This is a genomic window from Butyrivibrio sp. FCS014 (assembly GCF_000526935.1).
GTDB lineage: Bacteria > Bacillota > Clostridia > Lachnospirales > Lachnospiraceae > Butyrivibrio.
Map to the genome: position 1 here is coordinate 230,687 of NZ_JAHA01000019.1, position 57,671 is coordinate 288,357.

Genomic DNA, 57,671 nt, shown 5'->3' on the forward strand with positions numbered 1-57,671 from the left:
CCTCTTTGTACACATTCTCAAGGTATGCCTTGTCCGCGATAAGGCGCTTAGCCTCTTCTCTTATAGGATTTAAGGTCTCAAGAACGGCCTCTCCTACAGCGGGCTTGAATGCGCCGTAGCCCTGGCCTGCAAACTCCTTCTCAATCTCCTCATAGGTCTTGCCTGTGATGGTTGAGTAGATATTCATAAGGTTAGCAACTCCGGGCTTGTTCTCCTTGTCAAAGCGAACGCAGTTCTCTGTATCAGAGTCTGTTACCGCCCTCTTAAACTTCTTCATTACAACATCGGGCTCATCCATAAGGAATACGCATCCGTTGGGCTCAGACTTACTCATCTTGGAGCCGGGTGTTGTAAGGCCGTAGATACGGGCACCTGTCTTGGCAATGTAAGGTTCAGGAATACGGAATACGTCGCCGTAGATGTTATTGAAACGCTCAGCGATATTTCTTGTAAGCTCAACGTGCTGCTTCTGATCCTCTCCTACAGGCACGTAATGAGGCTGATACAGAAGAATATCTGCAGCCATAAGTGAAGGATAAGTAAACAGTCCTGCGTTGATGTTGTCCTTGTGCTTCTCTGACTTGTCCTTGAACTGAGTCATACGTGAAAGCTCACCGAACATTGTATAGCAGTCAAGAACCCATCCAAGCTGTGCATGAGCCGGAACATGTGACTGAAGGAAAAGAGTATTCTTCTCGGGATCCAGTCCACAGGCAATATAAAGAGCCAGCATCTCAAGGGAACGTCTTCTAAGTTCCTTGGGATCCTGTCTTACTGTAATGGTGTGAAGATCCGCCATGAAATAGTAGCATTCAAATTCATTTACCCTGTCTGCCCAGTTCTTGATGGCTCCAAGGTAATTCCCCAAATGTAAATCTCCGCTCGGCTGAATACCGGAGAGCATAATCTTTTTTTCGTTTGATGAATCCATTGTAAATTCCTCCGTTCATATATCTCATAACTATAGCAGTAAAGCGGGATTTTCACAAGTAAAATGTGGCATAAATAAAGACATTCCTGTGGATTCTGTGATAGAATTATTCATGCTTATAACAAAGAAAAGGATTTTAAAACATGGCATTTGACGGAATTACAATTGCAAATCTCACAAAGGATTTCAGCGACCGCCTTACAGGTGGCCGCATCTACAAAATAGCCCAGACAGAGAGCGACGAGCTCTTCATAACCGTGAAGCTCTCCTATGAAGCAGCCGAGGAGTTTGGCATGAAACAGGCCAAGCTGGTGCTGTCCTCCGATGCTTCGCTCCCTCTTGTCTACATCACCGATGACAGCAAGGCATCTCCCATGACTGCCCCTAATTTCTGTATGCTGCTTCGTAAGCACCTGCAGAACGGCCGCATCATATCCATAACACAGCCCGGAGGCCTTGAGCGTATAATCCGCTTTGAGATCGAGCATCTCAATGAAATGGGTGATCTTTGCCACAAGATACTCCTCATAGAGATCATGGGCAAATACAGCAATATCATCTTCACCGATGAGGAAGATGTGATAATCGACAGCATCAAGCACATACCTGCTTCAGTAAGTTCAGTAAGAGAAGTGCTTCCCGGAAGGACCTACTTTGTTCCAAGTCAGGACAAGGCTAATCCTCTTTCCACTACGGCCGATGAGTTTTCATCACTGGTTCTTTCCAAGGGCATGCCTCTATTTAAGGCCATCTACTCAAGCTACACCGGGCTTTCCCCGATAATTGCCCAGGAGATGTGCCACAGAGCAGGAATAGATGCGGATAAGTCCGCCATTGCCCTGGATACTTCGGAATCCATCGCGGCCTACAGGGCCTTTGACGAGGTTATCGACTGCGTCAGAAGAGGCGATTTCTCTCCTGCCATCTACTACGACGGGGACACTCCCAAGGAGTACTCCTCCATCCCCCTTACCGTTTACGGCTACAGTGAGGATGCGGACCCGGATGATCCTGCCACTCCCTTCCTTCCCTGCACGGATATATCCACTCTTATCCAGCAGTACTACGCCGAAAAGAACGTGGTAACCAGGATCAGACAAAAGTCCGTTGACCTTCGAAAGATCGTCCAGACCGCCCTTGAGCGAAATGCACGCAAATACGACCTTCAGCTCAAGCAAATGAAGGACTGTGAGAAGAAGGACAAATACAGAGTTTACGGTGAGCTTCTCAACACCTACGGCTACAGCGCCGGGGAGGGAGACAAATCCATCACCGTCAACGATTACAACACGGGAAAAGATATAACGATTCCCTTGGACCCTACTCTCACCCCCAACCAGAATGCCAAGAAGTACTTTGATAAATATACCAAGCTTAAGAGAACCCAGGAAGCCCTTGAGGAACAGTTAAAAGAGTCCTCAGAGGCCATAGAACAGCTTGAATCCATCGCTACAGCTCTGGATATCGCCCAGAAGGAAGCAGACCTTGCTCAGATCAGAAAAGAGCTGGCTGACAGCGGCTACATCAAGTCAAAACCGCAAGGCAAGAAGGGTCAGAAGGAAAAGATAACCAGCAAACCCTTCCACTATCTTAGCAGCGACGGCTTTGACATCTACGTGGGCAAAAATAACATTCAGAACGACGAGTTGACCTTCAAGGTGGCAAACGGCGGAGACTGGTGGTTCCATGCCAAAAAAATCCCCGGCTCCCATGTTGTTCTCATTACCGGTGGCAGGGAAGTTCCCGACAGAGCCTTTGAAGAGGCTGCAGCTCTGGCTGCCTACTATTCTAAGGGAAAACTTCAGGAAAAAGTTGAGATCGATTATCTAAAGCGCAAGGATGTCAAGAAGCCCAATGGTTCAAAGCCCGGATTTGTGGTCTATTACACCAACTACTCCATGGCAATTGCCCCGGATATTTCATCTTTAAAGCTCATCAGCGACTGACAGGAATTCTAAAACATATATTTACTCATGCGAAAAGGGACGGATCAAGCTCGATCCGTCCCTTTAGCTATGTCTAAGTGTTTGATTACCGGTTAATTACTTATTCCCTGAATTATTGATATCTGCCTTAGCCTTGTTGTTCCTTCTTATGTACTCCTCAACGGAAACACCTGCGATAGCTGCAGGGATGATAAGAATCCACCAGGGGAAGCCCTTCTCCTTCTCGATGGGGGCAGCTGCCTCAGCTGTGTCCTCATCTTCGATTACTTTTGTATTAACAGGTTTCTCATTGTCCCTTATAACCTTGTCTGTATCCTGAGTAATTGCTTTGGCATCAACATCTATATCAAAAATAACTTCATCTGAATATACAACCGATTCTGTGAAAGCATCTGCTCTCTTTTCAACCGGAGCATCATAAGCAAATGCAACTACAGGCTGTATTATCAGGCCGGCACTGATTCCGATTGCAACAGCCTTGATAACATTCTTGTTCTTCATAATAAATTTTCCTTTACAAACTAATCAAACACACTTTTTAGCTTTTCAGCAATATGAATTTTATCACAGAAGTCGTCATATAGATAATCATATTGGAAATTATTTTTGTATTATGCGATTAAAACTTATGACAATCTCATTTTCCAATATTCAGAGCACAGTTTACGTGACCAAGGTTGAAAAAACGCCGATACCCTTGCGGGTACCGGCGCTTTGTTTTTAATATCTTAGGCAATCTTAGAGCAAATCAATTACTCTTCGCCGTCCTCTTTCTTTCTTCCGAAAAACATGATACTGATTGCGATTCCTGCAGCAACAACAATTACGATAATTCTTGAAACATTGTTTGTAGGATCTTCAGTACGTCCTCTTCTTGCTCCGAGAACTGCAGCCTGTCTCTGTGCTCCAAGAACTTCACCCTCGGGTGCTCTTGTTGCTCCAAGAACCTGAGGAGGTGTCGGAGGTTCGGGCTCTGAAGGAGGAGGAGTAACATTTCTTGAGGATGTAGGATTAACTGTGAGCTTACCGTAAACTACCTTTACATCATAGTTAGAAGCCAGTTCCTCATTCTCAAACTTATAAGTAAATACGTTATCTACTGTAGTTGATGTATTAGGGTTACCAACAACAGAAGTTGTGTTAGTGTAGATAACCTTCTCTCCATCAACAAATCCAAATGTCTGGTCATCAGGATATGACTGAACAGGATCAGCCTGAGCTGAAAGTGCTGTTCCATCATATGTCTTGGATGCTGATGCAGATGTAAGAGTTACCTCTCTCTTGTTGATAGTAAGCTTACCTATCTCGTAAACGCCTGACTCCTCAGTTGCAGGAGCTTCATCGTCTTCCTTAACTTCTTCAGCTGCAAGAAGTGATACAGCATCGCGCTTAGGAGCTACATTTGTCTTGATCTGGATAGAATTCTCATCGAACAGTGCGTCAGCAAGGTTCTCGCCTACAGCCTCTCCGTCAACAACAGCCTTAATAACAAGGTCGCTGGTGTGGAGGTTTACAGGATATTCACCTACTGTTGTTCCTGAGCCACCTTCTATGAAGATGTTGTTTACTCTGTAAGTCTTCTCTTCTCCATTTACAAGAACTGTAATATCCTCTGAAAGCTCTGTCCAGTCATCAGGAACATCTGCTGCAAATACCTTAAGTGTGAACAGTGATCCGAAGTTAACAAATACATTCTGGATTGCTTCGGTAACTACTGCAGAGTTAAGAAGTGAACGACGCTTAATCTCAAGTGTATCAACGTCAAGTGTTACATCAACATTAACTTCCTGCTTTGTTCCATCATACTTAACTGTTCTGTAGTTGTCTCCCTCAGAATCAAGGTTAAGGGCAATGATTAGTTTCCATTTTTCCTTAAGAGCAAGTTTTACATAAATAGTTGTGTCACTTGTAACTGTGTAAGTGTCTTTTGCAAACTCTGTTGTGCAAGCTGCATCTGTGAAGTATCCAACTACATCATACTTGTTTGCATCGAACTTGCCATCAATAACTGTTGTATCAGGAAGAGTTGTCTCTGATCCTGTAAGAACAACTGATGTTGCAAGATCATCTGTAATTCCTTCAGGATATACAGCAACATAATCCACTTCGTTGGTCTTGAACTGAAGGTCAAGGTGATACTTGTAGTTCTGTCCGTCTGCATTCTGGATTGTCTTTGAAGCGCCCCAACGCCAGTCAAACAGAGCTGTGAAGTGCTGGTTCTCAGACTTTCTGTAATCAACCTGTACATACTGAAGGTTGCTTGCAACAGTATTGTTCAGGTTCTTGCCTGCGTTGTATTCAGTTGTGAAGGTATTTGTGAATGCCTCCTTAACTGCTTCCCAATCAGCAGCATTTGTGATGTAAGTATAATTCTTGCCAAGGAAGAAGGTCTCATCCATCTCGATTACACCGATAGGATAATATCCATCATCTGACTGGATATAATCAACCTTAAGTGTCTCAGCAAAGTTAGGATTTACAGTTTCTTCTTTAACAGGACCTGTAGCATAAACAGCGATCTTAGCCTTCTTTACTTTCCATACAGCGTAGAGGTCGATCTGCTTGTCTCTCTTAGCCTGGATAACTGTGCCAGCCTTGTAGTCAGGCTTCTCAGCCTTGGGATCCAAAGCCCATCCAAGGAATTCATATCCCTTATGCTCTGCAAGCTTATGAGTTGCCCAGTTCTCTATAACCTGAACATTCTTATAATCTTTTACTGTGTAGTCCTTCTCATCCTGGAACCAGAAGAACTCGATCTCTTCTGCGATCCTATCACGCTCACCGGGCTTAACATCGAAGTTAGCATGGTAAACAACATCGCCTGTAAGTTCAAATACATCTGTGAATGTAAGCTTGTAGTCAAAACCGAAGATGTTCTGGATCTTCTTATGAGCCTCATAGCAATCAAGCGAAGCCTTTGTGTTGTCTTCGGTTGTGCAGTTGTAAATATATACCTGCTTATTAACTTCAACCTTGAAGGTGATCTTGTCATTTACAGAAACAGTATCAAGTCCGCTGTAATTCATGCTGTACTTGCCTGTCTTGTAGTTTCCGAGCCAGAGACGATACTCGTATGTACCCATCTCCTTATCTTCACCCTCAGCTGTTACCTTCTTGTACTCTGTACCGTTAACGATAACAGAAACCTTAGCACCGGCTTTCTTGTATGACTCAAAATCTTCCTTGGTAAGACCAAGATCAATATGATCATCAGTCTTTGTGAAGTCATACTTATCCCATACAGCGTAAAGCTCAAGGGTATCGCCCTTCTTTACTTTGATCTTCTGATTTGCCTTGTACTCAGCTACTTTAGCATCAGCAGTTGTAGCCCAACCAAGGAACTTGTCAACCTTGTTCTCGTAAAGGTACTGAGTCTTAGGGCCTTCTCCTGTCTTAACATCAGGATAGTTCTTTACAAAGTAATCTTTCTCTGTTTCTTTTCTTCCGAACTTAACAGTCTCTGCAATCGTATCAAGACCTGCTTCTGTTGCGTCGCAGTTTGAATGATAGATTACATCGCCCTTAAGATCGAACTGCTCTGTGAATTTAAGCTTGTAGTCAAAACCAAAGATATTCTGAATTGCCTTATGTGCGTTATAGCAATCATTTGATGCCTTCTGGTTCTCTGCTGTTGTGCAGTTGTAAATATATTCCTGACCGTTATACTCAACGATATAGCTGATGGTATCATTTACGGATACAGTATCAAGTCCGCTGTAATCCATCCAGTGATTAGTGCTGTGCTTGTAGTTTCCGAGCCACATACGATACTCGTATGTTCCCATCTCCTTATCTTCACCTTCAGCGGTCATGGGATACTCTTTGCCGTTAACTACAGCATAAACTACGGCACCGCCCTTGCGGTACATTTCATAGTCAGCCTTCTCAAGTCCAAGATCAAGGTGATCATCAGTCTTATCAAAATCGTAAGAACTCCATACTGCATAAAGGTTAAGGGTTGAGCCCTTCTGAACCTTTATCTTAGCATTTGCTGCATAAACTACAGTCTTAGCTGATGAATCAGTATCCCATCCAAGGAACTTGTCAATCTTGTTCTCATAAAGCTTCTGAACTGAATAGCCTGTAGCAACCTGAACGTTTGTATAATCCTTAACTGTGTAATCCTTCTCAGTCTGATTCCATCCGAAGTTAACTTCTTCTGAAATCTGAGGAAGTGCATTAGGTGTTGCAGCAGTAGTTGCATGATATATAACATCGCCTGTAAGCTTGAATGCTTCGGTGAATTTGAGCTTGTAATCAAATCCGAAGATTTCCTGGATTGACTTATGCGCTTCATAGCAAGCATTTGATGCTGCCTGATTCTCAGCAGTTGTGCAGTTATAAAGGTATACCTGTCCAAGATACTCAACCTTGTAGGTGATGGTATCATTTACGGAAACAGTAGCAAGTCCACTGTAATCCATCCAATGATCATAGTCGTACTGATAATTGCCAAGCCACATACGATACTCGTATGTTCCCATCTGAGAATCCTCACCATTGGCTGTCATTTTGTATTCTGTACCGTTAACGATGGCAGAAACCTTAGCACCACCGTTCTTGTACATTTCATAATCCTTCTTCTCAAGTCCGAGATCAAGGTGATCATCAGTCTTTGTGAAGTCATATGCAGGCTTATTCTTCTTGTATACGAAGTAGATAGTTCTGTTGCTGTCGATCCTTCCGATCTGACCGGCTTCAAGGCCCTTATTGAACAGATCAAAATCATAAGCCCAAAGTCCGTTGGGATTTCCGAGGATACTTCCGATCAATGTACGCTGTCCTGCAACAACTTTTACATAATCAAACTGAGGATATGCAAAGAGTTCTTTTACAACAGGAAGAACATTAACCAGACCATGTGTTCCGTAAAGTGCATACTGGAATTCATAGCCGTCAACATCCTTGGCAATCTTGCCCTTTACGGGAACCATCTCTTCCTTGGGGTTGCCAGTATCGTCAATGGTTACTTTTACATCCTTAAAGCTGTCGGGAACATCAATTTCTTTTCCGTCTGTATCAACATACTTTGCCTTAAAGCTGTAGTCTACTTTATCAGTCTTTTTCTTACCATATTTGAAGGTAATTGTTACAGTATAAACTGAGAAGTGTGTAGTATCGAAAGATACTTCTGTAGCTGTATTGCTGTCTGCAGAACCAACCTTCTCGATCTCATCGAGATTCTCAGGTACATGATAAACTGCAAGTTCTGCATTCTCAGACTGAGCCTGCTCAATCTCTGAGAAAACAACTTCTACCTTGCCCTCAGTTTCATCAGGCTGTACAAACTGACCAAGGCTGGGTGACCAGATATTGATATCGAATGAGAATGTATCAACCTCATCAGCGTCAACCATCTCCTCGATAGCGCCCTCGATCTCAGCAGCTTTCTCTGTCTCAACCTTAGAGATCTGAACCTCTGCGTCCTCAGGAAGAACACCATCAACAGCGAAGAGCTCGATCTTGATTCCGTCGATCTCTGTCTCGCCTACCAGTTTCTTCTCAACAGCCTCAGCAGCCTCTTCTGCTTCTTCTGCTTCCTCTGCATTCTCATCGGATGCTTCTTCTGAAGAATCATCTGTTGCTGATGCATCTTCATCGTCATCAGCTTCTTCTTCATCTTCTTCTGTGGTCTGCTCGGTGCTTCCCTCTACTGCGGACTCATCCGCAGAAGCAGCTGCAGTCTCTTCCTTGATCTCATCGACGGGTACTTCAACGTCTTCTTTGATCTCGGAAAATGTCTTACCTTCTGCATTGTCTGCAGGAACATCAACCTGCTGCTCTACAGCGGCGTCTTCGCCTTCAGCAGCATAAACCTTAGCATTAGCGAAATCACTGCCAAAGGTAGTAACTACCAATGCAACAGCCAGAAGAAATGCCAACACTTTGTTCCATTTCTTAGACATAAGATTGCCTCCCTCATAAATTGATTAAAATTGTGTAAATAAAATGAAAAATATGTGAACACTCATTGGTATGATACAACATTATCAATCATACATGCAATCATATTTCAGAATTTTTTTGTAAAATTGAAAAAAACTTTTGGAAACTTTAAAGAATTTTAATCTTCTCCAAGGCGCTGACGATACTGCGTCCTTTAGGAAACCTAAGAATGTCCTCTCTGGTCGCGCCGCCGGATTTGATCAGAACAGTGAAGTAAATAAGCACTGCCGCAAGAACTGCGAGAATTGTAGCAAAAAGATTGACAAAATACTCTCCCGGAACAAAAAGAGCAAACAGCATAGACAGCAGCATATGAATAAGAAATGCTCCTGCCCCCATTACCAGCGAAGAAATTGCCGGGAAAAGATATGTCTTTTTAAAATCATTTATAATATGAAGATTCTTCTTCATTATTACATTATTGAGAATGCACATCATAAGAGAATATATGATGGTCACTATGCAAAGGGCGATATCCCCAAGATCTGTATATACCAGGAGTAGCACAAGGGTTATCGTCTGTACTACAAGTGCCGCTACTGCGTTGAGCACAGGCACATTGACCTTTCCGATGGCCTGAAGAACCGCATTGGTAACGGTGGAAAGTGAATAGAACACCACTGTGATTGCAAGGAATCTAAGAAGCAGTGCTGCCTCGTCAAGAGATGCCCTCTGAGGGAAAAGAATCATCATCACAGGGCGGGCCAGTGCAAAAAGCCCCACTGCGCAGGGAATCGAGATCATGAGAATGACTCTTGTAACTCTGGATACGGTAACTCCCGCTTCTTCCCTGTCTCCTCTGGAAAAGGTAGTGGAGATCTCCGGGATCATGGCTGCCGCCGCAGCGCTGGCAAGAGCTATGGGAAGATTTGTAATGACCACAGCCTTTCTGGCAAAAATGCCGTACTGATAAAGAACAGCACTCTCCTCCATATTCTTCACATGGATGAGGATCCTGGTAAACAGCGTTGAATTAAGGGATGTGGACAGATTATATATGAAGGTACTTAAGATAAAAGGAGTCACGATCATAAAGATGCGCTTGAAGATCTGCATAGCAGCCATATCCTCATGCTCATCATCTTTGATGCGCCTTTCTACTATTGATCTGTTATAGTGGTAAACCAGATACATGAAAATAAGAGCCACAAGTACGCCGGAACCTGTTCCGATGGCACTGCCTATCGCGCCGTAGACGGCTCTTTTGACCGGATCTTCATCCCCGGCCATTCTGGTAAGTATATACGCGCCGCCCACACTTACGGCAGCATTGAACACCTGCTCAATAAGCTGGGATATGGAGGTGGGCACCATGGTCCTGTGTGCCTGGAAATATCCTCTAAGGACCCCGAGGAATCCAAAGAGAAAGATACTGGGGGCAAAGAAACGAAGAACCGTGGCGGAACGGCCTGCTGCAAGAATGTCAGCTCCGAAGAAAAGAACAAGGCTTCCGATGCCGCCGACAATTGATACGTATATAAGAGCACCCCTGAAGATCCTGTGGGCGTTTCTGTACTCTTTTACCGCCAGCTTCTCGGAAATGATCTTGGACATGGCAGAGGGAATACTGTAGGAGGATATCAAAAGAACTATCGTATAAATAGCATAAGCAGCTCCATAGTAGCCATTACCTTCATCTCCGATAATAGCTGCCAGGGGGCTGCCGTATAATAGGCCGATAATTCTTGATATTACGCCTGTAATAGCAAGAATCCCGGCCTGAAATAATAGTCCTTTTTTGGTATTGTTATCCTTAGTACTGCTCTCCATTATGATTGTTTATGGCCTCAGCCAGTCGTACATCTCCTGATATTTTTCGGCAGAAACCCTCCAGGAGAAGTCAACTGCCATGGCCCTGTCGATCATCTTGTTCCATTCGCGCTTCTGATCGTAGAATACTCTCTCAGCTTCCCTTATGGTTCCAAGCATCTCGTGGGCATTATAATTGAGGAATCCGAAACCGGTTCCTGTGCTCTCAAACTTGTTGTAAGGCTCAACGGTATCAATGAGGCCGCCGGTCTGTCTTACGATCGGGATTGTTCCGTATCTTAATGCCATAAGCTGTGAAAGTCCGCAGGGCTCAAACAGTGAAGGCATAAGGAAAACATCCGAAGCCGCATAGATCTTGTGGGACATGGGCTCTGAATAATAGATGTTTGCGGAAACCTTGTCATTGTACTTCCAGTCAAAGTGACGGAAGGCGTTCTCATACTGCTCTGCTCCGGTTCCAAGAACTACCAGCTGCACCGCATCCTGACACAGTTCATCAAGAACGTAGTTGATAAGGTCAAATCCCTTCTGGTCGGTAAGTCTTGAAACGATACCGATCATCATGATCTTGTCGTCTTCCTTAAGGCCAAGCTCCTTCTGAAGAGCTCTCTTGTTCTTAACCTTCTCCTTGCGGAAGTTGATGGCATTGTATTTGTGAGGAATGTACTGGTCTGTCTCCGGATTGAACTCGTCGTAGTCAATACCGTTGACAATTCCTCTAAGGTCATGGGCTCTTGCACGAAGAAGGCCGTCAAGCTCCTCGCCGTAGAACTCGGTCTTGATCTCTTCAGCATAGGCCTTGCTCACCGTTGTGATGGCATCGGCATAAACGATACCGCCCTTAAGCAGGTTGGCATCCTTGTACAGGCCAAGCTTGTCCGGAGTAAAGAAGTAATCCGGAAGTCCTGTGATCTCCTGAACCTTCCTGATGTCCCATTTCCCCTGGAACTTCAGGTTGTGTATTGTCATGATGGCCTTGATTCCTCTGTAGAACTCGCTGCCCTGGAATCTCTCTTTGAGATATACGGGAACGAGACCTGTCTGCCAGTCATGGCAATGGATGATGTCAGGCCTGAAGTCGATTACAGGCAATACAGAAAGAGCTGCCTTTGAGAAATAAGCAAATTTCTCAATCTCAAAGATCACATCATCGCCGTAGGGCTTCATGCCGTTAAAATAGTATTCATTATCTATAAAGTAGTATTTGATCCCATCTACTTCAGCCTTGAAGATACCTACATACTCGTTCTTCCAGTGGAAGTCCATGTAGAAGTTGGTCACATACTCCATCTTCTCCTTCCACTGCTGGCCTATGCACTTATAAAGCGGCAGGATAACTCTCACGTCAAAATATCTCTTGTCGATATTCTTGGGAAGAGAGCCCACTACGTCTGCCAGTCCGCCGGTCTTGATAAAAGGTACACCTTCTGAAGCCACAAACAGGATGTTTTTCATTTGTCTGCCATCTCCTTCATTTTTATGATTGAAGTCGTAATTATAGAATAACCTATTTCATCTTAAGTGACAATGCATATTGTTCCTGAGAAACCTTAACAATAACGTTCTTGGTATTTACTGTCTGCCCCAAAAGGCCAAAGGTCTCGGAGAATAATGCCACACCAAAATTGAGCCTTCCTCCGCAGCGTCTTCTGACTGATTCGTGGATCTGGGCCATTATGCTGCTCATGACTCTGTCCCGAAGTCCCCAGCTGTCAATAAGAGCTATTATCTCATCAACGCTGCTGCATCCCATGATGATCCTGGCTTGGGAGGAGGTTCCGCCAACCATGGCTGTGTGGGCCGCAAAGATCTCACGCCTTGCATCGGATGCGGTGGAATTGGTGTTCATGATTCCGGCAGAGAGCTTCACAAGCTTGCCCACATTTCCCACAAGAAGCAGATTCTCCACATGCTCCTGTACTGCCTTGTCTATGGCCTGTCCCGGAAAATTGTAGCACATTATGCTAGTCTTAAGATCAACGTGAAGCTGGCTGTTTATGACCTCGGCGCAATACTTGCCGGGACTTACCAAAATAGACTTTATTCCCTGTCTTGTCTGGAACAATATCTGATTGTCGATGGAATTGGAAATATCCCTCATATGAACAGGAGGAATGGAACCGTAACTGCCCATTATGGTGATGCCGCCAAGAAACGTGTTCTGACCTATGGTCTGCTTGGCTGCGATCATTATTCCCTCAGGGCATGAAACAGTTATAAGAAGGAGCTGGGCTCCGTCGGAAGCTTCGCATACACCGGCAACGGCATCGAAGATAAGCGCTCTGGCCTCCTTTTCAATGAGAGGTTCACCCTTTCTGATACCTGGCTTATTCTCACTTGCTATGCCAACGCCCTCGCCGCTTTTAAGAAAAAGATTGCCATGGCGTATATCAATGCAGGAATTCTCTGCCGCACCTGCAATATCCGTGATCCTTGATACACTTACAGTAATGGTTGCCTTGTCTCTGATATCGGGAGCTGCTCCTCCCTCCATCAGAACAGAATATTCGCTGTGATCCGCGTCACAGCGGGCAGGATTGCGCTTTACCGTATAGGCCCTTGATGCGCCGCCCTTATGGCTTATTGTGACGTTCTCATAGTCTATCTTAAATATAAGATTAGCAGCAGCTGCCCTGGCGGCAGCCGCTGCACAATCACCTGTAGTTGCGTGGCTTAAAGTTAACCCCATATCTCTTCCGACATATCTATCCATAATAATCCCCTTGTGATCAAAAAATGGAATTTATTGTGCACGCTTACTAATATTATACAATATGTCGTGTTTTTGTGGAAGAAAATACGGTTATGATTCACATAATTTTTGGTTAATCTTCTTCCCAGAAAAGTTCATCCAGAGTCTTTCCAAGGGTCTTGCAAATAGCAATACAAAGGTTGATGGTAGGATTGTAATCTCCCTTTTCTATGGAGCTTATGGTCTGTCTTGAAACTCCGCAGGCAGCTGCCAGCTGGTCCTGAGACAGGTCTTTGCCCGCACGGGCGGCTTTAAGTTTAAGATTCTTCATACGCCTTACGCCTCCTCGCTCTCATTCTTAACCAGTTTCTTAACGATAGCTGCTACGCCGATGATAGCCATCCATACAATGACCATGATATTCATAACAGGAAGTGAATCAAATCCTTCACCGGAGATTTCTCCTGTGGTGATGGCTGTTATAATGGGAATGATGTTGAGAACAATGGCTATAACGATAATCGCCGTATAGCGCTTGCGGTTGTTGTTAAGTCCCCAGTATGCATCATTCCAGATGCAGTAGATGCAAAGTACCAGGCATCCAATAAGGATTATCCCAAGATGAACCAGGTATGTGGCAATGGGAAGTGTTACCTCCGATACGGAAAGAACTATCATCACTGCCTCCAAAGCCATAACCGTATAGAATGAATACTTGTAACCCCTGTTCCTGATCGCTTCCTGTCTCTCGTCGTAATCTGACATAACCTTTCTGTTTGAGTTTGCAAACTTGAAAAGTATGACGCAGAGAACTGCTGCAAACATAAGTCCAAATACAAATCCGAATCCTGCTAAATTTCCAACTGTCATTTCATTTCCCTCCTGGCCCTCGGCCATATTATTTAATGTGACGTCTGATAGGCGTCCGGTCTGAATGTGATATTGGTGTTACTCTCAGCTGATATGAAAATTGTAATCTATACTTTTGGTTATGTCAAGTATATTTTACATTTTTCATATTAAAAATTTTTGGGCCGATTTCATCCCCATTCTCCGCCTCAAATCATTATCAATATTACGTATTTTGCTTATTTATTATTTCGAATTACTTTATTGTTTCTTTAGAAATCGTCTACATTTTGTCCATATTTAGGACTTAAGATAAATACATATCAGAAGTGAAACACTTCTGACTCCCCCAACAAAACTTTTTTCATACCGGGTCGATTGGCTCCCCACTGATCGACCCCTCCTCCCAACTAAAATGGCACCGGCGAGTGATCGCAGGTGCCTTTCTTTTGTCTTTATTATGATCGTCTTACATCCGGCAAGGCAGTAATCCTTATGCGGGAATTGCCTCTCCCTCTGCTGCAGGTTCCTCACCGGCAGTTCCCTTGGGCATTTCATCGGGAACCGTCTGTTCGTTCTTCCTGGGGCCTCTTACTCCGAAGCTTCCGATATAGCGAAGCTCCTTTAAGATCCTGCGGATGTTCTTAAGCTCTTTGGACATATCTGAAGCTGCAGCGCATACCACTGTGGGAACACCGCTTCCGTTAAGCTCCACTCTGTATCCGGCATCCTTAAGTGCCTTAAAAGCCTTGAGCTTGTCTGTTGTACTTATCTGTTCAAGTTCTTTATCATTCTTAGCCATAGATATAGTGCCTTTCTTTTTTCTACACACAATATAGCATATTTATTTTCATTTTTCAAACACTTGTTCCGCACGCGAAAAATTTTTTTAAAAAAATATTCAAAATAGTGTTAAGTTTTTACCTTATGTACCGATATAGTTATTGAGAACAAAATTCTCACTCCCCCAACAAAACTTTTTTCATACCTGGGCAGTTTAACTCCCCATTAAGCTGCCCTCCTCCCAAAAAATCTTGTGAAACAAAAATAGAAGGCGATTCCCCGTCGCCTTCTTTTTTGTTGCACAAGACCGGCAAGCGAATGGATGCTTGCATACAAATTCATTTGCCGGTCGTAAGGACATGGAGCACGAAGTGCGGAATGTCTGTGTGCAGAATCGAGCCTGCTCGATTGCATATTCTTAATCATCCTGCATTTATTTCTTGCAGGTATATCCCTTTACAAAGAAATCCTTGTCATCCTGCTTTACCAGTGACAGCCCGTCATCGGAAACATAGTAGCTGCAGCCGCTGGCTGTATAGTTGTTGTGGATGTTTCCGGTAAGATTCTGCCACTCATCATAGTTGGCATCGCTGATGGTATCCTCAGCTGCTTCAAACACCAGTCTTCCCTCGGTTTCAGGCTTCACCAGGATAAGGAAGGTATCGCCCTTTTCAAGATCGATGGCCTTATTCAGCGGGAATGTGTGATATCCACCGCTCACTGCGGAAACCTTCTGCGCCAGTACAGGCTGATCCTCTGTGGTAAAGGTAAAGCTTCCGTTCTCTTCCTTCGGATTTACGTAAACTTCAATATCATACTGCTGATACATATCAATAGCCATGAGCCCCACTGCCTCAAGTGTTTCGCTGCCCTGGGCCTCATACATAACTGCGTAGGGATTTGCAGAAGAACTGTAGGCTGAAACGGTGTTAAAAGAGTCATCAAGAGTGCTTATGGTCCTGTTGATAAATCCCGCTGCCTGATAGTTGTTGTCGTACCAGTTGTCATCCCCGGGAGCAGCTACATCGTAAGCTGCAGCATTACTGATTGCTGTTGTCTCATCGTAGTAAGAAAGATAGAAGAATCCGCCTTCTCCTACGCTATCGCCCCAGCTGTTGCGGCAGATCCAGGCACCGTCTCCTTCAGGCTTGTCCCTGAAATTGGAGGCGCTGTATTCATCATCCCATCCCACTATAAGAACTTCATGATTGGCTGTCTCCACCTTGCCGCCGTTAAATGAAGAATAGAGCTTGCCGCTGTGATCCTTCCAGTATCTGCTGTCTGCATTTACACCGACCGTTGCGGCACCGTGCTCCATCAGCATCTGCTTGACCATGAGATTGTGTTCCATGTCAGCTCTCACTTCATAAACGCCCTGTACATGGTAGTCGGCAGCAAATCCGTCTGAGGGAGGATTACCATTATCGGAAAAGAGAAACTGGCTTCCGTAAAGTGCATTAAATGCATCATCTCCGGCCTCAGCCATGGGTCCCTTCCAGGCGGTGAGGATACTGATGCAGCAGTCCGTAACACCACCGTTGGCCACATAATTGGTGTCATAATCAAATACCCAGGCCTTGGGAATGTTGTCCGCATTCACAAATTCCCTGTAATCATCATCAATATATCCGCCCACGGAACCGTCTGCCTTATGCATATTGTAATAGGCCAGATGCTTCTCCGACAGATCGATATCCCTGTATCCCAGGTTATCATGATGTTTCAGAAGGTCACTCTCGATAGCTCCCATGCTGGCAAAGGTCCAGCACAGATAGGAATATCCCTGGTCCTCAACAACTGTCACATATCTTTTGCCCTCATAGTCTCTGGAGTCATATCTGGAAGGAAGCTCCGCCTTGTCAAAAGAAGCAGCATCCACCGGAACCACATTCTTAAAATCTTCATTGTTGTAGAACGCGGCAACATCTCCGTCCGCCATGATAACAGCCTCGGGAATGGTTATCTTCTCTACCGCCGAAACCTTATCCGTAACGGGAGCTTTTTCAGGTTCTTTATCTGCGCTCTCCTCAGGCTGATCAGCCGAAGACGCATCAGCTGCTCCGGCATTTTCCTCAGCATTCTCTGCAGCACCTAAAACCTGTTCCTCTTCAGAAGATGCGCCATTATTATCTTCCCCGGCGGAGTTATTTGCTGTTTTCCCGCAGGAACACAGCATTGTCATTGTCAGTACACCGATTAATGAGATTGATACAATTTTTTTCTTCATACGTCACCCTATCACTGTAGTATTAAAAGAACCGAAGATTGACTGTGATATATCTTTTGCAAAGGCCTCATAGTCGATGTAGTGGATACCGCTCTTCCATCCGTCAATAACACGAAGTATGGGGATCATCCTGTTTCCAACTTTCCAGATGCTGTATCCTGCAACAACCACGGTGTGGTCTTTGTAATAACCTCTTGCAATATTCATTATAATGGGCCTTCCGGCCGATATCTCTTTTACCACGTGCTTCTCAAAGCTCCAGACATAGATCCCGCGGCATCTCGCCTTGATTCCGTACTGCTTGAAGGCCTCACGGGTTATCCCGGCGATGAAAAAAGGTATCGTCCCCCGCTTGTCCGTGTATCCATAATCTGTAGCGATCTCCTCTACCTTTTTGTAGATCTGCCCTATATCCTCGGGAATCCCGGGAAGTTTAAGCGTCTGCCTGTAGTAATCGATGACACGGGTAACCGCCACCACCGAACAGTTCCTGGTAATGCGCCCGCTTATCTGCTCCATGGACTTGTGGTTCATAAGACAGGACCGGCCTCTTCTGACCATGACTCCCTTTTCGCCATACTGCTCCAGCAGATATTTCGATATATTCGTAATGCCCCCGTAAGGCTTTTTCATTGTCTCCCCTTTATACCTGTTCCCGTAAAGAGCCGACTCTTTTCAGAAAACAGGTCACTTGCACGTATTGGATTTCCCTATTAATCCATTATATCGTTTTATGCGTTTTTGTACCATCGGAACGCACACAAAGCAAGACCATTTTTGCTTTTAGTGCTAATATGTATCTATGAATAGCAAAAACACCGGTATAACAAAGCAGAATACAGCCAAAAATCAAGGGTCTTCCCTTTCTGTCAGGGAAGCAGCGCAGACGCTGGGGATCTCCGAAGCCACTGTTCGCAACTGGGTTAAGCTCGGACGACTTACTCCCTCTTCAAACAGTCCTCTTTCGTTTAATGCCCCGGAAATTGAGGCGCTCCACCAAAGCCTTGATAACGGCCAGCGCCTTAGCAGCCGCAGAAACAAAAGCCGCGCTGTTGGCAATTATGTACCGCTTTCCTATATAGACTCCGCATCCCCGAATCATAAAGTCATATGCGCACTTATCGAGGCGCTTTCCGAAAAATCCGTATCCGACACTACGGTTCTTTTTTACTATGCAAAAGAGCTTTTGGCTTCCCGTGGCGTTCCGCCTTCATTAACAGACCGGCTTCTCGAGGGCCTTAACCTTCCCGAAAAAGACTTAAGCCGCCTTAACGTGGACTTTCTTAAGGACTACCCTATTATCTATATAGATGCAGAAGATACCCTGGGAATGCTGTACATATCCCTAAGATCACTTCGTGAAAAGAAATCCACGGGCTCCTACTACACGCCCTATTACGTGGCGGACTGTCTTATCGGTTCACTTACAGATCTTGACCAAAAATGCGTCTGTGATCCCGGCTGCGGCACAGGAAACTTTCTTATAAGACTTCCCAGAACGGTATCCCTAAAGAACATACAGGGCTGCGACATCGATTCCCTGGCAGTTGCCATAACCCGCATCAATCTGGCCCTTAGATTCGTTCTGCGCTTTCCTGAGGATCTGGACATCATCACGGAGAACATCACCGTAAGAAACTTCCTTACGGATTTAAGCGACCTCCCCTCCCCGGACATATATATAGGAAATCCGCCCTGGGGCTACAGTTTTGACGAGAACGAGAAGATCACCCTTCGCCGTAATTTCGAAACCTGCAAGGACAGCGGAAATCCCGAATCCTTTGTCCTTTTCATGGAAAGAGCACTGAAAACCCTGAACCATTCCGGAGAGTTTGCCTTCGTTATTCCCGAGAGCCTTCTGGAATCAGGCCTTCACAAAGGCATCAGAGAGATGCTGCTGCAAAAAGCCAGGATCACTTCTCTCTCATATCTTGGAGATGTTTTTGACAAGGTTCAGTGTCCCGGAATCATTCTTTCTGCAAAAACAGGTGATGCCACGGCTCTTTCCGACTATCCGGTATCCGTTGCCATGTTCGAAAAAAGCGGCTATGAGTTAAATGAGTCAAAAAGCTTTACTGCATCCCACAACAGGCTCAGCCCCGCAAGCTTTCACCTTCTGTCCGATGACGATGAGTATGAGCTTCTTAAGAGAATATCTTCGGTTCCTCACTTTACCCTTAAGGGCAACGCGGACTTTGCCCTTGGAATAGTTACCGGCAACAACAAAGAGCTCCTTAGCCAGACTCCCGGGGAAGGCCTTGAGCCTGTTATCAAGGGAAAAGATATATCGCCCTTCCGGATAGAAACTCCTGAAAACTATCTGGCATACACCCCTGTGAATTTTCAGCAATGCGCTCCTACTGAGCTCTACCGGGCAAAAGAAAAACTCTTTTACCGGTTCATAGCATCCCGCCCCATAGTGGCCAGGGACTGCACGGGCCTATTATCCCTTAACAGCGCCAACATCATCATCCCCCACGTATCGGGCTACAGCGCAGCTTATATCATGGCTATTCTCAATTCCGATGTGATCGGCTTTTACTATAACATGACCTTTAAGAGCCTTAAGGTTTTAAGGTCCTCTCTTGAGGCACTTCCCATCCCTCTGTGCGCTCCCTCTCTCATGCATGAGATAGAAGCCCTTGTTTTCGCCATTGAAGAGGGTAACGACTGTGAAAATGCCGAAAAAATGCTTGCTTGTAAGGTTCGTGAATGCTATGGTATTACTAATGATTTGAAATGGAGGTTTTAACTGATGTCTTTCGATTATATCCAGAAACTGCCTACTCCCGATGAGATCAGGTTTGAATATCCCCTTAAGAAGGAACTGACTCTTCTTAAGAAGGAAAGGGATGCCATGATAGCCGATGTCTTTACAGGCAAAAGCGACAAGTTTCTGGTGGTTGTAGGTCCCTGCTCGGCAGATAATGAGGATGCAGTCTGTGACTATGTTTCAAGACTGGGCAAGCTCAACGACAGAGTCAAGGACAGGTTGATCCTTATTCCCAGAATATATACCAACAAGCCCCGTACCACCGGTGAAGGCTACAAGGGCATCACTTCCCAGCCCGATCCCGAGGGCAAGACAGATTTCAGAGCCGGCCTTATAGCCATGCGCCACATGCAGCTTCGTGCCATCGAGGAATCCGGTCTTACAGCAGCTGACGAGATGCTCTACCCTGAGAACTGGGGCTATGTTGCCGACATCCTCTCCTACGTTGCCATCGGAGCCCGTTCCGTTGAGGATCAGGAGCACCGCATGACTGCCAGCGGCTTCGATGTTCCCGCCGGCATGAAGAACCCCACCAGCGGCACCTTCAGCGTAATGCTCAACTCTGTGTACGCGGCTCAGCAGAAGCACAACTTCGTTTACAGAGGCTACGAAGTTAAGACCAACGGCAATCCTCTTGCCCACTGCGTTCTTCGCGGCTCCAGCAACAAGCACGGCCAGTCCATTCCCAACTATCATTACGAGGACCTTCGTCTTCTTCTTGATCTGTACAACGAGAGGAATATTGTGAATCCTGCGGCTATCATTGATGCCAACCACAACAACTCCAACAAGCAGTTCAAGGAACAGATAAGGATAGTCAAGGAAGTGCTCCACTCAAGAAGCCTTAATCCCGATATCAAGAGCCTGGTTAAGGGTGTTATGATCGAGAGCTACATCGAGGAGGGCTGCCAGAAGATCGGTGAGGGCGTATACGGTAAATCCATCACAGATCCCTGCCTTGGCTGGGAGGATACCGAGAACCTAATCCTTGAAATGGCTGAACTGGCATAAATCGTACCTAAAAAGCAAAAGCTCCGGCATCGAAAAAGTGATGCCGGAGCTTATTTTAATTCCTTATTCTTGCCCACTCAAAGGGGTCTTTGGTTCTCTTCTTCCTGTTGATATATCTTGAGATGGTATTGCTGTCCGAATATCCCATAAGTTCCTGAACGGAAGCCATGTCCGCTCCGCTCTCCACAAGATGCACCGCAAAGGAGTGCCTTAAGGTAAAGGGCGTGATGTCTGACTTTATCCCTGCTCTCTCAACACAGGTCTTCACCAGCTTCCACAGTCCCTGCCGGCTCATGGGTTCCCCGCTGCAATTAAGGAATAAAACGTCGCTGTCGGGGCCTCCCATAAGAAGACGGTTCCTGCCCTCCGTAAGATAAAGGTTCAGGGCTTCCTTGGCTTTTTTACCATAGGGAATGAGCCTTTCCTTTGAGTTGCTTCCCGTAAGCCTTATACAGCCAAGGCTAAGGTCAACATTCGAGAGCTTAAGCCCTATCATCTCCGAGGTCTTAAGGCCTGTTGCATACATAAGCTCCATTATGGCCCTGTCTCTCATACCCTTGGCATCATCCCCGAAATTCTGGGACAAAAGATCCTCTATCTCCACAGTGGAAAGAACTCTCGGGGGAGTCTTTTCAATCTTAGGGCTTGAAAGAAGCTCCGCCGGATTCTCTGTGATATTGCCGTTTTCCAGCATATACCGGAAAAAAGCCTTCATGGAAGTGTTATGTCTTGAGATGGAGGACGGCGCAAAATGCTCATCCTGAAGGCTTGCGGAATAGTCGGCAAGGGCATCAAGAGTCACATCCGTCGCATCAAGGATCCCCCTCCTCTCCATGTAGGACGACATCCTTTCAAGGTCCCGTTTGTAAGAAACAAGGGTATTTTCCGAGGTATGCTTTACATTCTTAAGATATTGCGTAAACTCCAGAATCTGTTGTTCCATCATAATTTGTTAGTCCCCAAAAGCCACAGCGGCCAGGTCATCACAATAGCGTAGGCATATCTGAAATCCACCACCGGAGCGGCAATAAGAAGCGTTGCCACCAGAAGCAGCATAAGAGTCTGCAAAAGCACAGGCTTCCTGTGGCGGATGGCATATATAAAGGATGCTGTAAGGGCCCAGGTATAAATGGCCGCAGTAAACAGCATACCGTAGATCGGCATGAAGTTCTGAAGCTTTATGAGTATCTCTTTTACCTTGATAAACTTGCCGCCTATGATGGGGCTCCAGGTAAGGCCATGGCGGTTTCGCATGATACCGTCAGCCTCAGCAACCATGTAGTTTACGTTGGTGTAAATGTAGCCGCCGGTAAGGTCATACCAGGCATCAATATAGTCCCCGGGATACTTAAGCCCCAGCCTTAGCCAAAGCCCAAAGTACTCTGCCTTGTTGTTCTCGATAGCATGGGGATTACCGGCTCTTACAAGTTCCTTGATATTATCTGCAAACCAGGGTGCATAGAGTTCACGGATGTAGGTCCTGTCTATCACCTTATCGATAAGCTCCATATCCTCTGCATCTATCTGCCTTTCGTTTACCAGAACCCTTGCCACCTGCTGCAGCGGTACTGACAGGGATTCCGTAAAGTCAGCTCCCTTTATGTTAAAGGCTCCAAACACAGGGATCTTGATGATAAATACCACCAGAATGCACACAATTACAGAAATCAGAGCATGGGTAAATTTCCCCTTCATCATCCCAAGAAGGAAGAACAGGGCAAATACAAGAAATGCGTAAAGTGCGTTGGACCTCATCAGGCAAAAGAGGATCCCAAGCACAGTAAAGGCTGCGAAATCAAGAATACTGCTGTCCTTCCCCTTCCTTAAAAGCTCCGCAATAACAACGCACAAAAGCATCGATACCCCCGCAAAGGGAACATCCTTCCAGATAGTTACAGCATACACACCGTTAAAGGGCATAAAGGCGTAGAAGAAAATAAAAGTCGCAACTATCCTGTAGCTCTTTCTGTTCATAAGTCGCAGGGTCTCTTTTACCACCGCGCCGCAGCACAGGCTCATAAATATCATCTGAAAAGCGGTATATACCGAGATTGCAATCGTCTTGTCATGAAACTTTGTAAGGTGCAGTCCTATCCGGTAAAAGAATCCCATCAAAAGAGTGTGGACCACCGGATGGTGGTTACTCATAGGCGTAAAGTACGTGATCTGGTCGAACTGATCCAGAGAATCCGCCGTCATAACTCCGGGAAATTCATACAGAAAATAGGGAAGATAAAAAAGAAGGCAGAAAGCTGCCGTAATTACAAAGGCTCTTTTCCCGAATTTCTCATCGTAGGGCTTACTGGCTCTTACCAATCCGGAAAAAGAGTTCTCGGGGGTGGCAAGTATGCAGCCTTCACCGGTCTTTCTTTTGCCGAACTGCCCCTCCATAATGAACTTGGTAATGAGTCTTACCAAAAGCCAGTAACCCACAAGGATGATCATCAAATACAGAAGCCTGAAATAACCATTCCGAAACCCCTGGCCGTTAATGATCGCTCCCCGCAAAAGAAATGTGATAACCGTGCTGACAACAACAGGGATCGTCTCCCTGAAAAAGCCCTTTATCTCTCCGAGGGCCGGGATACTTAGCCCCATCATATAAAGGCATGCAAAAAGAACTACCGTAAGAGGACTTCTTACGGCAATTCCAAAGGTCAGCATTAGTGCCCAGCACCCAAACAGTGCGGACAGAAAAACAGAAATTCTAAAACGCGCCCCATTCATAAACTGATCATACACTCTCTTCATCCATTATTTCGGAAAGCTTCTCAAATACAGGCAGAGAATCAAAGGTTGCAAAATAGTCCCTTGGGGTCTCCGCTCTTCTTATGAGTTCTACGCTTCCGTCCCTCTTAAGAAGGAGCTCTGCACTCTTTAACTTTCCGTTATAATTATAGCCCATTGCATAGCCGTGGGCTCCCGTATCGTGAATAAACAGGTAGTCTCCCATATCTATCCTGGGCAGGCTCCTCTCAATAGCGAATTTATCGTTGTTCTCGCAAAGTGAACCTGTCACATCGTAAACTTCCGTAAGAGGAGCATTCTCTTTTCCCAGAACCGTTATGTGGTGGTAGGAGCCGTACATGGCAGGCCTCATAAGGTCTACCGCGCAGGCATCAACACCGATGTACTCCTTATAGATATGCTTCTCGTGGATGGCTTTTGTAACAAGTCCGCCGTAGGGAGCCATCATAAAGCGTCCCATCTCTGTGAAAATCGAAACATCACCCATTCCCGCAGGAACAAGGATCTTATCAAACTGCTCGTGAACGCCTTTGCCGATAACGGCAATATCGTTGCCGGGCTGATCCGGAAGGTAGGGAACTCCAACGCCGCCGGAAAGATTGATGAATGCGATCTTAGCCCCGGTCTTGTTTTGAAGCTCCACAGCCAGCTCAAAGAGCTGCCCTGCAAGCATGGGATAATACTCGTTGGTAACGGTGTTGCTGGCAAGGAAGGCATGGATTCCAAAGCGCTTTGCGCCTTTCTCCTTAAGGATCTTAAAGGCCTCAAAAAGCTGGTCCTTGGTCATTCCGTACTTGGAATCCCCGGGGTTATCCATGATACCGTTGCTCATCTCAAACACTCCGCCAGGATTATATCTGCAGGAGATGGTCTCCGGGATCTTCCCAATAGTCTTCTCAAGAAACTCAATATGAGTGAAATCGTCCAGATTGATGATGGCGCCCAGCTTGTCTGCATAGGCAAACTCCTCAGCCGGGGTGTCATTGGAAGAAAACATGATATCTTCACCGGATGCGTCAACTGCCTTGGACAGCATCAGCTCCGTTTTGGATGAACAGTCAAATCCACAGCCCTGTTCTTTGAGGATCTCCATAAGCCTTGGATTAGGTGTGGCTTTTACTGCAAAGTACTCTCTGAATCCCTCATTCCAGGAAAACGCCTCGTAAACAGCCTTGGCGTTCTCTATAATGCCCTTCTCGTCGTAGATGTGAAAGGGTGTGGGATAAGTCTTTACTATCTCATCCACCTGCTCTTTGGTAACAAAAGGTTTCTTCATAATTCTCCTCCTGATGCTCTGACTTAAAACTTATCTCAAACTTTAACACGTCAAAGCATCAGTATGCAATAGTAAATTTATCCTGTCAGATATTTTCAATCTGCCAGTCTATGGGCGAAAGCCCGTTCTTTGTAAGGAAATCGTTGCACTGACTAAAGTGCCTGCATCCAAAGAATCCGCGATACGCAGAAAGCGGGCTTGGATGAGGTGCTGTAAGAACCAGGTGCTTGGGGTTTGTAAGCATGGGCTTTTTCATCTGTGCAGGTCTTCCCCAGAGCATATAAACCACCGGCTCCTCTTTCTCGTTAACCGCCCTGATTATGGCATCGGTAAACTGCTCCCAGCCCTTGCCCTGATGTGAATTGGCCTGATGAGCTCTCACAGTGAGAACAGTGTTGAGAAGAAGCACACCCTGGTCCGCCCATTTTTTTAGATACCCGTTATTGGGAATGTAGCAGCCAAGGTCCGTATTGAGCTCCTTATAAATATTCTGAAGTGAAGGCGGCGTATCGGCCTTCCCAGGGAGCACGGAAAAAGACAGCCCGTGGGCCTGTCCCGGCTCATGATATGGGTCCTGTCCCAGGATCAGAACCTTTACCTTATTAAGTGGTGTAAAGTTCATGGCATTGAAAATATCCCCTGAAGGCGGGTATATCACCTGGGTATTGTATTCATTTACAACAAATTTGTAGAGGTCTTTGTAGTAGGGCTTCTTAAACTCTGCTCCCACAGCCTCCAGCCAGTCTCCGGTTATCATCCCCATCTTACCGGCACTCCTTTCTCCTTGAGGTACTTCTTGACCTCGTTGATCTCCAGCTCCTTATAATGGAAAAGAGACGCCGCCAGAGCCGCATCTGCTCCTCCTGCCGTCAGAGCTTCGTAGAAATGCTCTAAAGTTCCGGCTCCGCCTGATGCTATCACAGGCACAGGAACAGCGTCCGCAACAGCTCTTGTGAGCTCAATATCATAACCTGCCTTGGTGCCGTCACAGTCCATACTGGTGACCAGGATCTCTCCTGCGCCTAAAGAGACAGCTTTTTTCACCCATTCTATGGCATCCATCCCAACATCGATCCTGCCGCCGTGTTTGTAGATGTTCCAGCCACTGCCGTCTTCTCTTCTCTTGGCATCAATGGCAAGGACCACGCACTGGCTTCCGAACTTGTCTGCCGCCTCAGCGATAAGCTCAGGCCTGTCTATAGCTGCAGAGTTTACGGACACCTTGTCGGCGCCCTCTCTAAGGATTGCCCTCACATCATCAACGGTGCGGATTCCCCCGCCAACCGTGAAGGGGATGAAGACTTTTTTGGCCACTTCTCTTACCATGTCGGCAACGGTAGCCCTTCGCTCATTGGAGGCAGTGATGTCAAGAAAAACCAGTTCATCAGCCCCTGCCCTGGAATAGGCGGCTCCAACCTCCACGGGATCTCCCGCATCACGAAGATCCACGAAATTTATACCCTTTACAACCCTGCCGTTATTTACATCGAGGCAGGGAATGATTCTCTTAGTAAGCATCTTTTCTCCCCCTGTGTCAGATTTTAAGGAAATTATCAAGTATCTGCATGCCAACCTCCGAGCTCTTCTCCGGGTGGAACTGGCAGGCAAATACATTTCCCTTCTCCACGGAAGCTTCAACGGTCACATTATAATCCGTTGTGGCTGTCACGATACTCTTGTCCTCGGAATCCAGATAATAGGAATGGACAAAATAGACATAGGCTCCCGCGTCAATTCCCTTAAAAAGCCTGCCCTTATTGGGAAATTTGAGGCTGTTCCAGCCTATCTGCGGGATCTTGTAGGAATTACCCTGCGCATCGGTATCCGGGATCCTTCTTATTGCCCCACGCAAAATGCCCAGGCCTACAGCTCCGTCTGATTCGTCACTACGATCAAACAAAAGCTGCTGACCCAGGCATATTCCAATGAAAGGTACTTCCTTGGAAGTAACCTCTTTTATTACTGATTCAAGTCCGTACTCTCTTATACGGCTCATGGCATCCCCAAAGGCACCCACCCCGGGAAGTACCACTCTGTCCGCTTTATAGATATCAGAAGGCTCTCTGGTGACGAGAGTCTGAGCTCCCAAATACTCAAAAGCCTTCTCTACGCTCTTAATGTTACCGGCATCGTAGTCAATGATCGCAACCATCTGGCATCTTCTCCCTTCAACAAATCCGATGCCTTATGACTGCAGAGTCCCCACGATCTCCATAAGCCTGATAGTATAGTCTCTGTCCTTCTTAATGGCGTTGATCTCCTGAACATCCGCCTCGGACAGACCGTACTTCTCCAAAAGCACCGCTTCTATACTATCGTACACGCTTACAACCTGATTTTCAACATTATACAATGCTGCCTGTGCAAGAAGATCTTCCTTGTTCTTCATTGCCATCATAAGCATATCAAGAGCTTCCTCAGGCATATTCATGGTCATATAGTTGTCATAGCCGTCAATGTACCTCTGGGCCCAGGCCAGAACCCTTGACTGCTCATACATTGAAGATTCGGGCTCAATCAGCTCTTTTCCATAGAGCATCTTGTAAGCGGTTGTGAACTCCTTGTGGGTATAAGCAGAAGCTGCTCTCTGAGAAGCAATCCTGTCGGGTAAAAAGATAGCGGGGATACATACCAGTATTCCAAGGCTGGCTGCAAATATGCCTGCCACTGCGATCTTCTTGGGCGAAATAGCTTTCTCGGGAACTCCGGGTTCCTTCGGAGGTTTGGGTTTCTTCTCCTTCTTGGGTTTCGGAGGCTTTTTCTCCTTCGGCGGCTTTTCCTTCTTGGGCTTCTTCTCTTTCTTGGGCTTTTCCTTCTTTTCTTTCTTTTTCTTGCCCTTGGGAGCTGCGCCATCTTCACCAAGCTCGTTAAGAACCTGCTGATTCTCATCCGTAAGACTTGCAAGACCCTCAGTGTTTTCGGGTTCTTCATCTTCCTGGGTGAGAGCTTTTATAAGTCGTTTAAAGAAGCCTTCCTTCTTTTCCTTTTTGCCTTTCTTTTTCTTGCCCTTTCCGTCTTCTTCCTCTTCATCTGAATCACCGGAAGATCTCTCACCTCTTTCGGGGATCGAAGCAAGTTCATCCAGGGACGGCTCGCCTGCCTCTTCGGCAAGATCTCCGAATCCATCCTCCGTAAGTGCACTTAGTATATCTTCCTTGGGAATATCATCGGAAGGGGGAACGTCCTCTCCCTTCTGTTCCGCCATATTGGCTGCATTCTCAAGGTCTTCTATGTCATCACTGGCAAGGCTGTTCATAAAAGCATCCAGCTCTTCCATGGAGACATCCTGTCCATCTTCTGTAACAGCACCTGCGGAAGGAGCATCCGGCTCTGACAAAGCTGCAATTTCGCCTTCTGTAGAGCTGCCCTTGGGAACATCATCCTCAAGAAGCATATCGAGGCCTGCCTCAAGACTTCCAAGATCAAATTCATCTCCTAAGGGATCATCAGGGGAAGGTGCTGCACCTGCACTTTCTCCTGCAGGTTCCTCTGCCGGTGCCTCCGGTTCTGCTGCTGGCTCTTCCGGCGCCGGTTCATCTGTAAGAGAATCCATTGAGGCCCCATCCAGGGTAAATCCGGCAAGAGACAGTTCATCAACAGAAGCATCTTCCTGCGCACTTTCAGAAGAATCTGCCTTATCTCCCTCTGTGTCTCCAAGTTCCATATCCATGGCCGCTTCCATGTCTTCCAGGGAAAAATCTTCCTCTGATTCTGAACCGGAACCAGAGCCGGCTTCAGGTCCGGATTCAGCTGTAGCTTCATCAAAAACAGAAATATCTCCCATTGCAGCTTCTATCTCTTCCAGAGATACGTCCTTTTCATCCTTGGGAGCTTCACTTGCAGGTTCAGGCTCGTCTTCTCTGATATTATCAAGAGCTTCGCTTAAACTGTCCCCTGACGCCTCGCCTGAGGCATCTGTAAGACTGTTTCCGGGCATATCATCCAGAAGGTCCGTTAAGATCTCTTCCGGAGTCTCATCGGCATCAGATTTTGTCTCTGTGTCAATGGGTATATCTGCGTCTTCCGGGAGTGACATCTCCGGAGCCATTTCCAAAAGGGCATCATCGCCCTCTTCCATATCGATTATCGGTGCCGCCTGTACAGCTTCCGCTGCAGGTGAACTATCTTCTCCCCCCGCCCCCTCAGGAAAAGATGAACTGTCATGTTTTCCTGCCTGTATCTCAGCATCCATAAGTTCAGCGTCTGCTATGGCTTCATCAAGCGCTATCTCCTCAGGATCTCTGATATCATCAATGGAAGGATCGGAACCTACCGTGAACAGCGGAACAGAAGGATCCGTAGGTTTCTCGATTCTATCAAGAAAGTCCTCCATTCCTGCATCAAGAGCTTCTCCCCTGTCAAGTTTCCCAAATATACTTCCTATTTCATCAAGGTCACTGTTGCCGTTAGAATTATCTACAAGCGCACTAATATCCCCTGCGCCGCCGCTTGGCGAATCAGAGGTGGATTTTCTGGCAGCCATTCTGCTTAGTGCAGATTGGGGATTGCTGTTATTTGATTGCTGAGCGGAATTCAGAAGACTGTCGAGATATTCTTCATCGTTCGACTTCATGGTCTTACTCTCCTGCCATTTAATGTCTTGTATAAAAAATTACTCCCTTCATTGAGACAGTCACTGAAAACGCGTTTCATAACTGAGCCAACAAAGGGAGGTCATAATCAGTTAGTATCAGCCTGCATCCGATGATGCATTAACGAGTTCGTCTATAACAGATACAAGGTTACCAATCTCGGGCTTTGATAACTGTCTGTCGGCTCCAAGGGATTCTCCCTTTCTCCTCATCTCTTCATTAACCAGGGATGAGAAGATGATAAGAGGAATATCCTTGGTGGCGTCATCGCTCTTAACAAGTTTGGTGAGCCTGTGTCCATCCATGATAGGCATCTCGATATCTGTGATGATGCACTTTATCTTATCAAGCTCGCCTCTTTCCTTGCATGCCTTGATGTAATCATATGCAAGCTTACCGTTTTCAAAGTGTCTAACATTATTATAGCCCGCTTTATTGAGGGAATCTACAATAAGCTTGTTAAGCAGCTGTGAATCCTCTGCAAGAACGATCGGCACTTCGTTTCTCGGACGTTGACCTATGTCGCTCAAAGCATCCATATTAAGTCCGGTATTAGGATTGATATCTGATACGATCTTCTCAAAATCGAGAATGATGATCAGCTGATTCTCAAATTTGATGATACCTGTTGAGATACTCTCTTCTGCTTTGGAAATCGTAGCATTGGGTTTGATAATGTCAGCCCAGGATACTCTGTGGATGCCAACAACAGAATCAACATGGAAAGCAATATCCAGTTTGTTGAAGTTGGTGATGATAAAAAGTCCTCCGGCCTTTGAAGCGCCGCGCTGCAGGCAGTTTCTAAGGTCTATAGCCGTGATCATTGTATCACGGGGCATAAATATACCTTCTATACTTGGGTGAGCATTAGGAACCGGAGTTACCTCCTGATACACTATGATTTCTTTGATCTTAGCTACATTAATACCATAGCAATGGTCATCAATCTTAAACTCAAGGACTTCAAGTTCGTTGTTACCACTTTCAAGCAGGATTTTTGATTCCATTTAGTCACCTCTCGTAAAAGAAATTTTGTGATTTTAATTAAAAGAAATATCATAAAACCGATTGAAAATCTATTAAATATCCTTTTTTAGTATAGCATAGTTTTCTGAAAATAAATATAAAAAAACTAAAAAGACGGGCAGTTGTCCGTCTTTTTAGATTTCATTAATAAGTTTTTTATATTTACAATATTTCGTTTTTTATTTAAGATCGTACTCGAGTCTTACGGTTATTGATGCTGTTTTATTTCTTGACCCGGTGTCAAAAGCTCCGTCATAGGAATAGCTACCGGTACCTGAATTTGTGGCTGTTATCTGAAATACGCCAAGGCTTGAATTTCTAAGCTTTCCGATTCTTGCTCCTGAGTTTGCAGCCATAATATCTATTCTCTCTTTGGAATTGGCTGTTGCCTGTTCAATAAGTGAAAGCTTAAGATCATCAAGGCCTGAATAATAATACTCAGGGCTCTGGGACTCAAATTCAACGCCGCTCTCCAGCAGGCTTGAAATATCCCTGGAGATCTTCTCAACCTTATCTATATCAGCAGATGTGACATCCACCGACTGTTCAAGGCTGTAACCATCCTGCTCTCTTCCTATGTAGTTGCCGTTTTCGTCATATACATCCCTATAGTTTTTCCAGATACTTACGGAATTAAATACTATCTCGCTTTCTTCGATTCCGTTATCCAGAAGATACTTTCTTACAACAGCAGCATCATTTTTAATCTTGTCGTAAGCCTCTTTTGAAGTATAGGCTGAAGATGAAAATGAACCTCTCCATATAATAAGATCTGACTCAAAATCAACGCTGGCACTGCCTGTTGCGGAGATTGTATGAACGCTCTCGGATCTGAATCGTGAAAGGCCAATGGCAAGAACCGAGCAGCTTGCCACAATGCTAAGGCCTATTATAAGAGCGCTTATCCAACTTATCCCCTTTCTGTTTTCATTAATGTTTTCCATTCCTTTTCCCTCCTGGTAATACTTTTTTCCTCTTAAATTAAGTATACAGCAAAAAAGAGATCCATGCATTCACATGAATCTCTTGAAGTGTTGTACCTTCAAAACCGAACACTGAAATCTCGAAAAACCATTGTCTCTACCTGCTAACAAGGAAGTTCTGCTCTCGCGCTATGCGCTCGCCAGAACAACACTCGAACTAGATTCGGTAATACCTCATCAAGTTCTCCTAGTTTGGATAAGCCCTCGACCTATTAGTACACATCAGCTGAACACGTTACCGTGCTTACACCTTGTGCCTATCTAACCTCGTACTCTCCAAGGGGTCTTACTCCATAAAGGAGGGATATCTCATCTTGAGGGGGGCTTCACGCTTAGATGCCTTCAGCGTTTATCCCTTCCGGACGTGGCTACCCAGCCTTATGCACCTGGCGGTGCAGCTGATACACCAGCGGTCCGTCCATCCCGGTCCTCTCGTACTAAGGACAGCTCCTCTCAGATATCCTACGCCCGCGCCGGATAGGGACCGAACTGTCTCACGACGTTCTGAACCCAGCTCGCGTACCGCTTTAATGGGCGAACAGCCCAACCCTTGGGACCTGCTACAGCCCCAGGATGCGATGAGCCGACATCGAGGTGCCAAACCACTCCGTCGATGTGAACTCTTGGGAGTGATAAGCCTGTTATCCCCAGGGTAGCTTTTATCCGTTGAGCGATGGCAATCCCACTTTCATACCACCGGATCACTAAGTCCTACTTTCGTATCTGTTCCACCCGTCGGTGTCACAGTCAGGCTCCCTTATGCCTTTGCACTCTGCGAATGGTTTCCGTCCATTCTGAAGGAACCTTTGAGCGCCTCCGATACCCTTTCGGAGGCGACCGCCCCAGTCAAACTCCCCGGCAGACATTGTCCCCGGACCCGATTCAGGATCCTTGGTTAGAAAACCAGCATCATAAGGGTGGTATCCCAACAGCGACTCCACTGCAACTGACGTCACAGCTTCTTAGTCTCCCACCTATCCTGTACATACAATACCGGCTCCCAGTATCAACCTGGAGTAAAGCTCCATGGGGTCTTTCCGTCCTGGCGCGGGTAACCAGCATCTTCACTGGTACTTCAATTTCACCGGGTGCATTGCCGAGACAGTGCTCAAATCATTACGCCTTTCGTGCGGGTCGGAACTTACCCGACAAGGAATTTCGCTACCTTAGGACCGTTATAGTTACGGCCGCCGTTTACTGGGGCTTAAATTCAAAGCTTCGCTTGCGCTAACCTCTCCTCTTAACCTTCCAGCACCGGGCAGGCGTCAGCCCATATACTTCACCTTTCGGTTTCGCATAGACCTGTGTTTTTGCTAAACAGTTGCTTGAGCCTCTTCTCTGCGGCCCACGTCTTAGGTGGGCTCCCCTTATCCCGAAGTTACGGGGACATTTTGCCGAGTTCCTTAACAATGCTTCTCCCGTCGGCCTTAGGATTCTCTCCTCATCCACCTGTGTCGGTTTACGGTACGGGTTATACATACGCAATAGTGGCTTTTCTTGGCAGTCATATCTAGTGCTTCGCTACTAATAGTTCGCTCCCCCTTGCGGGACCGGGCTTTCCTTTCCCGGCTCACTCCTTTTGCCTGCGTCCCCACAGTTCTGATATGCATAAGTGCAGGAATATCAACCTGCTGTCCATCGACTACGCCTTACGGCCTCGCCTTAGGTCCCGACTTCCCCAGGGCAGATCAGCTTTACCCTGGAATCCTTGGATATTCGGCCTGGAGGATTCTCACCTCCATCTCGCTACTCATTCCGGCATTCTCTCTTCTAAACGCTCCGCCGCTCCTTTCGGTACGGTTTCTTCGCCCTTTAGAATGCTCCCCTACCGATCAGCATTACCCGTAGATAATACCGATCCCCAGGCTTCGGTGTCGTGTTTCAGCCCCGGTAATTTTCGGCGCAGGACCTCTCGGCTAGTGAGCTATTACGCACTCTTTGAATGTGTGGCTGCTTCTGAGCCAACATCCTAGCTGTCTATGAAATCCCACATCCTTTTCCACTTAACACGTACTTTGGGACCTTAGCCGTGGATCTGGGCTCTTTCCCTTTTGACTGCCCAACTTATCTCGTGCAGTCTGACTCCTGTTCTTATCCTTACTGGCATTCGGAGTTTGATAATCTTTGGTAAGCGGTGAAGCCCCCGCGGATATTCAGTGCTCTACCTCCAAAAGGAATGATACAGGGCTAGCCCTAAAGCTATTTCGGGGAGAACCAGCTATCTCCGAGTTCGATTGGAATTTCTCCCCTATCCACAGCTCATCACCACCCTTTTCAACGGATGTGTGTTCGGACCTCCACAGCCTTTTACGGCCGCTTCATCCTGTCCATGGATAGATCACCCGGTTTCGGGTCTATGTATAAAGACTTGACGCCCTGTTCAGACTTGGTCTCCCTTCGGCTATTCACCTTAAGTGCTTAACCTCGCCTCCATACATAACTCGCCGGACCGTTCTACAAAAAGTACGCGATCACCCTCATATGGGGCTTTCGCAGCTTGCAGGCACAGGGTTTCAGGTTCTCTTTCACTCCCCTCCCGGGGTACTTTTCACCTTTCCCTCACGGTACTGTTTCGCTATCGGTCACTAAGTAGTATTTAGCCTTACGGGGTGGTCCCCGCTCTTTCAGACAAGGTTTCACGTGTCTCGTCCTACTCTGGATACTGCCTCGCTTCGTCATCTTTCGTATACGGGGGTTTCACCCTCTCTGCCGCTGCCTTTCCTTGCAGCTTCTACTAGACGACTCCATCGATCCTGCAGTCCGAACCCCAAGGAGCAAGCTCCCTGGTTTGGGCTCTTCCGCGTTCGCTCGCCGCTACTTACGGAATCACTTTTGTTTTCTCTTCCTCCGGCTACTTAGATGTTTCAGTTCACCGGGTTCCCTTCCTTAACCTATGGATTCAGTTAAGGATGACGGAGGTCTTCTCCGCCGGGTTGCCCCATTCAGATATCTGCGGCTCATAGCTTATTTGCAGCTCCCCGCAGCTTTTCGCAGCTTATCACGTCTTTCATCGGCTCTTAGTGCCAAGGCATCCGCCCTGCGCCCTATATAGCTTAACCATTACTAAGCAATATAGAAACTGTCCATTATCTTTCGATAACTTTCTGTTCTCGTGTTTCATCTCTGTATAGCGTTACATAAATGAAACGTGTTTTCTTTGATCTTTCGATCATTGTTAATTCTGGATCTTCGATGTCGATTCTTAATCGTAGTTAATCTTGGATTATCTTCTGATTAAAAAATCTTTCATTTCAGTATTCGGTTTTCAAGGTACAATCTAATCCTGACTGCTTGTGCAGTCATCAACAGGCAGGATCTCTTCTGCCCTATGATCACTACATAAGTGTTGTCTTTTTTGTGGATCCGGCAGCCACCTATCCTCCCATACCGTTGCCAGTATAGTACTTTCGGCCGCTTTGGTCTTAACCGTCGTGTTCGGGATGGGAACGGGTGTTACCCCAAAGCGCATCGCCACCGGAAATTTCTTGATGTCCCTCGACATCTAAACAGTAATACAACTCCCTACTTCATTCCTTTTCCTTAGAAAGGAGGTGATCCAGCCGCAGGTTCTCCTACGGCTACCTTGTTACGACTTCACCCCAGTTATCCGACCTGCCTTCGACGGCTCTCTCCTTACGGTTAAGTCACCGGCTTCGGGCATTTCCGACTCCCATGGTGTGACGGGCGGTGTGTACAAGACCCGGGAACGTATTCACCGCAGCATGCTGATCTGCGATTACTAGCGATTCCAGCTTCGTGCAGGCGGGTTGCAGCCTACAGTCCGAACTGGGTCGTTATTTTTGGGATTTGCTCACCTTCGCAGGGTCGCTTCCCTTTGTTACGACATTGTAGCACGTGTGTGGCCCAGATCATAAGGGGCATGATGATTTGACGTCATCCCCACCTTCCTCCAGGTTATCCCTGGCAGTCTCCATAGAGTTCCCATCTTACTGCTGGCTACTATGGACAAGGGTTGCGCTCGTTGCGGGACTTAACCCAACATCTCACGACACGAGCTGACGACAACCATGCACCACCTGTCTCAGATGTCCCGAAGGACTGAAAGCATTACCTCTCATTCATCTGGATCTCAAGATCTGGTAAGGTTCTTCGCGTTGCTTCGAATTAAACCACATGCTCCACCGCTTGTGCGGGTCCCCGTCAATTCCTTTGAGTTTCATTCTTGCGAACGTACTCCCCAGGTGGAATACTTACTGCGTTAGCGACGGCACTGAAAACCTATGGTTCCCAACACCTAGTATTCATCGTTTACCGCGTGGACTACCAGGGTATCTAATCCTGTTTGCTCCCCACGCCTTCGAGCCTCAACGTCAGTTGCTGTCCAGTAAGCCGCCTTCGCCACCGATGTTCCTCCTAATATCTACGCATTTCACCGCTACACTAGGAATTCCGCTTACCTCTCCAGTACTCTAGTTATACAGTTTCCAAAGCAAGCCCACGGTTGAGCCGTGGGGTTTCACTTCAGACTTGCATAACCGTCTGCGCTCCCTTTACACCCAGTAAATCCGGATAACGCTTGCCCCCTACGTATTACCGCGGCTGCTGGCACGTAGTTAGCCGGGGCTTCTTAGTCAGGTACCGTCATCTCTCTTGCGAGTCTTTCTTCCCTGCTGATAGAGCTTTACATACCGAAATACTTCTTCACTCACGCGGCGTCGCTGCATCAGAGTTTCCTCCATTGTGCAATATCCCCCACTGCTGCCTCCCGTAGGAGTTTGGGCCGTGTCTCAGTCCCAATGTGGCCGTCCGACCTCTCAGTCCGGCTACAGATCGTCGCCTTGGTAAGCCGTTACCTTACCAACTAGCTAATCTGACGCGGGCCCATCTCATACCACCGGAGTTTTTCACACTGAGTCATGCGACTCTGTGCGCTTATGCGGTATTATCAGTCGTTTCCAACTGCTATCCCCCAGTATGAGGCAGGTTGCCCACGCGTTACTCACCCGTCCGCCACTAAGATTAAACAAGATTTGACCGAAGTCTCGTCAGCGTCTAATCTCCGTTCGACTTGCATGTGTTAGGCACGCCGCCAGCGTTCATCCTGAGCCAGGATCGAACTCTCACGTTTAAAAGTTTGATTCTGTTCAGAACTTTAAGCTGTGCTTTTTGTTCTGTCCGTTATTACTTTGGTTTGTTACATTTCTGAATTATTCTCTTGGAATTTTTCAGGGTTGCATTACTGTTTATTTGTCAAGGTGCTTGGAGCCTAAAACCCGCTCCAGTACTGCGTTTCCGGCACTTTTTATGTGTCAGCGCCGCAACGAATATTACTTTATCACTGCCAGAAAATAATGTCAACAACTTTTTTCAATTTTTTTTATTTTTTTTATAAATTGACCCGCAAACCCGCATAAAATAAGGACTTGCTCGATATATTTTTTATACGAACAAGTCCAGATTATGGCAATAATTATTTAAAATAACTTATAAGTCCATACACAGTAAGGAATAACAGGATGATGGGAAGCCCGATCTTGAAGTACCATTTAAGAGCTCTGCTCATCTTTATACCTACACCCTGGTTCACCTCATCAATATAGTTGTCAAATCCCCAGCCGTACTTGCAGGTACAGAAAAGACAACAGATCAATGATCCACCGGGAAGAAGTATATTACTAACAATAAAGTCCTCAAGGTCCATAATGGTATTGCCGGCTTTAAGGGGCTGTATAAAGCTCCACATGTTAAAGCCAAGGGCACAGGGAACAGATCCTAAGGTTATCACCAGTCCTGCGAACAGTGATGCCTTTTTTCTGTCATGCCCGAAGATATCAATAGAAAAGCTGACATCATTCTCAAATACACCGATCATAGTTGACAGCGCAGCAAAATACATAAACAAAAAGAACAGGCAGCCAAGCCATCTTCCGCCAACCATCGAGGAAAAGACATTGGGAAGCGTAAGAAAAATAAGGCTGGGTCCCTTGTCGGGAGCCACGCCATAGGCAAAACAGGCAGGAATGGTAATAAGTCCCGCCACAATTGCAACAAAAGTATCAAGTCCCGATACAAGGAGAGCTTCTCCCACAAGACTTCTGTCCTTTTTGATATAGCTTCCAAATATCTCCATGCTGCCGATACCAAGACTTAAGGTAAAGAAACTCTGGTTAAGGGCACCATACAGAACGTTGCCAAGCCCCACCTTCCTTACATTCTCGGCGTTGGGCATAAGGTAAAACCTGACACCTTCAGCGGCTCCCGGAAGTGTAAGAGATCGCACGCCAAGTACTATCATGATGATAATAAGCGCCATCATCATTATCTTGGTTACTCTCTCAACGCCCTTCTGAAGTCCCATGGAGGTTACACCGATGGTTATAAGCATAGTGATGACCATGTAAAGCACAAGTATCCCGGGATTATTCATCATGTCCTGGTAAATCGACTCTATACCGGCAGCTGTCTTACCTTCAAAAAGCCCCAGAGTTTCCAGCACGAAGTATCTGAGTATCCATCCTGACACTACCGAATAGAACATTAAAAGCAGATAGTTTCCCGCAATGGCAAAATATCCGAATATATGCCACTTGCTTTTTTTGGGTTCCAGTTTCTTATATGCAGGCAGTATGCTGAGTCTGCTGGCTCGCCCCACAGCGTACTCCATGGTAAGGATTGGCACACCAAGTATCAAAAGAAATACTACGTATGCCAGAACAAACAGTCCTCCGCCATTTTCTCCCACCATATATGGGAACCGCCATACATTACCAATTCCTATTGCACATCCTGCAGACAAAAGAATAAAGCCCAGTCTGCTACCTATTGATTCGCGTTCTTTCATAAATAAACTCCCACAAAAAAACCAGTGTACTGACATCTGTGGTCAGTACACCAGTCCGTTTTAAAATTGACCTTATTGATAATACTTCAACGCGTTAAATTTCGCAAGAGAAATTATTTATTTGAGCACAACATTCTGAGTTTCGCCGCGCAGAGTTACGATCATGCCCAGTGACTGTATATTCTTGGCATCATCGGCACTGATCTGTGTCAGGACAACAACGCTCTCATGAGCCCTTGAATCGATTGTGCCCGAATAGGTAGACAGGTCATTGGGAAGAACGGTTACGGAAGAATAACCTATGTTCTTGCCGTTAAAGATGATCTGGAACTGCGGGTGCAAAGGAATGATATTAACTGATTTGGAGCTGTCCGAACCGTTATAAAGATCGAACCTCAAAACCAGCAGCTTTTTATTCTTATCTGCATTTACAAAATAGCTTTTGGAGCTCTCCGGATAGGTGCTTGCCACCATATAACCCTGGTAAGACAGAAAAATATCATCCATTATCTCCTGGGTATCCTCGTCAGAAAGAACTATAGCATCAGGGTCTTCCTGTGAAGCAGAAGCCTCCGGTTCACCGGTTTCCTCTTTGCTGCCTTCGTTTTCACCGGAGACTTCACCTGTTGCCTCATCTCCTGTAGTCAGGGCCTGACCTTCATCTCCGCCCTCCGTCTCGGGTTCCTGCGGCTCTGTCTGTACCGGTGCAGGCGCAGGCTGTACAGGCTTTGACTGCTCCTGTTCCTTCTCAGACTTGGCCGCTTCAGCTGCCTCTTTTGCCCGCTGTTTCTCTACAGCTTCGGCGTCAACGTAGACAAGCCTCTCCTGTCCGTTGTTGGAGTGCTTCATAAGAAGACCTGCCGCGTACTCCACGGTCTGCGCATATTGCTGATCCGTAAGCTCAGGAAACTTCTCTCCGCAGCCGGTAGCCAATATCGCCAGTCCTATAGATAGTACTATTCCCAAATATTTTTTAACCTTCATGCCGCGCCCTCTTTAGATGTGATTATTTGGTCTCAAGCTCAAAGTAAAACTCCACGCCGTTGTCATAGTTGATTACACCGTAATCCTGGTGCATGCCCTCCATAATGGCCTTTACGATGGAAAGACCCACACCGCTGCCGCCATACTCTCTGGTCCTTGCCTTGTCGACCTTGTAGAACTTCTCCCAGATATGGCCTATGCTGTCCTCGGGGATCGGAGTACCGGTATTAAATACGGATACACGAACCTTGCCCTCTTTCTGAACAAGTTTGATCTCGATGATCTTCTCACCGTCTATGTGATTTATGGCATTGCTGTAGTAATTCTGCAATACCTCTTCTATTTTAAATTCGTCTCCCCATACAAATATCGGCGAATATTCGTCAAACTTTACAGTTACATCTTTCTGTTTTGCCAGAAGCTGAGCGGATTTCACGTAGTTCTCTATCATCTCCACGATATCAAAGCGCTCCATGTTGGCACTGTCATTACCAAACTCAAGCTGATTTAAGGTAAGGAGCTTCTTGACCATTATGTTCATCTTGGAGGCTTCATCCATTATGACTTCACAGTAAAAATCCCTGCTCTCTGCGTCTTCGTTGATGCCTTCCTTAAGTCCTTCCGCGTACCCCTGAATAAGAGCGATGGGGGTCTTGAGCTCATGGGAAACGTTAGAGAGGAACTCCTTACGCATCTCATCGATCTGCTCCTTGCGGGCGATATCCTGCTTAAGGGCAATATTTGCATTTTTGAGATTCTTGATGGATTTCTCCAGGGTCTCGGACAGTTCGTTCATGTTCTGCCCAAGTACATCAATCTCGTTCTTGTAGAGCTGGTTTCCGGTATACTTTGCTTCGAAATTGAGTTTTTTCATCTCATCGGAAATGAGATACAGCTTCTTTATAGGGTCTGTTACCTTCTTGGATATAAAGAGTATGATGATGGATCCCACAACAATGGCTATAATAGCCACGTAGATCATAAAGGTATTGGATATTGATACATTATCCCTGATACTCTCCATGGTGGACCTTACAAGAACAAGGTTGCCGTTTCCTACTATTCCCCACATCTCCAGGTATTGCCTGCCTGTAGAAGATTCTTTATTCATCTGGAGAGTATAGTCTTCGCCCCTGTCAATGATGGTCCTGGCCGGATCTTTCAATGTTCCCGATGCGGAATTGATCATGTTCTCCCACAATATCCTTGCCAGCATTTCCGAATTGTTGGCGGATGTCTTGATAGTCTTGGAATCCGCATCAAGAACGATCATCTCGATGTTATATCGCTCACAGATATGATTGATCTCCTCATCGAACTCTGCCGAAGCAATGTCGCCGCTGCCTATAGCCTGGGAGATACTCCTGTAAGCTGCAAGGATCGCATCTCTCTTATTTCGCACATAGAAGCTTTCCATGAAAAAGATATTGACCAGAAGGCAGAAGATAAATGTGCCAACCATCACTACCAGGAAAACCGCACTTATCTCAAATCGAATGGAATGTATTTTTTCGTTTCTATTGTTCCGAGTTTCCATAATTTCATTATAGCATAAGAAATGGGCAGGTTTGCTATAAGCCTGCCCCGTTTTGTCAGTTAAAATCGTAAAGTGTATGAATTGTCACTGCTCTATCCGGAATCTTACAAATGTACGGTCATCAAAGCTTTCATTATTTCCGTGAATTCCCTTCGTTCCCAAATATAATTGATAACACATAGGATCTTCTTTTAATATTTTTGCCAGTATTTCCTCGCTCTGCCTCAAAGTTTGGCCCAATTCAGGATATCCGTCTGATGCAAAGACTATTTCCGCATTTTGAGGAACATCTATTTTGATGACTTTATCCAATGGAAAATCTTTTACATCAGTAGAGTTATTAAAAACACAGTACCCCAGATCATCTTTGGTGTTTTCCAGCAAAGCCTGAAATTTCAGGAAGGGCATGATCATCTCTCTTCCCTTATCATCCTCAATGAGTTTCTCTACAGTAGATCCCTGCCTTATCAAACATTTTATAGCGAAAGATCTTAGCTGTGATAGAAGTTCATCCACTTTAAGTGAATACCTATATGTTTTCCCATTCATCATCATCTGGCAGTCACCGATGATCCAGACTTCATTGCGAGCTACGGAAAATATGATTGATGAAGCAGCAGCATGTCCTATTACTTCTTCAGGCGCCTTACTCAAAATACTCCTCTGTATTGTAAGAACAGCATCTTTCATATCTGTGCTTCCATCAATGGTATTTAATGAATTAAGAATTATTTCCTTTAACTGTTGGCCTCCTGACTTCTGACCGGCAGCTTTTGCATTTTTACTGGTTGCCCCATCAACCACAGCAATAAAGTGTTCATTGATCAGGTATCCGTCTTCATTCAGGCTTTCATCCCGTGACTTGGATTTGCAGAATTCCTCAAGTATATTAATACTACTCATTGCTTTCCTCCATCATGATAGCAGATGCCAGCTTTTCAACAAGAGACCGCTCATCATCCAAATCTCTGTTTACCATTTGATACAAGCTGAATTGCAGTTTCATTCCCGGAGAAAGAGTAACATCATCAAGCCTTACTACTATTACAGTTTTATTCTCGGAAATAGCCAGATTCACTTCTCTTCTGACATTTGCTGACTGTATTGAGTTAGATGACAGCATTACCAATACCGTATCACTGTTCACAATACGTTTTGCAACAACTTCAGGCCACTCTTCTCCTGCCTGTATTCCTTCGTCAAACCAAATATTTAATCTCTTTTTCTGTAATTTCCCGATGATGTTGTAAACATCAGTTTTATCAGTATGAGCATAACTGACAAAGGAATATCTGCTTTCTCCATCATAAGCATGTGGCTCATTTCGATCATCGTCCCGCTCTTCCACATCTTTTTCAGAGGAAAGCATCTGTAATTCATCTATCTTCTGCTGCAATAGAAACAGCTTTTTTTCCATTTCATATTGCGATTTCTGTATCATTATTTTTGCTCTGTAGTACTGGTAATTTTGAATTGTAAGAACATAATCAGGTCTTGATGATTTTTCTTTACTTATCGCTGTATTTATGAGTTTGTCTGCATTAACAAAATCATTTTTCAGACTGATTATTCTCGCCTTAGTGCAATAGTACTTGGCATAATCGGGATCAAGCTCGATTGCTTTATTAATACAGTCCAACGCCACATCATACCAATCCTTAACCAGATCTTCCTTACTCATTTCATCACATTGGTCGATTATAGTCGCAAATGCATTGCAAAAAGCCTGAAGATATCCGGCATTTCCATCGAACACCTTTGTATCACTGTATGCCATATTCAACAGACTATCAAAGTCATAAAACGTCTCACTATTCACAAGATATTGAACAACCAAATGATTGTATGTAATCCTGCTCTCAAATCTTACGTTGTCATCAAGAAGGGCCTTAAAAAGCTCAAAATCCTTGTTTCTTCTGTAAATGATACACAAACAGTAAAATGCCTCATAAGCACAATCAAGATCAGAATTGATAAGTTCTTTAAGTACTTCTGTCTTTTCCTGCTTTGCAATCATTTCCGCATATTTTGTCAATGCAAGTTCGTATTCTCTTGATCCCTCAGGCTGCAAAGATGAAAACTGTTCCCGCAGGCTGTCATAACTAATAGTAATACTCATATACTCCCCCATTACAGTTACTTATGTACATCAGCGCTTTTTATCCATTCATGATAAGCGGTGATGAGATCAGATCATAGATTACCGTGTCAGGACGCTTTGCTACCAGATCGTCCCAGTTACACAGGCAATCGTGCATCCTGGCACCGGGATCTTTTTTAACAGGGTTATATCTCCATCCCTCACTGGCAAGAAAATAGGACCACCTTCTGTGTTCTGTTCTTGCCATCTCAAGGAGAATCGGATACTCTCCTTCCTTTAAGAGATAATCCGACCAGGCCCGGGCTTTGCCGTCATTCTCAGCCACAGTCTGTGCCCAGAACCGCTGCATTTCCTCTTTGCTGTTCCCGTAATCCGAATAGAGATGGTTCTTCACGGTTCTATGATGATACAGTGCTCTGTTGACTTCCCGCTTGTAATACTCCTGCATGTTCCAGAGGATTTCATCTTTCTCCGGGTTATCTGCATCTTTGCCGGAAGAGTATATTCTAGCATTTGCCATATCCTCATATGTTCTGTTATAGGTTCTGATACTGGCCTCTTCATCGAGATTTACAATCTGATCCAGACCAATGTACTCTTCGTCTTCTCCCATGAGATACAGTTCTTTGCACCAGGAATAAGAAGACAAGTACGCCTTAAGCTCTGCAGAATATGACATTCTCATGGCAACCGGAACGCCCTGGCCAAGAGCAAACAGGTAATCCGCGCCGATGCTTCTGAAGGTATGAAGATTTTCGTCTGCATTTTCCGATCCTATGACAAGGTAAGTAAATGCACCTGCGCTGCTTTCCTGAAGATTGTGAAGAACGGAAATGAGCTCAGGATCCATAGGACCACATTCAGTCAGTCTTATTGTCAGACTGCCGTCTATCCTGTCACTCTTTATGGAGAATTCTCCGTTATCATATGAAACAAGATCCTTGTTTAATCGGCTTCTTAAGTCTCTTTGGATCTCATCGATATTATCATTAACAATGTCTATATATATCTTATTGTCAGGGGCAAATACCCCCTGATTCATTGCGTGAAGAGCTATGTACTGGCAAAGACTGTCACCGCCCACGATCAGCAGATGAACATCTTTCCCGCTGCTTACATTTCCCTTATAAAGCGGAAGCTTATCAAAGAGTACTTCTGCCTGGATCTGATCGTAATTGAAAATCCTAAGATCCATATGCGTGTTATAAGTCTCTTTGTTATAATTCTCTGCCTGCTTTGCAAGATTTTTGGATGTTTCTAGTTTTCTGTCAAAGTATTCCCGAAGCATGTTTCCTGCATCAAAGGTCTGATCATAAACGTAAAAATGTATCGTTCTCTTTTTGCATACTTCACAGGAGGACAAAGCCATATAATATTGGATATTCTTGGCATCGGATTCGTCAAGAAGCAGAACATCAGTGATGTTCTTACGTTTCATAAACTTGTTGAACTTACTCTTTTGCTTCTCATATTTGTCCGGGCTGTCTCCCAGAGAAAAGCCATTCATTTTTACGATAACGTTCTTAAAATAAAGATCCCTCTCTTCCTCGGTTGACAAAAAATAATCCGTCCAAAGATACACTTTTCCGTTTTCATTTTTTCTTTCTATTACTTTTCTGACCTTGTCATTGTATCCAACTATAAGGATTCGTCTCTTTTTGAATTCGACTCCGACAAACAAATGCAAAATGCTGTCCATCACACTGAAAATGATCAGGATATCCACAAAAGGAGCAAGGATCATGGCCAGTGAATAAAACAGGATTATAAGCCGCTTTCCGGAATCAAGGTTTGCGGTAAAAGCCTCATTGGAAATAATATCCTGAATCGGCAGTACCGGATTAAACAGCAGGGACTCCATGCAATTCTGCAAGGCCATGCCTATATTAATCCAGAAGTCCCCCGGATACAAAAAAGCATAGTAGGTATAACCGCCTACCAGCAGCGCCATTGCCGCAATAAATGCCAGTACCAGTACTATTTTTTTCCAAAGATTAACGTTTTTCATTTGCTATTTCTTCCCCTAAAACAAAAATCAATCACCGGACGGAACAATGGAATACCCCATCTTGGCAATCAGCTTCAATGTCCCAACTGCTGTGTTTCTATCATAATCCTTTTCCACTTCCGGCAACATATCATAAGGAACCAGACATGGTGTAGTCTTTAATTCATCATTGCGCTCCTTACCATAGACCCACCCTTCGTCGATCCTGGCCTTAGCCCATACTTCATGCACGTTTTCCGCCATTTTCTCTGCAAGTTCATCCAGTTCTTTTGGTAGTTCTATATCTGACACATCCATGGGTGCAGGTATGTATTCTCTCACAATATCAATCCTCCGCTGCTGTTTCTTTCTCTTTATCCGGGCCCTTGTACATAATTACATAAAGATGCGGCAAATCCAGTTTTACCGCATCTTTGTTATCAAACCTCGAATTTATATCCCATGCCCCAGATGGTCTTGATGGCCTCGCCCCTGTCTCCGAGCTTGCTGCGAAGCTTCTTTACATGGGTGTCTATGGTTCTGGCATCGCCGAAATAATCGTAGTTCCAGACGTTATTGAGGATCTTTTCCCTGGAAAGAGCAACGCCCTTATTCTCAAAGAAATAGGAAAGGAGCTCAAACTCCTTGTAGCTAAGATCAATCTCCTTGCCGTCAACCTTAACGCTGTGAGCAATCTTGTCGATAACAATACCGCCCTGCTCCATTACCTCATTGGCAAGGGACTGGTTGGTCCTTCTTAAGATCGCTGACACTCTTGCCGCAAGGATCTTGGGGCTGAAGGGCTTTGAGATATACTCATCAACGCCAAGTTCAAAGCCCAGAAGCTCATCTCTTTCCTCACTCTTGGCTGTCAGCATGATAATAGGCACCTTTGAGGTCTCTCTTATCTCCCTACAGACTTCCCATCCGTCACGCTTTGGCATCATGACATCGAGGATTATAAGCGCTATTTCTTTATCCCCGTAAAACATGTCCAGCGCCTGCTGTCCGTCCTCTGCCTCCAGTACTATATATCCATCCTTGGTAAGAAAGTCTTTGACGAGCTTTCTCATCCTGCTCTCGTCATCGACTACAAGTATCTTCAGATCATCCATTGTTACAGAACCTCCTGATTAATTTCCATTATCCTCATAATAGCTTGAAGTGTCCTCGATGCCAAGTCTTTTTTCGGCTTCACGGACGGCTTTCTCGCGATCTGTAAGGTCCTGTTCCCAGCTTGAATATCTGTTTGTAACATTTCTCTTGTAATTGATGATGTTATCGTTCTCTCCCGAAGCCGCGATGAGGAACATGACAACAACCAGGATAGCCAACACTATATCCAGGACAATTGGGAAAATACGCCTGAATGGAGACTCTTTTTGGGAGGTGTCCGGTATGATCCTCTGGCGCACCGTCAGATTCTCCATGGCAGAATGCCTTGTTATAGACACATTCAAAGGAATAGGGATAAGATCCTCCTCCTTAAAGCCGCTCTCAAGCAGTTTCTTTCGAAGGTTCAAAAGATATCCCCACCCGATTGGTGTCTTAAAGATCTTGTTCTCAATGGCCTTTTCGTAAACCGCCTTGATATCACCGGGGCGGCTAGCCTTAACTCTGGATTCCAGCAGTTTTATCTTTGAAAGGTCCATCTGCCCCTTCTGGGCATCATTTTCAGAAACAAACTCAAATCCACCGACAGTATTATCCTGTTTTTTGTTCTCATCATCCGCCATATTCAGCTCCGTAAGACACTATGAACACACTTACGCTTCTGGCTTTCATGGTCTTGTTTCTCCAGGTAAGAGGCTTGGGTCTGTTAAAGAAGAACTTACCTTCTTCATCTCCCGTGTCCATGCAAAGTGACCAGAATCCTCCCTCCGGAGGGTTGGGAAGCATGATCTGAATATCTTCCCAGTAGGCGTTAATTGCCAGATAAACTATATCGTCGTGGCCTTTTTTCTTGATAAATCCCGCGTATCTGATACAGATGACCCTGGAGTCCTTGGTGATGTTTCCGTTGTCGGGGTTCTCTGTATGCACGGAAATAAAAGGATATCCGCACTCTGCAGGCCTAATATCCTTTCTGATGCAGGGATGCTTTCTCCTGAACTGGATGGTATGTCTGTAGTAGTCAAAAAAGTCTTTGTTCTTCTCCAGAAGATCCCAGTTAAGCCAGGAGATCTCATTGTCCTGGCAGTAGGCATTGTTGTTGCCAAACTGTGTATTGCCAAACTCGTCTCCCGAATAGATCATGGGAGTTCCGCGGCTGCACATCAGCACGGTGATGGCATTTCTCATCATGCGAAAACGAAGGTCATTGATGGCTGGATCATCTGTTTCGCCCTCCTGGCCACAGTTCCAGCTTCTGTTGTCATTGGCACCGTCTGTGTTATTCCAGCCGTTGTCCTCGTTGTGTTTGTTGTTATAGGTATAAAGATCGTGAAGGGTAAATCCGTCATGACAGGTAATGAAGTTCACGGAGGAATCATAGCCCATGTAGGCTCCGCCGTACATATCCATGGAGCCGGTGATTCTTTTGACCGCTTCAGGAGCACTCCAGATATCGCCCTTAAGGTATGAACGGATATCGTCGCGGTACTTGCCGTTCCACTCAGCCCATCTCTTCCAGGCAGGGAAATTACCAACCTGATACATTCCGCCTGCATCCCAGGCCTCTGCGATCAGCTTAACATTACCAAGAATAGGGTCATAGGCAAGCCTCTGGATAAGAGGCGGCTTCTCCATGGGAGCTCCGTCCTGGTCTCGTCCAAGAATGCTTGCAAGGTCGAACCTGAAGCCGTCCACACGGTATTCCTCAACCCAGTATCTTAGGCACTCCACGATAAACTCCTGAACCATAGGATGATTACAGTTCATGGTGTTGCCGCAGCCGCTGAAATTATAGTACTGACCGTAGGGTGTCAAAAGGTAAAAGATATTATTGTCAAAGCCCTTAAAACTTATGAAAGGACCGTTTTCATTGCCCTCTGCGGTGTGATTGAATACAACGTCCAGGATAACTTCAATTCCACTGTCCTTAAGAGCCTTGATCATGTGCTTAAGCTCAACGCCCTCTTTGTTGTACTCACTCTGGGAGGCGTAACTTGTGTTGGGGGCAAAAAAGCTGATGGTATTATATCCCCAGTAATCAAGAAGGGTCCTGCCGTTGACCTCTCTCTTGTCCCTGGTTTCGTCAAACTCAAATATGGGCATCAGCTCTACTGCTGTTACCCCAAGTCTTCTTAAATATTCAACCTTCTCCTTAATTCCCTCAAAGGTGCCTCTAAAACGCACACCCGAAGAAGGATCCATGGTGAATCCCCTTACATGCATCTCGTAGATCACGGAATCACTCATGGGAGTCTTTAAGCTGTTGGTGTCGTTCCACTCAAAGTTGTCCCTTACCACCCTTGCCCTGTAGGCTCCGTCCTTGTTGGGGTTCTGTCCCCAGATACGCTGTCCCGAAACCGCTTTGGCGTAAGGATCAAGAAGCAGATGATTCTTATTGAACAAAAGACCCTTCTCCGGCTCCCAGGGGCCGTCAACGCTGTAGGAATACTCCAGATTTTCGATATTAAGACCGAAAACGATCATGGAGTATACTTTACCTATTCGATAACTTTCAGGGAAGGGAATCTGGGCGTAGGGCTTGCTCTCGCCGCGATTGAACAAAAGAAGGGTTATGGATGTGGCGCCGTTGGAATAGGCAGTAAAATTAACGCCATCAGTAAGCATGGTGGCGCCGTTGATATTATAAAAACCGGGTCTTACTCTGAAGCCATTGACCTCATCAAGAGCAAGGAGCTGTCTCCCCAACTCGGCTTTTCTTAGCTCTCTGACCTGTCTTTCACCAATCTCGACAGGTTTTTTGCTTGGTCTGTGACGTCTGTAATCATCCATATCATAATTTTACCACGCTTAAGCCATGCATAAACATAAAAAAAGATGAAATTTTGTATGCTTGCATAACAAAATTCCATCTTTTTTATGTTTATATAAGGCGCAGCCTCGATAACGAGAAACAGCAAAGCTGTTTCGAGTCTATCGGCATGGCTGATTTATACAGGGTATGCACCATTCTTGGTATCAGCTGCGGAAACATCAACCTTTTCCTGCTGAGCAAGACGATATTTGAAGAAGTCTGTAGCAACCTGAGGGAACAGTGCGTATGAAAGCACGTCCTCATCCTGCTGCTTCCACTGCTTAACATCTTCCTCGAACTTAGGAAGTCCGGGAGCAAGCTTATCAGCAGGTCTGCAGGTGATAACTTCTCTGTCTCCGATGATCTTCTTCTGAACATCGGGATTGAAAGGCTTAATGGTCTTACCATACTCACCGGCAAGAAGATCCTTGGTCTGGTCTGTAGCAACCTTGTATCTCTCACCCATAAGTACGTTCATAACGGCCTGAGTACCAACGATCTGTGAAGAAGGTGTAACAAGCGGAGGCTCACCGAAGTCCTTACGAACCCGAGGGATCTCCTCAAGCACTGTATCGTACTTGTCGCTGGCATTCTGCTCCTTGAGCTGGCTAACCATGTTGGAAAGCATTCCGCCGGGAACCTGATACATAAGAGTCTTGATGTTAACGCCAAGGACCTTGGGATCCATAAGTCCGCTGGCAAGGCACTCTTCTCTGTAAGGTCTGAAGTAATCAGCGATCTTTGCAAGAACCTTCTGATCAAGTCCTGTATCGAAAGGCTGTCCCTTAAAGGCCTCAACCATAACCTCAGTAGCAGGCTGTGATGTACCAAGAGCAAAAGGTGAAATAGCGCAGTCGATGATATCAACGCCTGCCTCAGCAGCCTTCATGTAGGTCATGCTGGCAACACCTGAAGTGTAGTGGGTATGAAGGTCGATAGGAAGCTTTGTAGCACTCTTAAGGGCCTTAACGAGCTTCTCTGCCTCGTAAGGAAGAAGAAGTCCTGCCATATCCTTGATACAGATGGAATCTGCCCCCATGTTCTCGATATCCTTGGCAATGCTCATCCAGTAATCAAGTGTATAAGCATCTCCCAGTGTGTATGCAAGAGCGATCTGAGCATGTCCGCCTTCCTTCTTGGTGGCCTTTACGGAAGCCTCAAGGTTACGAAGGTCATTCAGACAGTCAAAGATTCTGATGTTATCGATACCGTTGGCGATGGACTTCTGTACGAAGTACTCAACAACGTCATCGGGATAATGCTTGTATCCCAGGATGTTCTGTCCACGAAGGAGCATCTGAAGCTTGGTATTCTTGAAGCCGTCACGAAGCTTACGAAGTCTCTCCCAGGGATCTTCCTTAAGGAATCTCATTGCAGCATCGAATGTAGCACCGCCCCAGCACTCAACAGCGTTGTATCCAACCTTATCCATGGTCTCGACGATGGGAAGCATCATCTCTGTAGGCATTCTGGTTGCGATAAGAGACTGGTGAGCATCACGAAGGACGGTCTCATTTATGCGAACTGGTTTTTTCTCTAATTCTGCCATATCTGTTTATCCTCTCTTTATTCTCTAATTTTATACGCCAAATACAGCCATGAAGGTACCTGCAACTACCGCAGTTCCGATAACTCCGGCAACGTTAGGTCCCATAGCATGCATCAGCAGGAAATTCGAAGGATCGTATTCCGAACCAACCTTCTGTGATACACGGGCAGCCATAGGAACGGCTGAAACTCCGGCTGATCCGATAAGTGGATTGATCTTGCCTCCTGTTATGAAACACAGAAGTTTACCAAGAAGGCATCCTGCGGCAGTACCGAACGCAAAGGCAATCAGACCGAGAGCTACAATGATAAGGGTTGTCTTGTTAAGGAAAGCCTCAGCACTGGTGGTAGCACCAACTGAAGTTCCAAGGAGAATAACTACGATGTACATAAGAGCATTGGAAGCTGTCTCCTGGAGCTGACGAACAACGCCTGACTCTCTGAAGATATTACCCAGCATCAGCATACCGATAAGGGGTGCTGTTGAAGGAAGGATCATGCTTACAACGATAGTAACAATTACAGGGAAAAGAATCTTCTCCAGCTTGGAAACTTCTCTAAGCTGCTGCATTCTGATGGTTCTCTCCTTCTGTGTTGTAAGAGCCTTCATAATAGGCGGCTGGATCATGGGCACCAGAGCCATATAGGAGTAAGCCGCAACGGCAATAGGTCCCAGGATTGATGTCTGATGGAGCTTGGAAGCCAGGAAAATAGATGTAGGGCCGTCAGCACCACCGATGATTGAAACTGCAGCTGCCTGCTGGTCATTGAATCCGAAGGCAATGGCCATGAAGTAAGCTGCGAAAATTCCGAACTGAGCGCCTGCTCCCATAAGGAAGCTTATGGGGTTGGCAATGAGGGGACCGAAGTCTGTCATCGCACCTACACCCATGAAGATAAGTGAAGGCAGAATAGCCCACTCATCAAGGATATAGAAGTAATGCAGAAGTCCGCCTGCTGCATCTCCAACAGGCTTTGCCATTATGTCCGGATAAATATTTACAAGAAGCATACCGAATGAGATCGGTACCAAAAGCAATGGTTCAAATCCCTTGGCAATGGCCAGATACAGGAATACCAGAGCAACGCCCACCATAACGTAGTTGCCCGGTTCCATGGTAGTAAAAGCGGTCTGGTGCCAGAGATTAGATAATGTATTAGCTATGTAATCCATTCTTATCCTCTTTCTGTTTTTTCAAACTTTGGTTTCTCTGACTGTCCGTTAGTTCAGGGTTGCAAGTACTCTTCCTGCCTCAACTGCATCGCCTGCTGCTACGTCTACGCTGGCAACTGTTCCGTCTGCGGGAGCAACCATAGGGATCTCCATCTTCATGGACTCAAGAGTGATAACTGTGTCGCCCTTCTTAACTGACTGTCCAACATTTGCATCTACTCTGAGAACCTTTCCTGCTGCACCTGCCTCGATCTTGATGGAGCCTGCGCCTGCGCTTGCTGCCTTCTTAACAGGGGCTGCGGGAGCCTTAACTACGGGTGCTGCAGCTGCGGGAGCTGCGCCTGTTCCTGCGCCCTCTTCTACTGTTACATCATATACGTTTCCGTTAACGGTTATTGTATAGTTCTTCATTGTATCTCCTTTCAATGAGCACTTTCCGGCTCAATGCAATTTTATTATTTTTTCCAGTTTGTGTTTACTTTTCTTATAGATCTTACGCGGAAGCCGTCGGTTGAACCACTTCCCTCGTAAGCTGCAATAGCTGCCGCAATAACCGCAACGAGCTCTGAATCATTTGAAAGATCTTCCTGTTCTGCGATCTGGCTGATGGTGTTATCCATTGCCTTCTCTGTGATCTCCTTGTCACTCTCTTTCTTCTTCCTGCTTCCGCCAAAGAGAATCGGGAAAAGAGATATGATAAGAGAAATGACTATAAGGATCGAGAATGCCATTCCCATTCCAAGGAGTGTATTAAGACCTGCGTTCTCAAGCTTCTCGCCTGTGGTCTTATTAACTGTAACGCCCAGGTCCGTAGGCATGAAGTCGTTACTCATGTACATCTCCATAAGAGCGGAATGCTTGGTTCCCTTGATGGTGGCATCTACTACCAGCTCTCCATCATTGTTGATGTAGTAAACCACATCTTCTACATTGATGTCTGTCTGAAGTGAATCCGGTGAGTTGTATCCGATATCCTCTACAGCCTTGTACCAGCTGTCATATCCGGATGCAAGGGTCTCATAGAGGTCATCATGGAACTCGATGGTACCTGTACTGCTGTCCATAGCAAGACGGAAGTACTCGGTCTGCTCAAAGTTCTCAGGAGTCACTCCACCCAGATACCACTGTTCAAACAGATCGTCCTCCATGGACTTGACAAATCCGGTGATTTGTTCGGTTGTAAACAGGTCGGGATAATATCTGCTTCCTTCAACAGTGTTGTAATTAACTTCCTTGCCGCAGGCAGTCAGTCCCAGAAGACAGCTTATAGCCAGACCCAAAACAATAATTTTATGTTTCATTCTGAGTGCTCCCTTCATTAAACTGTGCCGTGTTTCTTGTTAGGACGCTCATCCCTTTTTGTAAAAAGCATTTCGAATGCGCCTATTACATACTTTCTTGTATCAGCAGGCTCAACGATCTCGTCAACATATCCTCTTCCTGCTGCGCTCTTGATATTGTTCTGAAGAGCAGCATACTCTGCAGCAGTCTTGGCAACGGTATCAGCATCCTTGCCGTCAGCAATGATCTTGGCAGCAATATCTGCGTTCATTGTGCCTACCTGTGCATCAGGCCATGCAATGGTGATATCTGCACCAAGAGCCTTGGAGTTCATGATAACGTAAGCACTTCCGAAGGCCTTGCCTGTGATCAGGTTAACCTTGGGAACTGTAGCGTTTGCAAGAGCATAAACAAGTCTTCCTGCAGCCTTTGCTACATGCTTCTCATCGCATCTTGTTGAACCAAAGCCAGTTGCATTTGTAAGTGTAAGTACGGGAAGATCGAAGGCATCGCAGAAGTTTACGAATTCAGCTGCCTTGTCGCATCCGTGTCCTGTAAGCTTGTCATCAAACTTCTCGGAAACCTTGCCCTCAGCATCAAATACTTCGGTGCGGTTTCCTACAAAACCAACGGTAGCTCCGTTGAGTTTGATAAATCCTGTAACCATCTCTTTAGCATACTCTCTCTTGGTCTCGAAGAATATGCCGTTATCGGAGATCTGTCTTGCGATCAGTGAAGGATCGCCTGTAGCTCCATCGAGATTCTCGCATGCTCTGTTAAGATCGTCTGCGCAATCCTCAAAGGAATCTCCATCCTCGTTGTTGGAAGGAAGAAGAGAAACCAGCTGTCTGATCTCTGCGTAGATTGAAGCCTCATCAAGAGCTGCATCTACTGTGCCTACTTCCTTAACCTGCCAAGCAGCATCGGAAGTGTCGCACTTCTCTTTATAATTTCCTTCAAGTACGTTGGGAGAATTAACAAAGAGCTTAGCCTTGTCTGACTCCATGAACGCAAAGTCTGTGATTGAAGGAATCAAAGCAAGTCCGCCGCCGCAAGGTCCAAATACAGCGGTGATCTGAGGAACAACGCCTGATGCCTCAACCTGCTTGAGATAGATCTCTCCGAATGCGTTAAGGGCATCCACTCCTTCCTGAAGACGAAGTCCCGTTGAATCGATAAGACCGATAACCGGTGAACCTGTCTTAATAGCCAGATCATACAGGCGAACGATCTTCCTGGCGTGCATCTCACCGATGGAACCGCCGAGAACTGATGCATCCTGACTATAAACATAGACCAGGTTGCCATCGATCACACCATAGCCGGTTACTACGCCGTCTGAGGGTGTGTCTTCCTGTTTCAGATTGAAATCTGTGTTTCTGGCTGTCACAAGAGCACCAATTTCAACGAAACTGTTTTCATCGAGCAAAGCATTGATTCTTTGACTCGCTTGTGAAGAACTACTCATTTCTTTACCTCCGTTAATATATTATCATGCTGTAATACCGCAACTTTAGTCACAGTATAGTATACCATAAAAGGCGGCAAAAAAAAGGGAGAATACCAAAAATATTCAGTATTCCCGCCCTTTTATCAAATATCCAGTTTAACGTTTACTTCCTGTTCGGCCTGAGCCTTAAACTCCTCAACCTGAACCGCACCAATGGTGGGAAGTTCATCAAGACTCCTTACGCCGAAACTTCTGAGGAATTCCTCTGTGGTCCCGAAAAGAAGCGGCCTTCCGGGAGCATCAAGTCTTCCCAGCTCCTGAACCAGACCGAACTCCACAAGCCTGTTAACGGCATGGTCTGAGTTTACGCCCCTTATCTTCTCAACCTCAAGCCTTGTAATAGGCTGCTTGTAGGCAATGATGGAAAGAGTCTCCATAAGCGAATCCGTAAGGACAGCCTTCTTGGGTGCCTTGGCAATCTTCACCAGGTACTCGTACATCTCCTTTTTGGTGCACAGCTGCACGGACTTCTCCAGTTCCAGGATTCCGATCCCGCTGTCACTCTTTTCGTATTTCTCCTTAAGATATTCTATAAATCCCTTAATCTCCTTGCTGTCGGTCTCCATAGCCTTGGCAAGGGAGCTTATCTCTACCGAATCCCCCATGGTAAAGAGGATGGCCTCAACAATGGCCGCACCTTCTTCTCTGGTCATATCAGCCTGCCTTCCTTGAAATAATAGTTATATCGCCGAACGTTCCGTCCTGCTCGATCTCGATCTCACCCAGCTTCATCTCCTCAAGCACCACAAGAAAAGCCACGATGATCTCCGTCTTGCTGTGCTGTTTCTCCAGAAGTGCCCTGAAGCTGAACCTCTTGTGCTCACGAATGTAGGCCTGGATGAAAAGAGTCTTTGCATCCATGTCCACTTCTTCCTTCTCGATGTTTCCGAACTTGCTTCTGATGGGATCGACCTTATCTTCCTGTCTCTTAAGCAGTTCCTGGAAGATCTCGTTTAGCTTGGACAGCGTGGTATCCCCGATAAGATTTGAAAAATCAATGGGGGCTTCGTATTCCTTGACTTCCTTCGGTATATTTTTTGACCGGAACCACTGAAGGTCCGCATCAAGCTGCCTGTCCTTGAGTTCATATGCCATGTACTTGTACATCTTGTACTCAAGGAGCTTCTCAACCAGCTCTGCTCTCGGATCTTCTTCCTCTCCGTCCTCGTTGACCTCTTTGGGAAGAAGCATCTTGCACTTGATGTTCATGAGAGTTGCAGCCATTACCAGGAATTCACTGGTGACCTCCATATCCTCTCTCTGCATGGCGGTAATGTAAGCCATGTACTGCTCCGTAATGGTAACGATCGGAATGTCATATATATCTATCTGATTCTTGTCTATCAGGTGCATCAGAAGGTCCAGCGGCCCCTCAAAAACCTGAAGCTTCACTTCCAGTGACATCTTATACTCCCTTGATCTTAATAACCGAAATCTCCGCAGGATTGAACAATCTTACGTGGATGGTATGTGTGCCCAGTCCCCTGCTGAGGATCATGGTCTTTCCGTCATGCCGGTACCTGCCTCCGTCATACTTCGGGAAAAGAGCCATCGCAGGTGAGATCACCCCTCCAAGAAGAGGAAGTCTTATGATTCCTCCGTGGACATGCCCCGAAACGGTAAGGTCTGCTCCCCAATCTGCATATTCCTTGAAATACTGGGGATTGTGAGCAATCAGGATCTGAAATACATCTCTGTCTTTATCTTTGATCTCTCCCAGTTTGTCATTAAGAAGCTCAGGCTCCATCTGCCTTTTTACAAATTTTCTGAAATACTCAAGCTCCAGTTCAAGGCCGGAAACCCTGATATTCTTCCCCGGAAAAAGAGCCGACTCATTCTCAAGATACACAACACCTGCCCTCTTAAGACTCTCTCTGTATCTTTCGTAGATGTTGCCGAATTCCTTATTATATTTCTTGAGCTTCTTCTCGTGATTGCCGTTTGCGGTAAAAACAGGGTATCTTGAGGCAAGTTCCTTAAGGACATGCTCTCCCTCCTCTATATGGACAACACCCTTTTCCTTTGTGGCATTCATCATGTCCCCGGCGCAAAGGATCGCGTCAGGCTTTATATCATCAATGGCTTTAATGAGCCTTTCATTGCGCGGTCCGTAGGTGTATCCGTGAAGATCCGCCAAAAGCACAAAGGTCATATCGCCCTTGATCTTATCTGTCTTAACCTCATAATTGTATACCTTAAAGTTGTGGATATCATGCCAGGTAACCAGAACAAGGGCCGCAATTATGAGAACTGTGATCACTAATCTGATAATCATATATTATAATCTTTCAACTCAAAACCAAAACAACATGAAGTATTTTAGCACATAATCAAAAAATAAAAAATCCCCGACTGTAACCAGTCGGGGACTTCCTATGATTTAGTTATATTTGCGCTTTCTTGCTGCTTCAGACTTCTTCTTGCGTCTTACGCTAGGCTTCTCGTAGTGCTCTCTCTTACGGATTTCCTGCTGGATACCAGCCTTTGCGCAACTTCTCTTAAAACGACGCAGTGCGCTATCCAAAGTCTCGTTTTCTTTTACTACTACAGTTGACATCTCTTCTCTTACCCTCCCTTCAGTCCCTTCAAGTACATGACTGATTGGGTTATTTGCTATGTTTTGAGCCCATTAACTCACATAACATGAATTATTATAGCATAAAATCTAATGACGTCAAGAACTTTTTTCAAATAAATATGCAGGAATTTGAAGTTATCTTATATCCTGTCCCATAAGCTTGTTATAAACCTTCTGGGCGCTGTCATTGTCCTGTTTGCCGATGACGTCCTTACATCCAATCGCTGCAAGAAGAAGTGATGCTCTCATAAACTGAGCGGGATCTGTAGCATAAGGGCTTGCACTCATAAGCAGAGTCTGAACAATATTCCAGCCAACATACGAAGCCTGCTCCGAGAAGTCCTTGAAGCCGTAAGCTTTCCTGAAGAGTTCGGCATTGCTCATCTTGCCCATGAACTCTGCGTGAGACTTTCTGATCTCGGCAGACTTCATGATCTCTCTTGAGCCGCTTTCATCTCTGAATGCCTGATCGTCGATGATCTTCTGGATGTTGCCTTCCTTAAGATTCTTGATCTCCTGTCCAAGAGGTCCCTCATCGGCAAAGTACTTGTCCATAAGTACCTTATCTGAGCATACACTCATAATGAAACGTGCTGTGTGCAGGGTCTCCGAGATGGCTGCTCTTATGCCGCCCACGAAGTAGTTTGTGACTGCCTGGATTCCGAAGCTGCTTCCCGAAAGCACATTGACG

43 protein-coding genes and 3 rRNA genes (2 of these 46 running past the window's edge) are annotated in these 57,671 nt (G+C 45.8%); 3 read left to right on the forward strand and 43 right to left on the reverse strand.

The annotated features are described in order from the left end of the window. Positions 1–931: the 5' portion of a tryptophan--tRNA ligase gene (gene trpS, locus T456_RS0114120; protein WP_024866668.1), read on the reverse strand. 77 nt of this gene lie to the left of the window's left edge; the window shows 931 of its 1,008 coding nt (coding positions 1–931); the start codon lies at positions 929–931; its stop codon lies beyond the left edge, outside the window. Between the two features lie 143 nt (positions 932–1,074). Between trpS and T456_RS0114125 the strand changes: the two genes are divergently transcribed. Then, complete coding sequence (locus T456_RS0114125) at positions 1,075–2,877, forward strand: Rqc2 family fibronectin-binding protein (protein WP_024866669.1); 1,803 nt, start codon at positions 1,075–1,077, stop codon at positions 2,875–2,877. 96 nt (positions 2,878–2,973) lie between these two features. Here the strand turns inward: T456_RS0114125 and T456_RS0114130 are convergent, their stop codons facing one another. The 10 genes from T456_RS0114130 to T456_RS20310 form a co-directional block, all read right to left on the reverse strand. Next, positions 2,974–3,378: a hypothetical protein gene (locus T456_RS0114130; protein WP_024866670.1), complete on the reverse strand. Its 405-nt coding sequence runs from the start codon at positions 3,376–3,378 to the stop codon at positions 2,974–2,976. Between the two features lie 251 nt (positions 3,379–3,629). After that, positions 3,630–8,783 (reverse strand): hypothetical protein, encoded by a 5,154-nt coding sequence (locus T456_RS0114135; RefSeq protein ID WP_024866671.1) that lies wholly within the window; start codon positions 8,781–8,783, stop codon positions 3,630–3,632. Positions 8,784–8,931: 148 nt separating this feature from the next. Further along, on the reverse strand, positions 8,932–10,593 hold the full coding sequence (locus T456_RS0114140; RefSeq protein ID WP_024866672.1) for a putative polysaccharide biosynthesis protein: 1,662 nt from the start codon (positions 10,591–10,593) through the stop codon (positions 8,932–8,934). A gap of 9 nt (positions 10,594–10,602) precedes the next feature. Then, complete coding sequence (gene glgA / locus T456_RS0114145; RefSeq protein WP_024866673.1) at positions 10,603–12,048, reverse strand: glycogen synthase GlgA; 1,446 nt, start codon at positions 12,046–12,048, stop codon at positions 10,603–10,605. A 52-nt stretch (positions 12,049–12,100) separates the two neighbouring features. Then, positions 12,101–13,306 (reverse strand): cobalt-precorrin-5B (C(1))-methyltransferase, encoded by a 1,206-nt coding sequence (locus T456_RS0114150; RefSeq protein WP_024866674.1) that lies wholly within the window; start codon positions 13,304–13,306, stop codon positions 12,101–12,103. A gap of 112 nt (positions 13,307–13,418) precedes the next feature. Beyond that, positions 13,419–13,616 (reverse strand): helix-turn-helix transcriptional regulator, encoded by a 198-nt coding sequence (locus T456_RS0114155; protein WP_024866675.1) that lies wholly within the window; start codon positions 13,614–13,616, stop codon positions 13,419–13,421. 5 nt (positions 13,617–13,621) lie between these two features. Then, entirely contained in the window at positions 13,622–14,155 is a 534-nt protein-coding gene (locus T456_RS0114160) for a hypothetical protein (RefSeq protein ID WP_024866676.1), read from the reverse strand. 472 nt (positions 14,156–14,627) lie between these two features. Further along, entirely contained in the window at positions 14,628–14,936 is a 309-nt protein-coding gene (locus T456_RS0114165) for a hypothetical protein (protein WP_024866677.1), read from the reverse strand. A gap of 414 nt (positions 14,937–15,350) precedes the next feature. Further along, positions 15,351–17,144, reverse strand: a complete 1,794-nt coding sequence (locus T456_RS0114170) for a C1 family peptidase (RefSeq protein WP_024866678.1) — start codon at positions 17,142–17,144, stop codon at positions 15,351–15,353. 3 nt (positions 17,145–17,147) lie between these two features. Then, complete coding sequence (locus T456_RS20310) at positions 17,148–17,777, reverse strand: C39 family peptidase (protein WP_024866679.1); 630 nt, start codon at positions 17,775–17,777, stop codon at positions 17,148–17,150. Between the two features lie 169 nt (positions 17,778–17,946). On the opposite strand from T456_RS20310, the gene T456_RS0114180 reads away from it, so the two are divergent. After that, complete coding sequence (locus T456_RS0114180; RefSeq protein WP_024866680.1) at positions 17,947–19,896, forward strand: TaqI-like C-terminal specificity domain-containing protein; 1,950 nt, start codon at positions 17,947–17,949, stop codon at positions 19,894–19,896. Positions 19,897–19,899: 3 nt separating this feature from the next. Beyond that, a complete protein-coding gene (locus tag T456_RS0114185) occupies positions 19,900–20,928 on the forward strand; it encodes a 3-deoxy-7-phosphoheptulonate synthase (RefSeq protein WP_024866681.1) in 1,029 nt (342 codons plus the stop codon). Between the two features lie 55 nt (positions 20,929–20,983). Here T456_RS0114185 and T456_RS0114190 read toward each other — a convergent pair whose 3' ends face one another. The 32 genes from T456_RS0114190 to T456_RS0114345 form a co-directional block, all read right to left on the reverse strand. Further along, positions 20,984–21,874, reverse strand: coding sequence for a tyrosine-type recombinase/integrase (locus T456_RS0114190; protein ID WP_051465039.1), 891 nt, complete (start codon positions 21,872–21,874; stop codon positions 20,984–20,986). Next, positions 21,871–23,592 (reverse strand): DUF6020 family protein, encoded by a 1,722-nt coding sequence (locus tag T456_RS0114195; protein ID WP_024866683.1) that lies wholly within the window; start codon positions 23,590–23,592, stop codon positions 21,871–21,873. Before T456_RS0114195 ends, T456_RS0114190 begins: the two co-directional genes overlap by 4 nt. Positions 23,593–23,662: 70 nt before the next feature. Beyond that, the gene (locus T456_RS0114200) at positions 23,663–24,955 is read right to left on the reverse strand and encodes a diaminopimelate decarboxylase (RefSeq protein WP_024866684.1); all 1,293 of its coding nucleotides are present in this window, start codon (positions 24,953–24,955) and stop codon (positions 23,663–23,665) included. A gap of 82 nt (positions 24,956–25,037) precedes the next feature. Beyond that, a complete protein-coding gene (gene ung / locus T456_RS0114205; RefSeq protein ID WP_024866685.1) occupies positions 25,038–25,715 on the reverse strand; it encodes a uracil-DNA glycosylase in 678 nt (225 codons plus the stop codon). After that, positions 25,706–26,470 (reverse strand): imidazole glycerol phosphate synthase subunit HisF, encoded by a 765-nt coding sequence (gene hisF, locus T456_RS0114210; RefSeq protein ID WP_024866686.1) that lies wholly within the window; start codon positions 26,468–26,470, stop codon positions 25,706–25,708. The genes ung and hisF overlap by 10 nt, the downstream gene beginning before the upstream one ends. Positions 26,471–26,486: 16 nt before the next feature. After that, a complete protein-coding gene (gene hisH / locus T456_RS0114215) occupies positions 26,487–27,104 on the reverse strand; it encodes an imidazole glycerol phosphate synthase subunit HisH (protein ID WP_024866687.1) in 618 nt (205 codons plus the stop codon). Positions 27,105–27,137: 33 nt separating this feature from the next. Further along, positions 27,138–29,525 (reverse strand): hypothetical protein, encoded by a 2,388-nt coding sequence (locus T456_RS22855; RefSeq protein WP_024866688.1) that lies wholly within the window; start codon positions 29,523–29,525, stop codon positions 27,138–27,140. A gap of 117 nt (positions 29,526–29,642) precedes the next feature. Continuing rightward, entirely contained in the window at positions 29,643–30,551 is a 909-nt protein-coding gene (locus T456_RS0114225) for a chemotaxis protein (protein ID WP_024866689.1), read from the reverse strand. A gap of 198 nt (positions 30,552–30,749) precedes the next feature. Next, complete coding sequence (locus tag T456_RS0114230; protein ID WP_024866690.1) at positions 30,750–31,514, reverse strand: SIMPL domain-containing protein; 765 nt, start codon at positions 31,512–31,514, stop codon at positions 30,750–30,752. 231 nt (positions 31,515–31,745) lie between these two features. Further along, positions 31,746–34,612 (reverse strand): 23S ribosomal RNA (locus T456_RS0114235). Positions 34,613–34,914: 302 nt separating this feature from the next. Next, positions 34,915–35,032: ribosomal RNA gene (gene rrf / locus T456_RS0114240) — 5S ribosomal RNA — on the reverse strand. A 65-nt stretch (positions 35,033–35,097) separates the two neighbouring features. After that, a 16S ribosomal RNA gene (locus tag T456_RS0114245) occupies positions 35,098–36,642 on the reverse strand. The 16S, 23S and 5S rRNA genes sit together here, the layout of an rRNA operon. Positions 36,643–36,984: 342 nt before the next feature. Continuing rightward, positions 36,985–38,355 carry a sodium-dependent transporter gene (locus T456_RS0114250; protein WP_024866691.1) on the reverse strand — a complete coding sequence of 457 codons (1,371 nt, stop codon included), beginning with the start codon at positions 38,353–38,355 and terminating at the stop codon, positions 36,985–36,987. A gap of 117 nt (positions 38,356–38,472) precedes the next feature. Next, positions 38,473–39,339: a hypothetical protein gene (locus tag T456_RS0114255; protein WP_024866692.1), complete on the reverse strand. Its 867-nt coding sequence runs from the start codon at positions 39,337–39,339 to the stop codon at positions 38,473–38,475. A gap of 22 nt (positions 39,340–39,361) precedes the next feature. Further along, positions 39,362–40,876 (reverse strand): sensor histidine kinase, encoded by a 1,515-nt coding sequence (locus tag T456_RS0114260; RefSeq protein ID WP_035802228.1) that lies wholly within the window; start codon positions 40,874–40,876, stop codon positions 39,362–39,364. Positions 40,877–40,960: 84 nt separating this feature from the next. Continuing rightward, positions 40,961–41,779 (reverse strand): hypothetical protein, encoded by an 819-nt coding sequence (locus tag T456_RS0114265; RefSeq protein ID WP_024866694.1) that lies wholly within the window; start codon positions 41,777–41,779, stop codon positions 40,961–40,963. Continuing rightward, positions 41,772–42,995: a toll/interleukin-1 receptor domain-containing protein gene (locus T456_RS0114270; RefSeq protein WP_024866695.1), complete on the reverse strand. Its 1,224-nt coding sequence runs from the start codon at positions 42,993–42,995 to the stop codon at positions 41,772–41,774. Before T456_RS0114270 ends, T456_RS0114265 begins: the two co-directional genes overlap by 8 nt. A 40-nt stretch (positions 42,996–43,035) precedes the next feature. After that, positions 43,036–44,985, reverse strand: a complete 1,950-nt coding sequence (locus T456_RS0114275; protein ID WP_024866696.1) for a hypothetical protein — start codon at positions 44,983–44,985, stop codon at positions 43,036–43,038. Positions 44,986–45,012: 27 nt separating this feature from the next. Then, on the reverse strand, positions 45,013–45,306 hold the full coding sequence (locus T456_RS0114280; RefSeq protein ID WP_024866697.1) for a RyR domain-containing protein: 294 nt from the start codon (positions 45,304–45,306) through the stop codon (positions 45,013–45,015). A 98-nt stretch (positions 45,307–45,404) separates the two neighbouring features. Further along, on the reverse strand, positions 45,405–46,079 hold the full coding sequence (locus T456_RS0114285) for a response regulator transcription factor (protein ID WP_024866698.1): 675 nt from the start codon (positions 46,077–46,079) through the stop codon (positions 45,405–45,407). Between the two features lie 18 nt (positions 46,080–46,097). Next, complete coding sequence (locus tag T456_RS0114290) at positions 46,098–46,700, reverse strand: hypothetical protein (protein ID WP_024866699.1); 603 nt, start codon at positions 46,698–46,700, stop codon at positions 46,098–46,100. After that, on the reverse strand, positions 46,690–48,867 hold the full coding sequence (gene glgX, locus T456_RS0114295; RefSeq protein ID WP_024866700.1) for a glycogen debranching protein GlgX: 2,178 nt from the start codon (positions 48,865–48,867) through the stop codon (positions 46,690–46,692). The genes T456_RS0114290 and glgX overlap by 11 nt, the downstream gene beginning before the upstream one ends. A gap of 158 nt (positions 48,868–49,025) precedes the next feature. Then, complete coding sequence (locus T456_RS0114300) at positions 49,026–50,438, reverse strand: oxaloacetate decarboxylase subunit alpha (protein ID WP_024866701.1); 1,413 nt, start codon at positions 50,436–50,438, stop codon at positions 49,026–49,028. A 30-nt stretch (positions 50,439–50,468) separates the two neighbouring features. Continuing rightward, positions 50,469–51,611, reverse strand: a complete 1,143-nt coding sequence (locus tag T456_RS0114305) for a sodium ion-translocating decarboxylase subunit beta (RefSeq protein WP_024866702.1) — start codon at positions 51,609–51,611, stop codon at positions 50,469–50,471. 48 nt (positions 51,612–51,659) lie between these two features. Beyond that, entirely contained in the window at positions 51,660–52,022 is a 363-nt protein-coding gene (locus tag T456_RS0114310) for a biotin/lipoyl-containing protein (RefSeq protein WP_024866703.1), read from the reverse strand. A 44-nt stretch (positions 52,023–52,066) separates the two neighbouring features. Continuing rightward, positions 52,067–52,912, reverse strand: a complete 846-nt coding sequence (locus T456_RS21560) for an OadG family transporter subunit (RefSeq protein WP_197026903.1) — start codon at positions 52,910–52,912, stop codon at positions 52,067–52,069. Between the two features lie 17 nt (positions 52,913–52,929). Next, complete coding sequence (locus T456_RS0114320) at positions 52,930–54,360, reverse strand: acyl-CoA carboxylase subunit beta (RefSeq protein ID WP_024866705.1); 1,431 nt, start codon at positions 54,358–54,360, stop codon at positions 52,930–52,932. 125 nt (positions 54,361–54,485) lie between these two features. After that, complete coding sequence (gene scpB, locus T456_RS0114325) at positions 54,486–55,055, reverse strand: SMC-Scp complex subunit ScpB (protein ID WP_024866706.1); 570 nt, start codon at positions 55,053–55,055, stop codon at positions 54,486–54,488. Between the two features lies 1 nt (position 55,056). Further along, a complete protein-coding gene (locus T456_RS0114330; RefSeq protein ID WP_024866707.1) occupies positions 55,057–55,806 on the reverse strand; it encodes a segregation and condensation protein A in 750 nt (249 codons plus the stop codon). 1 nt (position 55,807) lies between these two features. Further along, positions 55,808–56,677, reverse strand: coding sequence for a metallophosphoesterase (locus T456_RS0114335; RefSeq protein ID WP_024866708.1), 870 nt, complete (start codon positions 56,675–56,677; stop codon positions 55,808–55,810). A gap of 105 nt (positions 56,678–56,782) precedes the next feature. Next, on the reverse strand, positions 56,783–56,959 hold the full coding sequence (gene rpsU / locus T456_RS0114340) for a 30S ribosomal protein S21 (protein ID WP_013280615.1): 177 nt from the start codon (positions 56,957–56,959) through the stop codon (positions 56,783–56,785). Positions 56,960–57,115: 156 nt separating this feature from the next. After that, positions 57,116–57,671: the end of a hypothetical protein gene (locus T456_RS0114345; protein ID WP_024866709.1), read on the reverse strand. 8,678 nt of this gene lie beyond the right edge of the window; only the last 556 of its 9,234 coding nucleotides appear in the window; its start codon lies beyond the right edge, outside the window; the stop codon is at positions 57,116–57,118.

Excerpts from the sequence above, each read along its gene's own strand:
- T456_RS0114125 (WP_024866669.1), top strand. The coding sequence starts at position 1,075 with ATGGCATTTGACGGAATTACAATTGCAAATCTCACAAAGGATTTCAGC.
- T456_RS0114130 (WP_024866670.1), bottom strand. The coding sequence starts at position 3,378 with ATGAAGAACAAGAATGTTATCAAGGCTGTTGCAATCGGAATCAGTGCC.
- T456_RS0114135 (WP_024866671.1), bottom strand. The coding sequence starts at position 8,783 with ATGTCTAAGAAATGGAACAAAGTGTTGGCATTTCTTCTGGCTGTTGCA.
- T456_RS0114140 (WP_024866672.1), bottom strand. The coding sequence starts at position 10,593 with ATGGAGAGCAGTACTAAGGATAACAATACCAAAAAAGGACTATTATTT.
- glgA (WP_024866673.1), bottom strand. The coding sequence starts at position 12,048 with ATGAAAAACATCCTGTTTGTGGCTTCAGAAGGTGTACCTTTTATCAAG.
- T456_RS0114150 (WP_024866674.1), bottom strand. The coding sequence starts at position 13,306 with ATGGATAGATATGTCGGAAGAGATATGGGGTTAACTTTAAGCCACGCA.
- T456_RS0114155 (WP_024866675.1), bottom strand. The coding sequence starts at position 13,616 with ATGAAGAATCTTAAACTTAAAGCCGCCCGTGCGGGCAAAGACCTGTCT.
- T456_RS0114160 (WP_024866676.1), bottom strand. The coding sequence starts at position 14,155 with ATGACAGTTGGAAATTTAGCAGGATTCGGATTTGTATTTGGACTTATG.
- T456_RS0114165 (WP_024866677.1), bottom strand. The coding sequence starts at position 14,936 with ATGGCTAAGAATGATAAAGAACTTGAACAGATAAGTACAACAGACAAG.
- T456_RS0114170 (WP_024866678.1), bottom strand. The coding sequence starts at position 17,144 with ATGAAGAAAAAAATTGTATCAATCTCATTAATCGGTGTACTGACAATG.
- T456_RS20310 (WP_024866679.1), bottom strand. The coding sequence starts at position 17,777 with ATGAAAAAGCCTTACGGGGGCATTACGAATATATCGAAATATCTGCTG.
- T456_RS0114180 (WP_024866680.1), top strand. The coding sequence starts at position 17,947 with ATGAATAGCAAAAACACCGGTATAACAAAGCAGAATACAGCCAAAAAT.
- T456_RS0114185 (WP_024866681.1), top strand. The coding sequence starts at position 19,900 with ATGTCTTTCGATTATATCCAGAAACTGCCTACTCCCGATGAGATCAGG.
- T456_RS0114190 (WP_051465039.1), bottom strand. The coding sequence starts at position 21,874 with ATGATGGAACAACAGATTCTGGAGTTTACGCAATATCTTAAGAATGTA.
- T456_RS0114195 (WP_024866683.1), bottom strand. The coding sequence starts at position 23,592 with ATGCTGACCTTTGGAATTGCCGTAAGAAGTCCTCTTACGGTAGTTCTT.
- ung (WP_024866685.1), bottom strand. The coding sequence starts at position 25,715 with ATGGGGATGATAACCGGAGACTGGCTGGAGGCTGTGGGAGCAGAGTTT.
- hisF (WP_024866686.1), bottom strand. The coding sequence starts at position 26,470 with ATGCTTACTAAGAGAATCATTCCCTGCCTCGATGTAAATAACGGCAGG.
- hisH (WP_024866687.1), bottom strand. The coding sequence starts at position 27,104 with ATGGTTGCGATCATTGACTACGATGCCGGTAACATTAAGAGCGTAGAG.
- T456_RS22855 (WP_024866688.1), bottom strand. The coding sequence starts at position 29,525 with ATGAAGTCGAACGATGAAGAATATCTCGACAGTCTTCTGAATTCCGCT.
- T456_RS0114225 (WP_024866689.1), bottom strand. The coding sequence starts at position 30,551 with ATGGAATCAAAAATCCTGCTTGAAAGTGGTAACAACGAACTTGAAGTC.
- T456_RS0114230 (WP_024866690.1), bottom strand. The coding sequence starts at position 31,514 with ATGGAAAACATTAATGAAAACAGAAAGGGGATAAGTTGGATAAGCGCT.
- T456_RS0114250 (WP_024866691.1), bottom strand. The coding sequence starts at position 38,355 with ATGAAAGAACGCGAATCAATAGGTAGCAGACTGGGCTTTATTCTTTTG.
- T456_RS0114255 (WP_024866692.1), bottom strand. The coding sequence starts at position 39,339 with ATGAAGGTTAAAAAATATTTGGGAATAGTACTATCTATAGGACTGGCG.
- T456_RS0114260 (WP_035802228.1), bottom strand. The coding sequence starts at position 40,876 with ATGGAAACTCGGAACAATAGAAACGAAAAAATACATTCCATTCGATTT.
- T456_RS0114265 (WP_024866694.1), bottom strand. The coding sequence starts at position 41,779 with ATGAGTAGTATTAATATACTTGAGGAATTCTGCAAATCCAAGTCACGG.
- T456_RS0114270 (WP_024866695.1), bottom strand. The coding sequence starts at position 42,995 with ATGAGTATTACTATTAGTTATGACAGCCTGCGGGAACAGTTTTCATCT.
- T456_RS0114275 (WP_024866696.1), bottom strand. The coding sequence starts at position 44,985 with ATGAAAAACGTTAATCTTTGGAAAAAAATAGTACTGGTACTGGCATTT.
- T456_RS0114285 (WP_024866698.1), bottom strand. The coding sequence starts at position 46,079 with ATGGATGATCTGAAGATACTTGTAGTCGATGACGAGAGCAGGATGAGA.
- T456_RS0114290 (WP_024866699.1), bottom strand. The coding sequence starts at position 46,700 with ATGGCGGATGATGAGAACAAAAAACAGGATAATACTGTCGGTGGATTT.
- glgX (WP_024866700.1), bottom strand. The coding sequence starts at position 48,867 with ATGGATGATTACAGACGTCACAGACCAAGCAAAAAACCTGTCGAGATT.
- T456_RS0114300 (WP_024866701.1), bottom strand. The coding sequence starts at position 50,438 with ATGGCAGAATTAGAGAAAAAACCAGTTCGCATAAATGAGACCGTCCTT.
- T456_RS0114305 (WP_024866702.1), bottom strand. The coding sequence starts at position 51,611 with ATGGATTACATAGCTAATACATTATCTAATCTCTGGCACCAGACCGCT.
- T456_RS0114310 (WP_024866703.1), bottom strand. The coding sequence starts at position 52,022 with ATGAAGAACTATACAATAACCGTTAACGGAAACGTATATGATGTAACA.
- T456_RS21560 (WP_197026903.1), bottom strand. The coding sequence starts at position 52,912 with ATGAAACATAAAATTATTGTTTTGGGTCTGGCTATAAGCTGTCTTCTG.
- T456_RS0114320 (WP_024866705.1), bottom strand. The coding sequence starts at position 54,360 with ATGAGTAGTTCTTCACAAGCGAGTCAAAGAATCAATGCTTTGCTCGAT.
- scpB (WP_024866706.1), bottom strand. The coding sequence starts at position 55,055 with ATGACCAGAGAAGAAGGTGCGGCCATTGTTGAGGCCATCCTCTTTACC.
- T456_RS0114330 (WP_024866707.1), bottom strand. The coding sequence starts at position 55,806 with ATGTCACTGGAAGTGAAGCTTCAGGTTTTTGAGGGGCCGCTGGACCTT.
- T456_RS0114335 (WP_024866708.1), bottom strand. The coding sequence starts at position 56,677 with ATGATTATCAGATTAGTGATCACAGTTCTCATAATTGCGGCCCTTGTT.
- rpsU (WP_013280615.1), bottom strand. The coding sequence starts at position 56,959 with ATGTCAACTGTAGTAGTAAAAGAAAACGAGACTTTGGATAGCGCACTG.